This is a genomic window from Pseudomonas sp. PGPR N4 (genome assembly GCF_059693665.1).
In genome coordinates, this window is record NZ_JCAUKV010000002.1 from 229,665 (window position 1) to 286,358 (window position 56,694).

The 56,694-nt window shown below is 63.4% G+C and carries 52 protein-coding genes and 1 riboswitch (2 of these 53 running past the window's edge); of the genes, 25 read left to right on the forward strand and 27 right to left on the reverse strand.

Going from position 1 to position 56,694, the window contains the following annotated elements; genetic code table 11:
* A protein-coding gene (gene yccS / locus AC58X1_RS10675; protein ID WP_150571088.1) for a YccS family putative transporter crosses the window boundary here: on the forward strand, positions 1 to 1,967 show its 3' portion. It extends 217 nt beyond the left edge of the window; the window shows 1,967 of its 2,184 coding nt (coding positions 218-2,184); its start codon lies off the left edge, out of view; it ends in the stop codon at positions 1,965 to 1,967.
* 8 nt (positions 1,968 to 1,975) lie between these two features.
* Here the strand turns inward: yccS and AC58X1_RS10680 are convergent, their stop codons facing one another.
* The 13 genes from AC58X1_RS10680 to tkt form a co-directional block, all read right to left on the reverse strand.
* Entirely contained in the window at positions 1,976 to 2,713 is a 738-nt protein-coding gene (locus AC58X1_RS10680; protein WP_101315806.1) for a substrate-binding periplasmic protein, read from the reverse strand.
* 187 nt (positions 2,714 to 2,900) lie between these two features.
* On the reverse strand, positions 2,901 to 3,848 hold the full coding sequence (locus AC58X1_RS10685) for an ornithine cyclodeaminase family protein (RefSeq protein ID WP_497428829.1): 948 nt from the start codon (positions 3,846 to 3,848) through the stop codon (positions 2,901 to 2,903).
* Entirely contained in the window at positions 3,845 to 4,819 is a 975-nt protein-coding gene (locus AC58X1_RS10690) for a threonine/serine dehydratase (protein ID WP_497428830.1), read from the reverse strand. The genes AC58X1_RS10685 and AC58X1_RS10690 overlap by 4 nt, the downstream gene beginning before the upstream one ends.
* Positions 4,820 to 4,935: 116 nt before the next feature.
* Positions 4,936 to 5,571: a helix-turn-helix transcriptional regulator gene (locus AC58X1_RS10695; protein ID WP_103435802.1), complete on the reverse strand. Its 636-nt coding sequence runs from the start codon at positions 5,569 to 5,571 to the stop codon at positions 4,936 to 4,938.
* Positions 5,572 to 5,665: 94 nt separating this feature from the next.
* Entirely contained in the window at positions 5,666 to 5,962 is a 297-nt protein-coding gene (locus tag AC58X1_RS10700; RefSeq protein WP_101315797.1) for a winged helix-turn-helix domain-containing protein, read from the reverse strand.
* Between the two features lie 11 nt (positions 5,963 to 5,973).
* On the reverse strand, positions 5,974 to 6,474 hold the full coding sequence (locus AC58X1_RS10705; RefSeq protein WP_101315795.1) for a M48 metallopeptidase family protein: 501 nt from the start codon (positions 6,472 to 6,474) through the stop codon (positions 5,974 to 5,976).
* 39 nt (positions 6,475 to 6,513) lie between these two features.
* Positions 6,514 to 8,634: a putative bifunctional diguanylate cyclase/phosphodiesterase gene (locus tag AC58X1_RS10710; RefSeq protein WP_150571083.1), complete on the reverse strand. Its 2,121-nt coding sequence runs from the start codon at positions 8,632 to 8,634 to the stop codon at positions 6,514 to 6,516.
* 177 nt (positions 8,635 to 8,811) lie between these two features.
* Positions 8,812 to 9,876: a class II fructose-bisphosphate aldolase gene (gene fba / locus AC58X1_RS10715; protein WP_101315791.1), complete on the reverse strand. Its 1,065-nt coding sequence runs from the start codon at positions 9,874 to 9,876 to the stop codon at positions 8,812 to 8,814.
* Positions 9,877 to 9,973: 97 nt separating this feature from the next.
* Complete coding sequence (locus AC58X1_RS10720; RefSeq protein WP_101315788.1) at positions 9,974 to 10,303, reverse strand: MliC family protein; 330 nt, start codon at positions 10,301 to 10,303, stop codon at positions 9,974 to 9,976.
* A gap of 158 nt (positions 10,304 to 10,461) precedes the next feature.
* The gene (locus AC58X1_RS10725) at positions 10,462 to 10,680 is read right to left on the reverse strand and encodes a hypothetical protein (protein ID WP_101315786.1); all 219 of its coding nucleotides are present in this window, start codon (positions 10,678 to 10,680) and stop codon (positions 10,462 to 10,464) included.
* A 32-nt stretch (positions 10,681 to 10,712) separates the two neighbouring features.
* Positions 10,713 to 11,876, reverse strand: coding sequence for a phosphoglycerate kinase (locus AC58X1_RS10730; RefSeq protein WP_150571185.1), 1,164 nt, complete (start codon positions 11,874 to 11,876; stop codon positions 10,713 to 10,715).
* A 12-nt stretch (positions 11,877 to 11,888) separates the two neighbouring features.
* Positions 11,889 to 12,950 (reverse strand): erythrose-4-phosphate dehydrogenase, encoded by a 1,062-nt coding sequence (epd, locus tag AC58X1_RS10735; RefSeq protein WP_101315782.1) that lies wholly within the window; start codon positions 12,948 to 12,950, stop codon positions 11,889 to 11,891.
* A 140-nt stretch (positions 12,951 to 13,090) separates the two neighbouring features.
* Positions 13,091 to 15,088: a transketolase gene (gene tkt, locus AC58X1_RS10740; protein ID WP_150573376.1), complete on the reverse strand. Its 1,998-nt coding sequence runs from the start codon at positions 15,086 to 15,088 to the stop codon at positions 13,091 to 13,093.
* Between the two features lie 239 nt (positions 15,089 to 15,327).
* Here tkt and AC58X1_RS10745 point away from each other — a divergent pair, with 239 nt between their 5' ends.
* From AC58X1_RS10745 to AC58X1_RS10760, 4 genes are all read left to right on the forward strand, one after another.
* The gene (locus AC58X1_RS10745; protein WP_181089555.1) at positions 15,328 to 16,329 is read left to right on the forward strand and encodes an ArsR/SmtB family transcription factor; all 1,002 of its coding nucleotides are present in this window, start codon (positions 15,328 to 15,330) and stop codon (positions 16,327 to 16,329) included.
* Positions 16,330 to 16,341: 12 nt separating this feature from the next.
* Positions 16,342 to 17,532, forward strand: coding sequence for a methionine adenosyltransferase (metK, locus tag AC58X1_RS10750; RefSeq protein WP_103435795.1), 1,191 nt, complete (start codon positions 16,342 to 16,344; stop codon positions 17,530 to 17,532).
* Positions 17,533 to 17,677: 145 nt separating this feature from the next.
* Complete coding sequence (gene ligB / locus AC58X1_RS10755) at positions 17,678 to 19,351, forward strand: NAD-dependent DNA ligase LigB (RefSeq protein WP_497428831.1); 1,674 nt, start codon at positions 17,678 to 17,680, stop codon at positions 19,349 to 19,351.
* Positions 19,352 to 19,411: 60 nt separating this feature from the next.
* Entirely contained in the window at positions 19,412 to 19,804 is a 393-nt protein-coding gene (locus AC58X1_RS10760; protein WP_101315772.1) for a DUF1090 domain-containing protein, read from the forward strand.
* A 51-nt stretch (positions 19,805 to 19,855) separates the two neighbouring features.
* Here the strand turns inward: AC58X1_RS10760 and AC58X1_RS10765 are convergent, their stop codons facing one another.
* Positions 19,856 to 20,302: a c-type cytochrome gene (locus AC58X1_RS10765; protein WP_259074483.1), complete on the reverse strand. Its 447-nt coding sequence runs from the start codon at positions 20,300 to 20,302 to the stop codon at positions 19,856 to 19,858.
* 115 nt (positions 20,303 to 20,417) lie between these two features.
* Here AC58X1_RS10765 and mltA point away from each other — a divergent pair, with 115 nt between their 5' ends.
* The gene (mltA, locus tag AC58X1_RS10770) at positions 20,418 to 21,569 is read left to right on the forward strand and encodes a murein transglycosylase A (RefSeq protein WP_101315768.1); all 1,152 of its coding nucleotides are present in this window, start codon (positions 20,418 to 20,420) and stop codon (positions 21,567 to 21,569) included.
* 154 nt (positions 21,570 to 21,723) lie between these two features.
* Here the strand turns inward: mltA and AC58X1_RS10775 are convergent, their stop codons facing one another.
* Complete coding sequence (locus AC58X1_RS10775) at positions 21,724 to 22,110, reverse strand: MAPEG family protein (protein WP_101315766.1); 387 nt, start codon at positions 22,108 to 22,110, stop codon at positions 21,724 to 21,726.
* Positions 22,111 to 22,141: 31 nt separating this feature from the next.
* Positions 22,142 to 22,975 (reverse strand): EamA family transporter, encoded by an 834-nt coding sequence (locus AC58X1_RS10780; protein WP_101315764.1) that lies wholly within the window; start codon positions 22,973 to 22,975, stop codon positions 22,142 to 22,144.
* Positions 22,976 to 23,183: 208 nt separating this feature from the next.
* Between AC58X1_RS10780 and AC58X1_RS10785 the strand changes: the two genes are divergently transcribed.
* Positions 23,184 to 24,419 carry a cation:proton antiporter gene (locus AC58X1_RS10785; RefSeq protein ID WP_101315762.1) on the forward strand — a complete coding sequence of 412 codons (1,236 nt, stop codon included), beginning with the start codon at positions 23,184 to 23,186 and terminating at the stop codon, positions 24,417 to 24,419.
* 32 nt (positions 24,420 to 24,451) lie between these two features.
* Here AC58X1_RS10785 and AC58X1_RS10790 read toward each other — a convergent pair whose 3' ends face one another.
* Positions 24,452 to 24,853 carry an acyl-CoA thioesterase gene (locus AC58X1_RS10790; protein WP_016489524.1) on the reverse strand — a complete coding sequence of 134 codons (402 nt, stop codon included), beginning with the start codon at positions 24,851 to 24,853 and terminating at the stop codon, positions 24,452 to 24,454.
* Positions 24,854 to 25,032: 179 nt separating this feature from the next.
* Positions 25,033 to 25,129, forward strand: a riboswitch (S-adenosyl-L-homocysteine riboswitch).
* A gap of 21 nt (positions 25,130 to 25,150) precedes the next feature.
* Here AC58X1_RS10790 and ahcY point away from each other — a divergent pair.
* The 4 genes from ahcY to rhlE2 all read left to right on the forward strand — a co-directional run bounded on the left by ahcY (position 25,151) and on the right by rhlE2 (position 30,717).
* Positions 25,151 to 26,560, forward strand: coding sequence for an adenosylhomocysteinase (gene ahcY, locus AC58X1_RS10795; RefSeq protein ID WP_101315760.1), 1,410 nt, complete (start codon positions 25,151 to 25,153; stop codon positions 26,558 to 26,560).
* 147 nt (positions 26,561 to 26,707) lie between these two features.
* Positions 26,708 to 27,553 carry a methylenetetrahydrofolate reductase [NAD(P)H] gene (gene metF, locus AC58X1_RS10800; protein WP_101315758.1) on the forward strand — a complete coding sequence of 282 codons (846 nt, stop codon included), beginning with the start codon at positions 26,708 to 26,710 and terminating at the stop codon, positions 27,551 to 27,553.
* Positions 27,554 to 27,794: 241 nt separating this feature from the next.
* Positions 27,795 to 28,580, forward strand: coding sequence for a substrate-binding periplasmic protein (locus AC58X1_RS10805; RefSeq protein ID WP_101315756.1), 786 nt, complete (start codon positions 27,795 to 27,797; stop codon positions 28,578 to 28,580).
* 220 nt (positions 28,581 to 28,800) lie between these two features.
* The gene (rhlE2, locus tag AC58X1_RS10810) at positions 28,801 to 30,717 is read left to right on the forward strand and encodes an RNA helicase RhlE2 (protein WP_101315754.1); all 1,917 of its coding nucleotides are present in this window, start codon (positions 28,801 to 28,803) and stop codon (positions 30,715 to 30,717) included.
* Positions 30,718 to 30,777: 60 nt separating this feature from the next.
* On the opposite strand, the gene AC58X1_RS10815 is transcribed toward rhlE2, so the two are convergent.
* From AC58X1_RS10815 to AC58X1_RS10825, 3 genes are all read right to left on the reverse strand, one after another.
* The gene (locus AC58X1_RS10815) at positions 30,778 to 31,356 is read right to left on the reverse strand and encodes a YceI family protein (protein WP_101315752.1); all 579 of its coding nucleotides are present in this window, start codon (positions 31,354 to 31,356) and stop codon (positions 30,778 to 30,780) included.
* A 31-nt stretch (positions 31,357 to 31,387) separates the two neighbouring features.
* Entirely contained in the window at positions 31,388 to 31,939 is a 552-nt protein-coding gene (locus AC58X1_RS10820) for a cytochrome b (protein ID WP_101315750.1), read from the reverse strand.
* A gap of 203 nt (positions 31,940 to 32,142) precedes the next feature.
* Entirely contained in the window at positions 32,143 to 34,017 is a 1,875-nt protein-coding gene (locus AC58X1_RS10825) for a flavin monoamine oxidase family protein (protein WP_447736160.1), read from the reverse strand.
* A gap of 132 nt (positions 34,018 to 34,149) precedes the next feature.
* Between AC58X1_RS10825 and AC58X1_RS10830 the strand changes: the two genes are divergently transcribed.
* The 3 genes from AC58X1_RS10830 to AC58X1_RS10840 all read left to right on the forward strand — a co-directional run bounded on the left by AC58X1_RS10830 (position 34,150) and on the right by AC58X1_RS10840 (position 36,700).
* Complete coding sequence (locus AC58X1_RS10830) at positions 34,150 to 34,410, forward strand: hypothetical protein (RefSeq protein WP_497428832.1); 261 nt, start codon at positions 34,150 to 34,152, stop codon at positions 34,408 to 34,410.
* 81 nt (positions 34,411 to 34,491) lie between these two features.
* Positions 34,492 to 35,898 (forward strand): adenosylmethionine--8-amino-7-oxononanoate transaminase, encoded by a 1,407-nt coding sequence (locus AC58X1_RS10835; protein WP_220632946.1) that lies wholly within the window; start codon positions 34,492 to 34,494, stop codon positions 35,896 to 35,898.
* A gap of 82 nt (positions 35,899 to 35,980) precedes the next feature.
* Complete coding sequence (locus tag AC58X1_RS10840) at positions 35,981 to 36,700, forward strand: 16S rRNA (uracil(1498)-N(3))-methyltransferase (RefSeq protein WP_497428833.1); 720 nt, start codon at positions 35,981 to 35,983, stop codon at positions 36,698 to 36,700.
* A gap of 7 nt (positions 36,701 to 36,707) precedes the next feature.
* On the opposite strand, the gene trhA is transcribed toward AC58X1_RS10840, so the two are convergent.
* Genes trhA through AC58X1_RS10875 form a run of 7 tightly spaced genes read right to left on the reverse strand, consistent with a single transcriptional unit; the run spans position 36,708 to position 46,212 of the window.
* The gene (gene trhA, locus AC58X1_RS10845; RefSeq protein WP_101315740.1) at positions 36,708 to 37,325 is read right to left on the reverse strand and encodes a PAQR family membrane homeostasis protein TrhA; all 618 of its coding nucleotides are present in this window, start codon (positions 37,323 to 37,325) and stop codon (positions 36,708 to 36,710) included.
* 32 nt (positions 37,326 to 37,357) lie between these two features.
* The gene (locus tag AC58X1_RS10850) at positions 37,358 to 37,819 is read right to left on the reverse strand and encodes a chemotaxis protein CheW (protein WP_103435779.1); all 462 of its coding nucleotides are present in this window, start codon (positions 37,817 to 37,819) and stop codon (positions 37,358 to 37,360) included.
* The gene (locus AC58X1_RS10855; protein WP_497428834.1) at positions 37,812 to 42,773 is read right to left on the reverse strand and encodes an Hpt domain-containing protein; all 4,962 of its coding nucleotides are present in this window, start codon (positions 42,771 to 42,773) and stop codon (positions 37,812 to 37,814) included. The genes AC58X1_RS10850 and AC58X1_RS10855 overlap by 8 nt, the downstream gene beginning before the upstream one ends.
* Positions 42,774 to 42,783: 10 nt before the next feature.
* Entirely contained in the window at positions 42,784 to 44,844 is a 2,061-nt protein-coding gene (locus AC58X1_RS10860; RefSeq protein ID WP_101315734.1) for a methyl-accepting chemotaxis protein, read from the reverse strand.
* A 10-nt stretch (positions 44,845 to 44,854) separates the two neighbouring features.
* Positions 44,855 to 45,403 (reverse strand): chemotaxis protein CheW, encoded by a 549-nt coding sequence (locus tag AC58X1_RS10865; protein ID WP_101315732.1) that lies wholly within the window; start codon positions 45,401 to 45,403, stop codon positions 44,855 to 44,857.
* Positions 45,400 to 45,765, reverse strand: a complete 366-nt coding sequence (gene pilH / locus AC58X1_RS10870; RefSeq protein ID WP_101322927.1) for a twitching motility response regulator PilH — start codon at positions 45,763 to 45,765, stop codon at positions 45,400 to 45,402. Before pilH ends, AC58X1_RS10865 begins: the two co-directional genes overlap by 4 nt.
* A 45-nt stretch (positions 45,766 to 45,810) precedes the next feature.
* Entirely contained in the window at positions 45,811 to 46,212 is a 402-nt protein-coding gene (locus AC58X1_RS10875; protein WP_101315730.1) for a response regulator, read from the reverse strand.
* A gap of 236 nt (positions 46,213 to 46,448) precedes the next feature.
* On the opposite strand from AC58X1_RS10875, the gene gshB reads away from it, so the two are divergent.
* The 11 genes from gshB to phaC all read left to right on the forward strand — a co-directional run.
* Positions 46,449 to 47,402: a glutathione synthase gene (gene gshB, locus AC58X1_RS10880; protein WP_101315728.1), complete on the forward strand. Its 954-nt coding sequence runs from the start codon at positions 46,449 to 46,451 to the stop codon at positions 47,400 to 47,402.
* 85 nt (positions 47,403 to 47,487) lie between these two features.
* Positions 47,488 to 48,387 (forward strand): energy transducer TonB, encoded by a 900-nt coding sequence (locus AC58X1_RS10885; RefSeq protein ID WP_220632943.1) that lies wholly within the window; start codon positions 47,488 to 47,490, stop codon positions 48,385 to 48,387.
* Positions 48,388 to 48,456: 69 nt separating this feature from the next.
* Complete coding sequence (locus AC58X1_RS10890; protein WP_101315724.1) at positions 48,457 to 49,026, forward strand: YqgE/AlgH family protein; 570 nt, start codon at positions 48,457 to 48,459, stop codon at positions 49,024 to 49,026.
* Positions 49,026 to 49,457: a Holliday junction resolvase RuvX gene (gene ruvX, locus AC58X1_RS10895; RefSeq protein WP_101315722.1), complete on the forward strand. Its 432-nt coding sequence runs from the start codon at positions 49,026 to 49,028 to the stop codon at positions 49,455 to 49,457. Before AC58X1_RS10890 ends, ruvX begins: the two co-directional genes overlap by 1 nt.
* A gap of 51 nt (positions 49,458 to 49,508) precedes the next feature.
* Positions 49,509 to 50,027, forward strand: a complete 519-nt coding sequence (pyrR, locus tag AC58X1_RS10900; protein WP_103435772.1) for a bifunctional pyr operon transcriptional regulator/uracil phosphoribosyltransferase PyrR — start codon at positions 49,509 to 49,511, stop codon at positions 50,025 to 50,027.
* Between the two features lie 12 nt (positions 50,028 to 50,039).
* Positions 50,040 to 51,044 carry an aspartate carbamoyltransferase catalytic subunit gene (locus AC58X1_RS10905; RefSeq protein ID WP_101315718.1) on the forward strand — a complete coding sequence of 335 codons (1,005 nt, stop codon included), beginning with the start codon at positions 50,040 to 50,042 and terminating at the stop codon, positions 51,042 to 51,044.
* Positions 51,041 to 52,312, forward strand: a complete 1,272-nt coding sequence (locus AC58X1_RS10910; RefSeq protein ID WP_101315716.1) for a dihydroorotase — start codon at positions 51,041 to 51,043, stop codon at positions 52,310 to 52,312. The genes AC58X1_RS10905 and AC58X1_RS10910 overlap by 4 nt, the downstream gene beginning before the upstream one ends.
* Before the next feature lie 294 nt (positions 52,313 to 52,606).
* Entirely contained in the window at positions 52,607 to 53,137 is a 531-nt protein-coding gene (hslV, locus tag AC58X1_RS10915; protein WP_188035187.1) for an ATP-dependent protease subunit HslV, read from the forward strand.
* A 73-nt stretch (positions 53,138 to 53,210) separates the two neighbouring features.
* Positions 53,211 to 54,557 carry an ATP-dependent protease ATPase subunit HslU gene (gene hslU, locus AC58X1_RS10920; protein WP_259074516.1) on the forward strand — a complete coding sequence of 449 codons (1,347 nt, stop codon included), beginning with the start codon at positions 53,211 to 53,213 and terminating at the stop codon, positions 54,555 to 54,557.
* A gap of 144 nt (positions 54,558 to 54,701) precedes the next feature.
* Positions 54,702 to 55,079 carry a gamma-butyrobetaine hydroxylase family protein gene (locus AC58X1_RS10925; protein WP_101315708.1) on the forward strand — a complete coding sequence of 126 codons (378 nt, stop codon included), beginning with the start codon at positions 54,702 to 54,704 and terminating at the stop codon, positions 55,077 to 55,079.
* A 352-nt stretch (positions 55,080 to 55,431) separates the two neighbouring features.
* Positions 55,432 to 56,694, forward strand: the 5' portion of a protein-coding gene (gene phaC / locus AC58X1_RS10930; protein WP_150573447.1) for a class II poly(R)-hydroxyalkanoic acid synthase. The gene runs 417 nt beyond the window's last position; 1,263 of the gene's 1,680 nt are visible here — the first part of the coding sequence; its start codon is at positions 55,432 to 55,434; its stop codon lies beyond the right edge, outside the window.

The window sequence follows — 56,694 nt, forward strand, 5'->3', positions numbered from 1 at the left end:
TGACCCTGGCCTGTTTTGCCATCGCCGCGCTGTCGGTCGAGCTGCTGTTCCCCTACCCCTGGATCTTTGCCTTCGCCCTGGCCCTGGCGGCGTTCTGCCTGACCATGCTCGGCGCCTTGGGCGAGCGCTATGGCGCGATTGCCTCGGCGACCTTGATCCTCTCGGTGTACACCATGATCGGCGTCGACCAGCGCGGCGGTGAGGTCACCGACTTCTGGCACGAGCCGTTGCTGCTGGTGGCAGGCGCTGCCTGGTATGGGCTGCTGTCGGTGCTGTGGCAGGCGCTGTTCTCCAATCAGCCGGTGCAGCAGAGTCTGGCCAAGCTGTTCTACGAGCTGGGCCGCTACCTCAAGCTCAAGGCCAACCTGTTCGAGCCAATTCGCAACCTTGAAGTGGAATCGCGGCGGCTGGAGCTGGCCCAGCAGAATGGCAAGGTGGTCGCAGCCCTCAACGCCGCCAAAGAGATCATCCTGCACCGGGTCGGCAACAGCCAACCCAACTCCAAGGTCAGCCGCTACCTCAAGCTGTATTTCCTGGCCCAGGACATTCACGAGCGCGTGAGTGCCTCGCACTATCCGTACAACGCCCTGGCCGAGGCGTTTTTCCACAGCGACGTGATGTTCCGCTGCCAGCGCCTGCTGCGCCAGCAAGGCTCGGCCTGCCAGCAGCTGTCGGAATCGATCCGCATGCGCCAGCCGTTCGTCTACGGCAGCGGTTTCGCCGAAGCGCTGGAAGACCTGCACGCCTCCCTGGAACACCTGCGCATCCAGAGCAACCCAGCCTGGCGCGGCCTGCTGCGCTCGCTGCGGGCGCTGGCCGGCAACCTCGCCACGCTGGACCGCCTGCTCGCCGACGCCAGCAACCCGGACGGCCTTGCCGATGCCAGTGACAGCAGCCTGCTGGACCGCTCGCCGCGCAACTTCAAGGACGTCTGGAGCCGCCTGCGCACGCAGCTGACGCCGACTTCGCTGCTGTTCCGCCACGCCCTGCGCCTGCCGCTGGCGCTATCAATCGGCTATGGCATGGTGCATCTGATTCACCCGACCCAGGGTTACTGGATCATCCTCACCACGCTGTTCGTCTGCCAGCCCAACTATGGCGCGACGCGGCGCAAGCTGGTGCAGCGGATTTTCGGCACGGCGATCGGCCTGACGGTCGGCTGGGCGTTGTTCGATCTGTTCCCTAACCCAGTGGTGCAGTCGTTGTTCGCGGTGGTTGCCGGGGTGGTGTTCTTCGTCAACCGCACCACCCGCTATACCCTGGCCACGGCGGCAATCACGCTGATGGTGCTGTTCTGCTTCAACCAGATCGGCGACGGTTACGGCCTGTTCCTGCCGCGCCTGTTCGATACCCTGGTCGGCAGCCTGATCGCCATTCTGGCGGTGTTCCTGTTCCTGCCCGACTGGCAGGGGCGGCGGCTGAACAAGGTGCTGGCCAATACTTTGACCTGCGCCAGCGAGTACCTGCGCCAGATCATGCAGCAGTATGCGTACGGCAAACGCGACGACCTCGCCTATCGCCTGGCCCGGCGCAATGCGCACAACGCTGACGCAGCGCTGTCGACCACTCTGGCCAACATGCTGATGGAGCCTGGCCACTTCCGTAAGGAAGCCGATGTCGGTTTCCGCTTCCTGGTGCTCTCGCACACCTTGCTCAGCTACCTGTCAGGACTAGGTGCGCACCGCGATACGGCGCTGCCGCCAGAGGTCCACGAGCAACTGATCGACGGTGCCGGGGTGAGCCTGGCCAACAGCCTCGACCAGATCGCCAACGGCCTGGCCGCGCGCCTACCGGTGGCGATTCACAGTGATGAAGAAGAAGCCTTGGCCAATGCCCTCGAGCAGATGCCGGAAGAGCTGGATGAGCATCAGCGTCTGGTGCAGACGCAGCTGGCCTTGATCTGCCGCCAGCTCGGCCCGCTGCGGACCATGGCCGCGCACCTGATCAAGGAAGGTGCGCCGAGCTGAGCCTGGGCTCAAAAGCCATGCTGGCGCAGCAGGCGCTGATAACTGCCATCGGCTTTCATGGCCGCGATGGCGCGCTCGAAGCGCTGCACGATCTGCCGATGTTGCGGGTGCTGCAAGCTGACCAGAATGTGCAGGCTGTTCTCACCCAGCGGCGGATCGACAAAACTGACCGAGTCACGCACCTGCTGCGGCTCGCGCTGCAGGTTGTAACGTGCGACGTACTCGTCTTCCACTGCCAGCTTGACCCGCCCGGCCGCCAGCATGCGCACAGCTGAGGAGAAATTGCGCACCTGTACCTTGCTCAGGCGGCTGTCATCGTCGAAGCTCGGCGAATAGGCATAACCGCGCACCACGGCGATGCTGTAGGGGTACAGGTCAGCCTGGCGCTGATAAGTGAAGGCCTCACCCTGACGCTTGAGCAGGCGAATGCGGTTACTCAGAAAGGCACTGGAAAACTGCCCGATCTGGGTGCGCGACTCGTTGTACCAGGCGTTGACCAGCACGTCGTAACGTCCTTCGCCCAGCCCTTTCAACGCACGCGCCCAGGGCACTTCTTCGTATTCACTGGCAAAGCCTGCGCGCGTCAGCGCCGTGGTCACCAGGCTGGTCGCTAGGCCACCGCCGGGCAGGCTGGCGTCGGTGAACGGCGGCCAGCTGTCGGCAACCAGACGCAGTTTTTGCTCTGCAGCTGCAGGCGAGGCCAGCAACGCCAGCAGCAGCCCGGCAAGGCACAGCAGTGGCCGCATGCACGAATCCTTTTGGCAATGGGGGGCTCCCGCGGATGACGGTAACATGTGCTCCATCATACCGAGCAGAATACAGATCCGCGGGACTGCCGACAGCGGACAATGATGTCAAATGGCCTCTATTTTGGCCAAGCCGGCAGATTACTTGCCAAAGCAATAATCAGGCCTCGTTGCGAGGCCCAATTGGTCAGCGTTGCAGCACCTCCAGCACGCAGCGGGCAATCTGCGCATCCTGCACCGCAACGCCGGTCAGATCGGCGAGGGTCAGTTGCCCGTCGTGTTCGCGCCCGGTCGCGTGCCCTGCCAGCACCTCGCCGAGTTCGCTCAGCTGGCTTGGGGCTATCAAACCGGCCATGAGCGCATGAGACACCTCGCCGTACTGGCTACTTTGGCGGCACGAATCGACAATGATCCGCTGAGCACTGGCGACCAGCTCCACCGCCAGTTCCTGCTTGCCTGGTGCATCGGCACCGACCGCGGTGATATGGCTGCCGGGCAGCAGCCATTCACGTTGCAGCAGCGGCTCGCGGGAAGGCGTGGCGCAGACCAGCAGGTTGGCCGCCTCGGCCACTAGCCGCGGTTGCTCGACACAGCGCACCGTGCAGCCCAGCGCCTCGGCAAACGCCCTGTAGTCGCGCCGCGCGGCGTCACTACGACCCCACACCAGCACCTCGCGGCAGGCGGTGACTGCCAGTAACTGCTCCAGCTGCAAGCGCGCCTGCATGCCGGTGCCGAGGATGCCGATCGCTTCGACCCGGTTCGGCGCCAGCAACCGTGCCGCGATGCGCCCAGCCAGGGCGGTGCGCATGCAGGTTAACCAACCCAGATCCGCCAGCAGCGCCAACGGCTGGCCGGTGCTGGCACTGAGCACCAGCATCAGCCCGTCGTTGCTCGGCAAGCCCTGCTGCGGGTTGCTGTAGAAACCAGTGGAAACCTTGACCGTGAAGGTCTCACTGCCCTCGACATAGGCCGATTTGATACAGCAGTCGCCATTTGCCTGAGGGAAGCCGAATGCCTGCACCGGTGGCACCTGCACCCGGCCTGCGGAATAAGCGACAAAGCCCAGTTCGATGGCGCACATGGCCTGATGGGCATCCAGCGCGGCCATGATCGCCGGCAGCTCGTAGACCTTCATGCGATAGCCTCGAGATATTTCTCCAGCACGATATTGCGGCCGCACAGCACGACTGCGACTTTCTTGCCGCGATACTCCTCGGCCAGCGCCAGCATGCCGGCCATCGCCACGCCTGCGGCGCCCTCGATGATCCAGCGCTCGCTGGCGGCGACCTCACGCATGGCAGCCTTGATCTGCGCCTCACTGACCAACACGCGCTGACTCAACAGCCGTTGGCACAGGCCGAGGGTAACGCTGTCGGGTTCGACGCCGCCGGCGGTGCCATCCGAGATAGTCTCCTCCTCGTCGACCTCGATGATCCGCCCGGCTGCGAGTGAGGCATGCAGGGCCGGTGAGTTGGCTGGCCAGCAACCAACGATGCGGGTTTTCGCCGACAGGCCATGCAGGGCCGCTGCAATGCCGCTAATCAGACCACCACCGCCCACAGCCACGAACACCGCATCCAGCTCCGGCTGCTGCTCGAACAGTTCCATTCCGACCGTGCCCTGACCGGCGATGATCTGGTAGTCGTTGTACGGCGACACGTACGGTTTGCCTTGCAACTGCGCCTGGCGCCCGGCTTCCAGTTCGGCGCCGAGCGGATCGAGATCAAGGCTGATGACCTCGGCGCCCAGTGCGCGCATTGCTTCCAGCTTATAGCTGGAGGCCTGCGTGGTGGTGTAGACGCTGACCGGCACGCCCAGTGCCTGGCCGGCCAAGGCAAGGCCCTGGCCGTGGTTGCCAGAGGACGCGGTGATGACGCCACGCTGGCGCTGGGCCGGGTCAAGCAGGCGCAGCTTGTTGCTGGCACCGCGGTATTTGAACGAGCCGGTGTGCTGCAGGTGCTCGCACTTGAGGTAAACCTCACAGCCGCTCAAAGCACTCAGGCGGCTGCTCAAGGTCAACGGCGTGACCGCGACCTGCGGGCGCAGCGCGGTGTGTGCTTCAGTGATGGCCTGCTGCAGGGAGCCCAGTGCTTGGTAGTCGGTCATCAGTAATGCTCTCGGTGACAGAGCGCCACCCAGGCAGCGCACTTATATGGAAATTAAATCTACGATAGATTTTATTTCCACGTCGCGCAAGCACCAGCGAGCAGGTCGACAGGTGATCAGCTTTCGCGAGCGAGCTTCACGTATTTGTAGACGGTCGCCCGGCCCATGTTCAGCACGTTGGCCACATAGTCATATGCGCTCTTGCCGCGGAATGCCCCTTCGCCATGCAGAGCCTCGATCAGCTCGCGCTTGTGCTCGCGCTCCAGCGTGTTGAGGCTCTGGCTACGTTCGGCCAGCCAGCTGTGCATGAAGGTGTTGATGCGCTCCTGCCAGTCATCACGAAACAGCACTTCAGGTTGCGGCAGCAGGCGGCTGGCCTGAAAGAACACATCCAGCGCCTGCCTGGCCTGCTCCAGCAGCGATACGTTGAAGTTGATGCACAGCAGCGCTTCGGGCTGGCCGTTATCATCGAGCATCACACTGCTGATCGAGCGAATTTTCTGGCCGTCCCAGTTGAGCTTTTCGTACGGACCCAGGCGAGTGGCGCCATTGAGATCGGCGGGCAAGTCGTGCAGCGCCGAGTCGTCGCCCAACTGGCGCTTGGAGATATTGTTGGCGATGTGCACGATGGTCTGGCTGCGCAGGTCATGCACCACCACTTCAGCATGCGGAAACAGCAGCGTGGCGACGCCATCGGCCATGGCGGCGTAGTTGCTGAAGCGGGGGCTGAGCGCCGGCCGGGGTGCAGACATCGCAAGCATTCCTGAGGGTAAAGCGCGCCATGCTAAGCCAGGCGCGACAGGCAGGGAAAGTGCAGCGGCCGCGAGCGACCCGCTGCAGATTGATTCAGGGGTAGCCCAGCACCTTACGGATGTGCGCCAGATGCGCGCCGATCCACTGCTTGTCGATCGCACCCCAGTCGCGGATGCGGTACTGCCCGGCATGGTTGCGGGCGCCGCTCTCCTGCTCGAATTCGCAGATGATGTCGAGGTCGGCCAGCGCAGCGATGGTGTCCTGAGCGGTACGCCGGGGCATGCCGGTGGCTTCGGTCAAGGCCGGTACGCTGGCGGCGGTCTGGCTGTCGATCAGCCAGGCGACGTACAGGCGGCGGTAGAAGCTGCTCTTGGTCTTGCTCACTTCCATGCTCGGGGTCCTTAGGATTGATTGGGCAGTTCCTGGTAGGTCAGGTAAACGCGCAGGTCGAATTCCAGTTGATGGTAATCCGGCTCCATGTGCTGGCAGAGCTGGTAGAACGCCTTGCTGTGGTCGCGCTCACGCAGGTGCGCCAGCTCATGCACGACGATCATGCGCAGAAACTCGGGCGCGGCGTCCTTGAACAAGGCTGCGATACGGATTTCTTTCTTGGCCTTGAGCTTGCCGCCCTGCACCCGCGACACAGCCGTATTCAGACCCAGGGCGCGATGGGTCAGGTCGAGGCGGTTGTCGAACAGCACCTTGTCCAGGTTCGGCGCACTGCGCAGGTAGCTCTGCTTCAGTTCCTGAGCGTAGGCGTACAACGCCTTGTCATTCTGCACCTGGTGACGGGCGGGATAGCGCTGGCGCAGGTACTCGCCCAGGCGGTCGCTGGCGATCATCTGCCGCACCTGCTCTTGCAGGTGCGGTGGGTAGGCTTGCAGGTAACGTAGGTCGGTCATGGCACGGCGGTCGATAAAAGCACACGCGATTCTAGCCAATCATTGCCCGGGCCAGTGGAAAAACAATGGAAAGCCGCTCGCATCGGCAGCGGTCATCGGCCGTGCCACCAAAAAGCCCTGCACATAACAGCAGCCGTGCGCCTTCAGCCAGGCCGCCTGGGCTTCGGTTTCCACGCCTTCGGCAATGACCGTGATCGCGTAGTCGGCGCACAGGCCAATGACGCTGCGCACCAACGCCGCATCGCTGGCCGAGTCGGGCAGGCGCGCGACCAGATGGCGGTCAAGCTTGAGCGTGTCGATGGGCAGATCGCGGATCATCCGCAGCGAACAGCCGCCGGCGCCGAAGTCGTCCAGCGCTACTCGCACGCCAAGCTCACGCAGGCGGTTGAGCTGCTTCACGGCGGCGTCGACGTTGTACATCAGCGAGGTTTCCGCCACCTCGACCTCAAGCTGCGCCGGGCGCAAGCCGTGCGCCTGGATCACCGCCTGCAGTTCATCGACCAGATTGGGCATGGCGAACTGGACCCGGCTCAGACTGATCCCCAGTACCAGGTCATCGGCAAAGCCCGCGCGCCAAGCCTTGCGCTGGGCAGCACCCTGATCGTAGATCCAGCTGGCCAGGCGGCTGATCAGCCGGGTCTCTTCCAGCAACGGGATGAACAAGCCCGGCGGTACATCACCGACGCTGGGGTGCTGCCAGCGCAGCAGCGCCTCGAAGCCACGCAGCTGGCCATCGGCAAACGCCACCTGCGGCTGGAACACCAGGCTGAAGTCCTTTTGCTCGATGGCGCTGCGCACGCCGTCTTCGAGCATCAGCCGCGACCGCGCACGGCCGTTCAGTTCCTGGTCGTAAAACCGGTATTGCTGACGGCCAGCATGCTTGGCGGCGTACATCGCCGTGTCCGCCGCGCGCAACAGGCCCTCGAAAGTGCCGCCGCAGTCGGGATAGGTGGCGATACCAATGCTGACGCCCAGGGATACATCCACCCCGTCTACCTGGTGGGTGATCGACAGGCGTTCGAGCACCCGCTCAGCGAAGCGTCCGGCCAGCTCAGGATACGGCAGGCCGTCGAACAAAGCCGTGAATTCGTCACCGCCCATCCGTGCCAGCAGCGCCTCGCTGCCCAGGCAATCCTTCAGTTGAGACGCGACCCAGTGCAGGATCTCGTCGCCTGCCTCGTGCCCGAGCGAATCATTGATCCGCTTGAAGCCATCGAGGTCCATGTACATCAGTGCCTGGACCTTTTCCGAGTGCTCGTTGCGCAGCAGCGCAGCTTCGGCAGCCTGGTAGAAGCCGCGCCGATTGAGCAGGCCGGTGAGCGGGTCGGTGACCGCCTGCTGTTCCAGCTGCTGGTGCAGGCTGCGCACCACTGACATGTCCAGCAGGGTAATTACCATGGCGTGCTGCTCGCTCGGCAGCGGCGCGCAGGACAACGCCACCGGCACCAGTTGCCCGTCGGCGGTGCGCAACTGCGCATCGTGCACGCGGAAGATCTGCCGTTGCTGGTACGCCTTGAAGAAGTCCGACTCGCGCCACAGGCTCGGTGTCGCCAGTTGCAGCAGGTCAAGCACGTGGGCGCCCTGGAGCACCTGCACCGGGGTATCCAGCAGGCTTGAAATCGCCGGATTGGCAAAACTGATGGTGCCGCTCTCATCCACCACCAGGATGCCTTCGGCGGCGTTTTCCAGGATCGAGGCATTGAAGGCCCGCGCCGCTTCAAGCTCGCGGGTCAGGCGCTGCAGCATGCGTCGGTTGCGCTGCTGCTCGAGCAGGGCCTGCACCTTGGGCTTGAGGATCTGCGGGTCGAATGGCTTGAACAGATAATCCACGGCGCCGGCGGCGTAGCCCTTGAGTACGGCATCCTGCGACTGCTCGTTGGCAGTCAGGAAAATGATTGGAGTGAGTCGAGTGCGCTGGCTGCCGCGCATCAAGCGGGCGACTTCAAAGCCGTCCATCTCGGGCATCTGCACGTCGAGCAAAACCAGGTCGACTTCATGGCGGAGCAGCGCGCCGAGCGCCTCGGTGCCCGAACAGGCAGTCAATACCTGCCAATCCTGACGGGCCAGCAGGGCGCGCATGCTGATCAGGTTCTCTGGGTAATCGTCGACAACCAGCAAGACGGACTTGCCGTCCGTTGCAGTGGGTTGAGCTTCATCCATGCTGCTTCTCTTGTAAGAGCGACTGCTTCCTACCCGTCTACTCTAGACCGCAGTTGGCGGGGTGCAATGGAATCAGAACGCTATCACCGAATTTAGTTTCCCATGCCGACTAACGGTCATCTTGCAGACATAAAAAAACCCGCATCGCTGCGGGTTTTTTCAAGCATCCAGCCCTGATCAGTTGACCTTGGCAGCCAGCTCACCTTTCAGGTAACGCTGGTACATGCCTTCGAGGGAGATCGGTTTGATCTTCGAGGCATTGCCGGCGGTGCCGAAGGCTTCGTAACGGGCGATGCACACGTCACGCATGGCCTTGACGGTTTCGCCGAAGAACTTGCGTGGGTCGAACTCGCTCGGGTTGGTCGCCATCAGACGACGCATGGCACCGGTCGAGGCCAGGCGCAGGTCGGTGTCGATGTTGACCTTGCGCACGCCGTACTTGATGCCTTCGACGATTTCTTCAACCGGTACGCCGTAGGTCTCTTTGATGTCGCCGCCGTACTGGTTGATGATCGCCAGCCACTCTTGCGGTACCGAGGAAGAACCGTGCATCACCAGGTGGGTATTGGGGATGCGCTTGTGGATTTCCTTGATGCGGTCGATTGCCAGCACGTCGCCGGTAGGCGGCTTGGTGAATTTGTAGGCGCCGTGGCTGGTGCCGATGGCGATGGCCAAGGCGTCGACCTGAGTCTTCTTGACGAAGTCGGCGGCTTCTTCCGGATCGGTCAGCATCTGGCTGTGATCGAGCACGCCTTCGGCACCGATACCGTCTTCTTCACCGGCCATGCCGGTTTCCAGCGAACCCAGGCAGCCCAGCTCGCCTTCTACCGAAACACCGCAGGCGTGGGCCATGGCGACGGTCTGCTGGGTGACGCGGACGTTGTAGTCGTAGTCGGTTGGGGTCTTGCCGTCTTCGCCCAGCGAGCCGTCCATCATCACCGAGCTGAAGCCCAGCTGGATCGAGCGCTGGCAAACGTCAGGGCTGGTACCGTGGTCCTGGTGCATGCACACCGGGATGTGTGGGAACTCTTCGATTGCCGCCAGGATCAGGTGGCGCAGGAAGGGTGCACCGGCGTATTTGCGAGCACCGGCCGAGGCCTGCACGATGACCGGAGAGTCGGTCTTGTCGGCGGCTTCCATGATGGCGCGCATCTGCTCGAGGTTGTTTACGTTGAAAGCTGGAACGCCGTAACCGAACTCGGCGGCGTGGTCCAGCATCTGGCGCATGCTAATGAGTGCCATTGTGTATCTCTCTCCCGACAAGCGTCGTTGTTTCGTGCAAACCTGCCATAGGGCGGTTGCTGTTCATGTTATGTGGGCCGCCGAAGCGACCCGGCCATCACGGTGCCTTGCAGCCCCGCCCTATCAGATCGTTGGTTGCTACCCAGTACACCAGGCCTTCTTCGCCGCGCAGATGCAGGGCCAGAACGCCATCGCTGTACAGCGCGCCAGAGGCGCCCGGCTCGGACTTGAGCCGGTAGACCTGGTCATTACCGCCAAGGCGGACATCGACCGAGTCCTGGCTGGCATCGGCGAAACGCCAGGATACTTCGGTCTGTGTATCACAGACCCAGCGCGTCCAGGTGTCTGTCGGCGCAGCCGGTGCCGGCTGCAGCAGTGAGCAGCCTGCCAGTGTCGCCAGGGCCATCAGGGCCAATAGCGCTTTCATCCGAAACCCTCGTTATGGGTCCGCTATGCGGCCCTTCGCGGGTAAACCCGCTCCCACAGGTTCGGTGCACGTCTGTGGGAGCGGGTTTACCCGCGAAGGCCGTGAAGCGGCCCCTAATCCAAGACCACAAAACCCAGTTTAGGTTGCCCGCCAACCCATCACGGGCAACCTGGCGCCTTGCGTTGGTGCTCGTCGTCGTACTTTTCCAGCCCGTCCGGACCCAGCCGCTTGTTGATCACCGGCACCGTCTCGGCCTGCCACTGCGACTGGTAACAGCCGCCCGGCACCGCCTGCGACGGCTCGTCATCGGCAGCCGGCCCGCTGGAGCAGGCGCCCAACAGACAGGCCACGATCATCACCGGCAATTGCTTGAGCATCCGCTCGCTCCCTGCGCCAGGCGCCTTCATGCTCAGGCCTTGGCTCGTTGTTCCAGGATTTCCACAGCAGGCAGAACCTTGCCCTCGACGAACTCGAGGAACGCGCCGCCACCGGTAGAAATGTAGGAGATATCGCTGCCAACGCCATATTTATCGATGGCCGCCAGGGTGTCACCACCGCCCGCGATGGAAAACGCGTCGCTGCTGGCAATGGCCTGGGCCAGTACTTTGGTGCCGTTACCGAACTGATCGAACTCGAACACGCCGACCGGGCCGTTCCACAGCACGGTCTTCGACGACTTCAGCAACTCGGCGAACTGCTCGGCAGTTTGCGGGCCGATGTCGAGGATCATGTCGTCGTCGGCAACCTCGCTGATCAGCTTGACGGTAGCCACGGCGCTCTCGGCGAACTCCTTGGCCACTACCACGTCGACCGGCAGCGGCACATTGACCTTGGCGGCGATGGCCTTGGCGGTGTCGACCAGGTCTGGCTCGTACAGCGACTTGCCGACTTTGTGGCCAGCGGCGGCGAGGAAGGTGTTGGCAATGCCGCCACCGACGATCAGCAGGTCGCAGACGCTGCTGAGGCTGTTCAGTACATCGAGCTTGGTCGACACCTTGGAGCCGGCAACGATGGCAGCCATTGGCTTGGCAGGCGCTTTCAGGGCCTTGCCCAATGCGTCCAGCTCAGCAGCCAGCAGCGGGCCGGCAGCGGCAACCTTGGCGAACTTGGCCACGCCGTGGGTCGAGCCTTCGGCGCGGTGGGCGGTGCCGAACGCATCCATCACGAATACGTCGCACAGGGCAGCGTACTGCTGCGCCAGCTCGTCGGCGTTTTTCTTCTCGCCCTTGTTGAAGCGCACGTTCTCGAACAGCACCAGCTCACCGGCGGCAACTTCAACGCCGTCGAGATAATCGGCCACCAGCGGTACTTCACGGCCGAGTGCCTTGCTCAGGTAGTCAGCCACCGGCTTGAGGCTGTTTTCGGCAGAAAACTCGCCTTCGGTTGGCCGACCGAGGTGCGAGCAGACCATTACCGCGGCGCCTTTTTCCAGGGCCAGCTTGATGGTCGGCAGCGCCGCCAGGATACGCGCATCGCTGGCAACCGCACCGTCTTTGACAGGCACGTTGAGGTCTTCGCGAATCAGTACGCGCTTACCTTGCAGGTCGAGGTCAGTCATCTTCAACACGGTCATGAATGCAGTCCTTCAGGGCTGTTTGCTGCGGGTTTGGTGGACGACGTGCAGGAAATGATCAGCAACGTCGAGCATACGGTTGGCAAACCCCCATTCGTTGTCGAACCAGGCCAGCAGGTTCACCAGGCGGGGGCCGGAAACGCGGGTCTGGCTGGCATCGACGATGGCCGAATGCGGGTCATGGTTGAAATCACAGCTGGCGTGCGGCAGCTCGGTGTAGGCCAGCAGCCCTCGCAGCGGGCCGCTCAGGGCTGCATCACGCAGCACCTGGTTGACCTCGGCAGCGGTGGTGTCACGGGCGGTCTGCAGGGTGATGTCCAGGCACGACACGTTGACAGTGGGCACACGCACCGCTTTGGCCTGAATTCGCCCGGCAAGTTCCGGCAGCAGCCGTTCGATGCCACGCGCCAGACCAGTGGACACCGGGATCACCGACTGAAACGCCGAGCGGGTGCGGCGCAGGTCTTCATGGTGATAGGCGTCGATCACCGGCTGGTCGTTCATCGCCGAGTGAATGGTGGTGATCTGCACGTACTCGATGCCGAACGCCTGATCCAGCACGCGCAGCAGCGGCACGCCGCAGTTGGTGGTGCAGGAGGCATTCGACACCAACTGCTCGGCACCGCTCAGGCAAGCCTGGTTGATGCCATAGACGATGGTGGCGTCGACGTCGGCCTCGCTGGCCATCGGCTGCGAGAACAGTACCCGTGGCGCGCCGGCGTCGAGAAAGCGCTGGCCATCGGCGCGGGTGTTGTAGGCACCGGTGCATTCGAGCACCAGGTCAACCTCCAGCGCGGCCCAGTCGATGCCTTCCGGGGTGGCACTGCGCAACACCTGCACGCAGTCGCCGTTGATATGCAGACAATCGCCATCGACCTTGACCTCGCCGGGGAAGCGGCCATGGGTGGAGTCGAAGCGTGTCAGGTATTCCAGGCTGGCCTGATCGGCCAGGTCATTCAAGGCAACGATCTCGAAGCTCGCAGCAGCCCCCCGCTCAACCAGCGCGCGCAGGACACAGCGGCCAATGCGGCCGTAACCGTTGAGTGCAACTTTGTAAGGGCGACCTTGAGACATGCAGGACTCGCTAACACAGGATGATCATTGACCGTCGCGGCACAAGGCCGCGCCTACAAGATACTGCACAGGCAATAACTTGTAGGCGCGGCCTTGAGTCGCGAAAACGAGGGCAACGCCCTCGCCTCGCTCAGGATGAATCAGTCTTCCAGCAGCTCTTCAGCGGTACCGAGGATGTTCTCCAGGGTAAAGCCGAATTCCTCGAACAGCGCCGAGGCCGGAGCCGATTCGCCGTAAGTGGTCATGCCGATGACGCGACCTTCAAGGCCAACGTACTTGTACCAGAAGTCGGCATGGGCAGCCTCGATGGCGATCCGTGCACCGACTTCAAGCGGCAGCACAGCCTGCTTGTAGCTGGCGTCCTGGGCATCGAACACGCTGGTGCACGGCATCGAGACGACGCGGACCTTGCGGCCTTGCTCGCTCAGTTGGTCGAACGCCTGCACGGCCAGACCGACTTCGGAACCGGTAGCGATGAGGATCAGCTCAGGCTCGCCAGCGCAGTCCTTGAGCACATAACCGCCGCGCTCGATGTCGGCGATCTGCTGCGCATCGCGCTGCTGATGCTGCAGGTTCTGACGCGAGAAGATCAGCGCCGACGGGCCGTCCTTGCGCTGCAGTGCCTGCTTCCAGGAAACCGCCGACTCGACCGCATCGGCCGGGCGCCAGGTGTCCAGGTTCGGCGTGCTGCGCAGGCTGGTCAGCTGCTCGATTGGCTGGTGAGTCGGGCCGTCTTCGCCCAGGCCGATCGAGTCGTGGGTGTAGACGTGGATGACGCGCTGCTTCATCAGAGCCGACATGCGCACGGCGTTGCGGGCGTATTCCATGAACATCAGGAAGGTCGCGCCGTAAGGCACCAGGCCGCCGTGCAGGGCAACGCCGTTCATGATCGCGGTCATGCCGAATTCGCGCACGCCGTAGAACACGTAGTTGCCGCTGGCATCAACGGCGTCGACGCCTTTGCAGCCTTTCCACAAGGTCAGGTTGGAGCCGGCCAGGTCAGCCGAACCGCCGAGGAACTCGGGCAGCAGCGGGCCGAAGGCGTTCAGGGCGTTCTGGCTGGCCTTGCGGCTGGCGATGGTTTCACCCTTGGCAGCAACTTCGTTGACGTAGGCCTGAGCCTTGGCCGAGAAGTCGGCAGGCAAGTCACCGGCCATCCGACGCTTGAACTCGGCAGCCAGCTCTGGGTGAGCAGCGGCGTAAGCTTCAAAGCGCTGGTTCCACTCGGCTTCGGCCTTGGCACCGGCGGCCTTGGCGTCCCACTCGGCATAGATGTCGGCCGGGATTTCGAACGGGCCGTAGTTCCAGTTCAGCTCTTTGCGGGCCAGGGCGATTTCGTCATTGCCCAGCGGTGCGCCGTGGCAGTCTTCCTTGCCCTGCTTGTTCGGCGAACCGAAACCGATGATGGTCTTGCAGCAGATCAGGGTCGGACGATCGCTCTTGCGCGCCGTCTCGATGGCCATCTTGATTTCTTCGGCATCGTGGCCGTCGACGTTGCGGATCACCTGCCAGTTGTAGGCTTCGAAGCGTGCCGGGGTGTTATCGGTGAACCAGCCGTGGACTTCGCCATCGATGGAGATGCCGTTGTCGTCGTAGAACGCGACCAGCTTGTTCAGGCCCAGAGTGCCGGCCAGCGAGGCGACTTCATGGGAGATGCCTTCCATCAGGCAGCCATCGCCGAGGAACACGTAGGTGTTGTGGTCGACGATGTTGTGGCTGTCACGGTTGAACTGCGCCGCCATGACTTTTTCGGCGAGGGCGAAGCCGACCGCGTTGGCCAGGCCCTGGCCGAGTGGGCCGGTGGTGGTTTCGACGCCTGGGGTGTAGCCGAACTCCGGGTGGCCCGGGGTGCGGCTGTGCAGCTGACGGAAACCTTTGAGGTCTTCGATCGACAGGTCGTAGCCGGTCAGGTGCAGCAGCGAATAGATCAGCATCGAGCCGTGGCCGTTGGACAGCACGAAGCGGTCACGGTCGGCGAAGCTCGGGTTGCTCGGGTTGTGCTTCAGGTAGTCGCGCCAAAGCACTTCGGCGATATCCGCCATGCCCATTGGGGCACCGGGATGGCCGCTGTTGGCCTTTTGCACGGCATCCATGCTGAGGGCACGAATGGCGTTGGCACGATCACGACGGCTGGGCATCGCTAAGTCTCCTGGGGGCTTGAATAAGTAATGAAGCGCAAAAAAGACGACCATTTTCCCCCACAGTCGGCTCCGGGGCAATGACGGATGGTCGCAGTTGGGTGTTTTTCCTGTGATTGATGAGCGATTCGCGAGAATAGACGGTGGTTCGGACTGACTCGGGCCATCCATCGTCCAATATCAAAACTTTTTGATATTGCCCTTGCGAGGGCAACCTTGCCTGTCTAGACTGCCGCGCTATGAATCTTCCCGCGCAACCATTGGCCCTGCAACGCAGCGACGACCTGGCAGCTTTATGCAAAGCCAGCGGCGACGAGCTGCGCCTGCATGTATTGCGCGCGCTGGCCAGTGACTCGTTCGGCGTGCTCGAGCTGGCGCAGATCTTCGACGTCGGCCAGTCCGGCATGAGTCATCACCTCAAGGTGCTGGCCCAGGCCGAACTGGTGGCCACACGCCGCGAAGGCAACGCCATCTTCTACCGGCGCGCCCTGCCCGACAGCCTGCGCCCCGGTGGCCGGCTGCATACGGCACTGCTTGAAGAGGTCGACGACCTCGCGTTGCCGGCCGCAGTGCAGGCGCGCATTGCCCAGGTGCAACAGCGCCGGGCCGCTACCAGCCAGGACTTCTTCCTGCGTGTGGAAGAAAAGTTTCGTGCCCAGCAGGACTTGATCGCCGGCTTGCCGCAGTACCGCGAGAGCCTGCTGGCACTGCTCGACAAACTCAGCTTCGGCGCTGACGCCAGTGCCCTTGAAGTCGGCCCGGGTGACGGTGGTTTTCTGCCCGACCTGGCGCGGCGCTTTGCCAGCGTCACGGCGATGGACAACAGCCCGACCATGCTCGAGCTGGCGCGCCAGGTCTGTGAACGAGAAAGCTTGAGTAATGTAAACCTGCAGTTGGCCGATGCATTGGGTGCAACGGATGTGACAGCCGACTGCGTAGTGCTGAACATGGTCTTGCACCATTTCAGTGATCCGGCCCAGGCCCTGCGCCTGCTGGCCAAACGGGTAAAGGCAGGCGGCAGCCTGCTGGTCACCGAACTGTGCAGCCATGATCAGCATTGGGCCCGCGAGGCCTGCGGCGATCTCTGGCTGGGCTTTGAGCAGGATGACCTGGCCCGTTGGGCCCGGGCAGCAGGGCTGGCTCTCGGAGACAGCCTGTATGTGGGCTTGCGTAACGGTTTCCAGATCCAGGTCCGCCATTTTCAGCGGACGGCTGGCGACATCACCATCGGTAAATTTTAGGAACCCGTCGAGATGAGCGAATATTCCCTTTTCACCTCCGAGTCCGTGTCTGAAGGACATCCGGACAAGATCGCCGACCAGATTTCGGACGCGGTCCTGGACGCCATCATCACCCAGGACAAGTTTGCCCGTGTGGCCTGCGAAACCTTGGTCAAGACCGGTGTTGCCATTATTGCCGGCGAAGTCACCACCTCGGCCTGGGTCGACCTCGAGCAGATCGTGCGCGACGTCATCGTCGACATCGGCTACAACAGCTCCGACGTCGGCTTCGATGGCGCGACCTGCGCGGTGATGAACATCATCGGCAAGCAGTCGGTCGATATCGCCCAGGGCGTTGACCGCTCCAAGCCTGAAGATCAAGGCGCCGGCGACCAGGGCCTGATGTTCGGCTACGCCAGCAACGAAACCGACGTGCTGATGCCAGCACCGATCTGCTTCTCGCACCGTCTGGTCGAGCGCCAGGCCGAAGCGCGCAAGTCCGGCCTGCTGCCGTGGCTGCGTCCGGATGCCAAGTCGCAGGTCACCTGCCGTTACGAAGGCGGCAAGGTTGTTGGTATCGACGCCGTGGTGCTGTCGACCCAGCACAACCCTGAAGTCTCGCAAAAAGACCTCAAAGAAGCCGTCATGGAGCTGATCGTCAAGCACACCCTGCCTGCCGAACTGCTGCACAAGGACACCCAGTTCCACATCAACCCGACTGGCCAGTTCATCATTGGCGGCCCAGTGGGCGACTGCGGCCTGACCGGGCGCAAGATCATCGTCGACTCCTACGGCGGCATGGCCCGTCACGGCGGCGGCGCATTCTCCGGCAAGGATCCATCCAAGGTTGATCGTTCGGCGGCCTACGCCGGTCGTTACGTCGCCAAGAACATCGTGGCTGCCGGCCTCGCCGAGCGTTGCGAGATTCAGGTGTCCTACGCCATCGGTGTCGCTCAGCCGACCTCGATCTCGCTGAATACCTTTGGTACCGGCAAGATTTCCGATGCCAAGATCGTCCAGCTGGTGCGTGAGTGCTTCGACCTGCGTCCTTACGCAATCACCACCATGCTCGACCTGCTGCACCCGATGTATCAGGAAACTGCGGCCTACGGTCACTTCGGCCGTACCCCTGAGCAGAAAACCGTGGGTGACGACACCTTCACCACCTTCACCTGGGAACGCACCGACCGCGCCCAGTCGCTGAAGGACGCTGCTGGCCTGTAAGCTTTCTTACAGCCACAGACGAAAGCCCCTGCCGAGTAATCGACAGGGGCTTTTTTGTGACATATCGCCTGACAAACTGGCCCAGCGTTGATCCGCTTGCGCGCTTAGGCTGAGGGTTCCGAATCGCCTGGCAAGGATGCTGGCCATGATGCTTAAACTGCTGCTGTGTTTGCTGCCGCTGTTGTACCTCTCGGGTGCTCAGGCCGCCGCTTGCCCCGCCTGGCCTGGCGAGCGGGCGCAACAAGAGGTCGAACAGTTGCGCCAGTCACTGGCAACGTGGGATGACCACTACCATCGCCAAGGTATCGCGCTGGTCGATGATGAACTCTACGACCAAAGCCGGCAGCGCCTGCTGGACCTGCAACAGTGCTTTGCCATCAATGCCAGTGACGACCCGCTGGCCAGCGCGCGCGGCCCGCTGGCGCACCCGACTGTTCATACCGGCGTCGCCAAGCTGCGTGATGAGCAGGCCGCCGCACAATGGCTGCGCGGTAAACAGGCCGTGTGGATTCAGCCCAAGGTCGATGGTGTGGCGGTCTCGCTGGTTTACCGACAAGGTCGGTTGCTGCAGTTGCTGAGCCGCGGTGACGGCGTCCATGGGCATGACTGGAGCCGGCACCTGCCGTACCTTTCGGGCATCCAGCGCGAACTGCCACGCGCCCTTGATCTGGCGCTGCAGGGCGAGCTGTACCTGCGCCTGGACAACCACGTGCAGGCAGCCGCCGGTGGGCGCGGCGCCCGCGGGAGTGTCGCCGGCCTGATGGCGCGCAAGCAGCTCAGCGCGCAATTGGGCGCGGATATCGGCCTGTTCGTCTGGGATTGGCCCGAGGGCCCAGCCACACAGGCAGAACGGCTCAGTGCACTGACTGCACTAGGCTTCAGCGACAGCCAGCAGTACAGCGTCGCCATCGATACCTTCGAGCAGGCCGCTCACTGGCGCCAGCACTGGTATCGATCAGCCCTGCCGTTCGCTACTGACGGAGTGATCCTGCGCCAGGATCAGCGCCCCGCCGCAGAGCGTTGGCAGGCCAATGCGCCGTACTGGATTGCAGCCTGGAAGTATCCGCTGCGCCAGGCACTGGCCGAAGTGCGCGAGGTGCAGTTCAAGGTTGGCCGCACCGGGCGCATCACGCCTCTGTTACAGCTGAAACCGCTGCAGCTGGATGATCGCCAGGTCAGTCAGGTCAGCCTCGGGTCGCTGGCACGCTGGCAAGCGCTGGACATCCGTGCAGGCGATCAGGTGGCAATAAGCCTGGCCGGCTTGACCATTCCGCGGTTTGAGTCCGTGGTGCAGCGCAGCAGCCAGCGTGCGCCGGTACAGGTCCCGGAACCGGGCCGCTACCATTCGCTCAGCTGCTGGCAGGACAGCCCCGCCTGTCGCCAGCAGTTTGTCGCCCGCCTGCACTGGCTGGGCGGCAAGCAAGGCCTGAACATGCCAGGGATGGGCTCGGCAACCTGGACTCAGTTGGTCGACAGCGGCTTGGTCAGTACGCTGGACGATTGGCTGAACCTGGACCGGGAGCAGTTGCTGGGTGTTGCGGGCATCGCTGAAACGCGCGCCGAACAGCTGCTCGAGGTGTTCACCCAAGCGCGCCAGCAACCCTTCCAGCGCTGGCTACACGGCCTGGGTATGCCTGCGCCGCGCCGCCTTGAGCCAGGCCCTGACTGGCAGACCATGGCGCGCAGAACCGCACGAGAATGGCTGCAGGAACCCGGCATCGGCAACGGCCGTGCCGAGCAGTTGCAGGCATTTTTCAATGACGACGCAGTGCAATTACTGGCCGGGCAGTTACGCCATCACACAATCAAGGGTTTCTAATTTTGCCGGATCAGGGCAGCATTTCCCTTTTCGCTGCCCTGCACCCGAATGGAGCCCCCGATGAAACTGTTCTCTACCCTCGCCCTGTCCGCCTTGCTTGGCCTCACTGCCCACGGCGCGCTGGCTGCCGAGCAGACCGAGCTCAAAGGTTGCGCCGCCAAGAAGCAAGCGATAAGCGAACAGATCGAGCAGGCACGTGCCCACGGCAACAGCAACCAGCAGGCTGGTCTGGAAAAAGCCCTGAGCGAAGTGACTGCCAACTGCACCGACAGCAGCCTGCGCAAAGAGCGCGAGCAGAAGGTGCTGGATGCGCGTCACGAGGTGAACAAGCGCACCAAGGATCTGGACAAGGCCATGAAGCGCGGCGACTCCGAGAAGATCAACAAGCGTAAAGACAAGCTTGCCGAATCGAAAAAGGAGCTGCAGGAGGCGCTCGACGATCTGGAAAAGTAACCACTCCGACGCCACGCTGAACCGTGAGCGCGCTGCCGGCGTCAGCGCGGCCTAGTGGTTACGAAATTCGGTGTGGCAGGCCTTGCAGGCCGCTTCGACCTTGTCCGTAGGCGCTTGCAACTGCGCTGCGTGCAGCGGTTTGTTGCTGCTCGCGGCAACCAGTTCACCGGTCACGCCTTCCAGTTGCCGGGCCAGCTCCTCGAAGCGCGCCTGGCGCTGCCAGACCTCGGCCCGCGCACTGCTGTCGCCGCCATCCTGAGCCTGCGGAAAATGCTTCCAAGGGGCATGCGCCAGACCATCGAGCTTGATGGCGCCGGCAGCGAACTTGTCGCCATCGAACGGCAAGCGTCCGCGCAGCATGCCGCCAAGGTCTTCGCTGGTGTTGAGCATCTGCTTGAAGATCGCCTTGCGCTGCCCGAGCGGTGAGTTAGGATCGACACGGTCGCAGCCCAGCAGGGCCAGGCTAGCTACCAGCAGCACGGTGAAACATTTGAACATCACGGTCACATTGGCATCGGAAGAGGGCCGACAGTATCCTCGCCTGCTCGACAAAGACCAATACCCTTACAGAAAACAGGGGCAGCCACGCCGCTACCCGCTCAAGGATTCAACCATGAAATCTGCTCTGCGCCAGCTCGCCTGGGCGCTGCCAGCCCTGGCCCTGCTGGCCGGCTGCAACGGCGGTGACAGCACCAAGCCTGAACCGCACGCCATTGCCACCTATGCTCCCGCCACCTGGAAAGATCTGCCCAGCGTCAGTGATGCTGATCTGTTGGCGGGCTTTCAGGCGTGGCGGGTCGGCTGCGAGAAGCTCAAGCGCGATGCGGTCTGGGCAGCGACCTGCGAGGCGGCGCTGCGCATTCCTGACGATGCCGCCCAGGCCCGCGCGTTTCTCCAGCAGAACCTGCAGGTGTACGGCCTGCGCTCGGCCGAGAACAACGCCACCGGGCTGATCACCGGTTATTACGAGCCGGTCTACCCTGGCAGCCTGACCCGCACTGCAGCGGCCCAGGTGCCGGTGTACGGCGTGCCGCAGGACATGATCGTGGTCGATCTGGCGAGTATTTACCCTGAGCTCAAGGGCAAGCGCCTGCGCGGGCGCCTGGAAGGCCGCGTGCTCAAGCCCTATGACACCTCGGAAACCATCTACCGTGATGGCGTCAACGCACCTGTGCAGGCCTGGCTGACGGACCCGATGGACCTGCAATTCCTGCAGATTCAGGGCTCTGGCAGGGTTCAGTTGGAAGACGGGCGCCAGTTACGCCTGGGTTATGCCGACCAGAACGGCCACCCGTATCGGCCGATCGGCCGCTGGCTGATCGAACAAGGCCAGTTGAAGAAAGAAGATGTCAGCATGGGCGCGATTCACGCCTGGGCCCAGGCCAACCCGCAGCGGGTACCGGAGTTGCTGGCGAGCAACCCCAGTTACGTGTTCTTCAGCACCCGGCCGGACAGCAACGAAGGCCCGCGCGGTTCGTTGAACGTGCCGCTGACCGCAGGGTACAGCGTCGCCATCGACCGCAAGGTGATCCCGCTGGGCAGCCTGCTGTGGCTGTCGACCACCCGCCCGGATGGTTCACCCGTGGTGCGCCCGGTCGGCGCGCAGGATACCGGCGGGGCGATCACCGGCGAAGTACGTGCTGACCTGTTCTGGGGTACCGGGCCGCAAGCCGGTGAGTTGGCCGGCAACATGAAGCAGCAAGGGCAGATCTGGATGCTCTGGCCCAAAGGCCAGCCATTGCCTGAGCTACCCAAAGTCCCCTGACACCATCGCCTCCCCCTGTAGGAGCGGCCTTGTGTCGCGAAAGGCCAGCAGAGCTGGCCCGGCGATAAACGCGGCGAAGCATAAATCGTGGGGCCGCTGCGCAGCCCTTTCGCGACACAAGGCCGCTCCTACACGGTCGGCGTAAGTCGCTCGGTCAAACCGAGACTACAAAAAACGCCACGATCAATGCCAAACCGGCAAACCACACTATCGAGCGCAAGATCGCCCAATCGGCCAGGTAGCAGATGATGAACAGCAACCGGCTGGTGATGTACATCACCCCCAACACATCCTGGGTCACTTGTTCGGCGTTGCCGACGATATCCGCCACCAGCACCGCCGCCGCAAAGGCCGGGAAGGCTTCATAGCTGTTCTGCTGGGCAGCATGGGCGCGGCGTGGCAGGCCTGACAGCGTGTCCAGAAACGCCCGCGGGTCATGGTTGTGTTGCATGCCGAAACGGCCGCTGCTGAGTTTGGCGATCAGCGCACACAGCGGCGGCAGGATCATGGCGATCAAAATGCACCACAGGGCAACGGTCATGGACAGAATTCCTTGTTCAAAAGAGTTGGATTCAGAGCTTCATCACCAGCATGCCTGCCAGCACCAGCCCGCAAGCTAAGAGCCTCGGCCCGCCGAAAGGTTCTTTGAGGTAGCGCATGCCCAGCAGCACCACCAGAATCACGCTGATCTCGCGCAACGCCGCCGCCTCGGCCACCGACCCCAGGTGCATCGCCCACAGCACCAGAGCGTAGCTGGCCAGCACGCAAACACCGACCGCCAGGCCCAGCCGCCATTGATTACGCCAGAACTGCACGAACGGTGCACGCCGGGCCACGCCGGCCAGCAGCGGAAACGGCCAGGTACTGAGCAAGGTCAGCCACACCAGATAATCCCAGGGCTTGCCCCACGCACGCACGCCCTGGCCGTCGAACCAGGTGTAGCAGCCGATACACATCCCGATCAGCCCCACTACCGGCAACATCGACCATGGCAAACGCGCACCGCCACCGCCCTGCCAGAGCAGGCAGGCCATGCCACAGGGGATCAGCAAGATGCCGATGATCTGCTGGCCGCTGAGGGTCTCGCCGGCAAACGCCAGAGTAAGACCCAGCACCACCAGCGGTGACAAACCGCGCATCAGTGGGTAAACCAGACCAAGGTCGCCGACCCGATAGGCCTTGATCAGCAAGACCCGGTAGATCTGCTGGGCCAGCGCCGAAACCAGCAGCCAGGGCCAGATTTCGCCAGGCGGGAAATCGACGAACCACACAGCCACCACAGCGAACAGCAACGCTACCGAGTCCATGCTGGCAATCACCAGCAGCCGCTCGCCACTGAACTTGACCAGGGTGTTCCAGATGGCATGCAACAGGGCTGCGACAAGAACAAGAACGGTTGCCAGCACGCGAGGTTTCCTTGGAGGGCTCAGACTCAGAGGTCGGCACAATATAGCGGGTTACGCAGCGGACAGGGCCAGGGCGCCCTTGTACATATTTTGAACGATTCGGACATTTCTGGTCATAGAGTGTGTCCCACACCCCCTGCTGGACCATCAAACCCGTGACCCGAGCGATTCGGGTCCGACTTGGAAGCCACTTTTTACAGGATTCGGGATGCTTGAACTTGTTGCCGCTTTTATCTGCCTGACCACCCTCCTCACCTATGTCAACTATCGCTTCATCGGCCTGCCGCCGGCCATCGGTGTCATGGTCACGGCGCTGCTGTTCTCGTTGATTCTGCAGGGTCTGAGCCTGATCGGCTTTCCGGGCCTGGAAGAACGCGTCGAAGGTTTGATGAACCAGATCGACTTCAATGACCTGCTGATGCACTGGATGCTGGCATTCCTGCTGTTTGCCGGCGCCCTGCACGTCAACCTCAGCGATCTGCGCAGCTACCGTTGGCCGATCGGCCTGCTGGCGACCATCGGCGTGCTTATCGCCACCGTGGTCATCGGTTTTCTCGCGCACTGGGTGTTCGCCATGTTCGGCTGGCACGTCAGCCTGATCTACTGCCTGCTGTTCGGCGCATTGATCTCGCCGACGGACCCGATTGCCGTGCTCGGCGCGCTGCGTACGGCCAACGCCTCCAAGCCGCTGAAGACCACCATCGTTGGCGAGTCGCTGTTCAACGACGGCACGGCGGTGGTGGTGTTCACGGTACTGCTCGGCATCGTCCAGCTGGGCGAAACGCCAAGTATCTCCGAGACCGCCCTGCTGTTCGCCCGCGAAGCCATCGGCGGGATCGCCTTCGGCGGCCTGATCGGCTATGCGACCTATCGCATGATCAAGAGCATCGACCAATACCAGGTCCAGGTCATGCTGACCCTGGCGCTGGTCATCGGCGGCTCGGCAATGTGCTACGAGCTGCATGTCTCGGCACCGATCGCGATGGTGGTGGCCGGCCTGATCATCGGCAACATGGGCCGCAACCTGGCCATGAACGACATGACCCGGCGCTACATGGACGGTTTCTGGGAACTGATCGATGACATGCTCAATGCCTTGTTGTTTGCCCTGATCGGCCTGGAGCTGTTGCTGCTGCCGTTCAACTGGATGCACCTGGCCGCCGGTTCGGTGCTGGCCCTAGCCGTGCTGATGTCGCGCCTGCTCACGGTGGCGCCGGCAATTCTGCTGCTGCGGCGCTGGCGCAGCGTGCCGCAGGGCACCATTCGCGTGCTGACCTGGGGTGGTTTGCGTGGGGGCGTGTCGGTGGCGCTGGCGTTGTCGTTGCCGCTGGGTGAAGAGCGTGATTTGCTGCTGTCGATCACCTACATCGTGGTGCTGTCGTCGATCCTGATTCAGGGTCTGAGCATTGGTCGTGTGGTGAGCAAGGTTAGCGTTCAGCCTTGAGAATGTCGGGGCCGCTTTGCGGCCCCGAAAAATCACTCGACGGCAGAGTCGGGAAACTGATCCTGCACGTACTTGATCTCGGTGCGCCCATGCGCAGCCGGCAAGCCATCGTCACCCAGGTTGACGAAGACCATCTTGTCGACGGTGAGGATGCTCTTGCGGGTGATCTTGTTGCGCACTTCGCACTTGAGGGTGATCGAGGTGCGGCCAAACTCGGTGGCAGTAATGCCCAGCTCGATGATGTCGCCCTGGCGCGAGGCGCTGACGAAGTTGATCTCCGAGATGTACTTGGTCACCACTCGCTGATTACCCAGCTGGACGATGGCGTAGATCGCCGCTTCCTCGTCGATCCAGCGCAGCAGGCTGCCGCCGAACAGAGTGCCATTGGGGTTGAGGTCTTCGGGTTTTACCCATTTGCGGGTGTGGAAGTTCATCATTGCTCCTACCAGCTTTGGCTAACGTGCAGTCATGATGGCAGAGCCTGCCGCAGGGCTCCATTGGTCATCGACTATCGTCGCGATTAATCGACAGAAAACCTTGGGCCTGATCGCCCTGCCCGGCTATAATCAGCGCCGTTTAACATGGCCACCCGCCGCGGTGCCATGCCCGCCACCTGTCCGAGGGGCGCTGCAGCAGGTTCGACCTGTCAGGCTCGGATGGGGCGTTGTCCGCTCAAGTGGACGCTCAACGCACAACGGCGCCCATTCGCACACTACGAATGGAGGCTCTTCATGAGCGCTGTAAACACGCCTGCTGGTTTTACCGATTTCAAGGTCGCTGACATCTCCCTGGCCGCCTGGGGCCGTCGCGAAACCATCATCGCCGAATCGGAAATGCCGGCACTGATGGGCCTGCGCCGCAAGTACCTCGAAGAGCAACCGCTCAAGGGTGCGAAAATCCTCGGCTGCATCCACATGACCATTCAGACTGCCGTGCTGATCGAAACCCTGGTTGCCCTGGGTGCCGAAGTGCGCTGGTCGTCCTGCAACATCTTCTCCACGCAAGACCAGGCCGCTGCGTCCATCGCCGCTGCCGGTATCCCGGTATTCGCCTGGAAAGGCGAGACCGAGCAAGAGTACGAGTGGTGCCTGGAGCAGACCATCCTCAAGGATGGCCAGCCATGGGATGCCAACATGATCCTCGACGACGGCGGCGACCTGACCCAACTGCTGCACGACAAGTACCCACAGGTTCTGGATCGCGTCCACGGCGTTACCGAAGAGACCACCACCGGTGTTCACCGTCTGCTCGACATGCTGGCCAAGGGCGAGCTGAAAGTCCCGGCGATCAACGTCAACGACTCGGTCACCAAGAGCAAGAACGACAACAAGTACGGCTGCCGTCACAGCCTCAACGACGCTATCAAGCGCGGCACCGACCACCTGCTGTCGGGCAAGCAGGCGCTGGTCATCGGCTACGGTGACGTCGGCAAGGGCTCGGCCCAGTCGCTGCGTCAGGAAGGCATGATCGTCAAGGTTTCCGAAGTTGACCCGATCTGCGCCATGCAAGCCTGCATGGACGGCTTCGAGCTGGTTTCGCCGTTCATCGACGGCCTCAACACCGGCAGCGAAGCCTGCATCGACAAGGCTCTGCTGGGCAAGATCGACCTGATCGTGACCACCACCGGTAACGTCAACGTCTGCGATGCGAACATGCTCAAGGCGCTGAAAAAGCGCGCAGTAGTGTGCAACATCGGCCACTTCGACAACGAAATCGACACCGCTTTCATGCGCAAGAACTGGGCATGGGAAGAGGTCAAGCCGCAGGTGCACAAGATTCACCGCACCGGCGCTGGCGACTTCGATCCGCAGAACGACGACTACCTGATCCTGCTGGCCGAAGGCCGTCTGGTCAACCTGGGCAACGCCACTGGCCACCCAAGCCGGATCATGGACGGCTCTTTCGCCAACCAGGTGCTGGCACAGATCTTCCTGTTCGGGCAGAAGTTCGCTGACCTCTCGGCCGAGAAGAAAGCCGAGCGTCTGACCGTTGAAGTGCTGCCGAAGAAACTCGACGAAGAAGTCGCTCTGGAAATGGTCCGTGGCTTCGGCGGCGTGGTCACCCAGCTGACCTCGCAGCAGGCCGAATACATCGGCGTCACCGTCGAAGGCCCGTTCAAGCCGGACGCCTACCGCTACTAAGCGAGTGGCCCGCGGCAGACATGCTTGCCGCGGGCAGTCCATGCAATTGAATGACGCCAAGCCAGACCGGCCTTCACCGCTCTGGCTTTTACTTGCAGATTGCAGCTGAAGGCGCGCTACTGGCGTTGGCTGCATGAGGAACGAACGATGTCCGAAGAACGCCGTTACAGTTTCGAATTTTTCCCGACCAAGACCGAAGCCGGTCACGAAAAGCTGATGGCCGTTGCTCGCCAGCTGGCTGGCTACAATCCTGATTTTTTCTCCTGCACCTACGGCGCTGGCGGTTCGACCCGCGACCGCACGCTTAACACCGTGCTGCAGCTGGAACATGAAGTCAAAGTCGCCGCCGCACCGCACCTGTCCTGCGTCGGTGATTCCAAGGCCGATCTGCGCGGCTTGCTCAGCGAATACCAGGCTGCCGGCATCAAACGGATCGTCGCCCTGCGCGGTGATTTGCCGTCGGGCATGGGCATGGCTTCGGGCGAACTGCGCTACGCCAGTGACCTGGTCGAGTTCATCCGCCAGGAAAGCGGCGATCACTTCCACCTGGAAGTTGCCGCCTACCCCGAGATGCACCCACAGGCGCAGAACTTCGAAGCCGACCTGAGCAACTTCGTGCGCAAGGTCAAGGCCGGTGCCGACAGCGCCATTACCCAGTACTTCTTCAACGCCGACAGCTATTTCTACTTCGTCGAACGCGTGCAGAAAATGGGCGTGGATATCCCGGTAGTGCCCGGCATCATGCCGATCACCAACTACAGCAAGCTGGCGCGCTTCTCCGACGCCTGTGGTGCTGAACTGCCGCGCTGGATCCGCAAGCAACTGGAAGCCTATGGCGACGACAGCGCGAGCATCCAGGCCTTTGGCGAAGAAGTGATCAGCAACATGTGCGAGCAACTGCTGCAAGGCGGCGCACCTGGGTTGCACTTCTATACCCTGAACCAGGCCGAACCGAGCCTGGCGATCTGGAACAACCTCAAGCTGCCACGCTAACGCGATCTGCTTTGTGTAGGAGCGGCCTTGCCGGGGCGCCGGACCGGTCGGAAAGGCCAGCGTAGCTGGCCCGGCGATATTGGCGGCGAAGCTGAAAATCTGGGGCCGCTGCGCGACCCTTTCGCGACACAAGGCCGCTCCTACAGGCGTTTGTGACCGGCACCCAGGTGTTTACAACTATCAGCGTTTGTACAAGCGCCGTTCACTGTTCATCGCCCGATGGACGGCGTACTCTCACGCCATGTCGCTTCTGCCCCGCCTACTCTGCCTGTTGCTTGTCTGCCTGAGCTGTTCGGCTCAGGCCGAACGCCTGCGCGTGGTCAGCGATGACTGGGCGCCTTATGTCTACGAACACAACGGCCAGCCGCAGGGTATCGAGTACGAGGTTGCCAGCGAGGTGTTCAAGCGCCTCGGTGTGCAGGTCGACTGGGAGTTCATGCCGTGGAAGCGCTGCCTGGCGATGGTCGAGCAGGGCCAGGCCGATGGCGTGCTGGGGATTTTCCAGAACGATGCGCGCAAGGTGTTCATGGTGTTCCCGGACGAACCCCTGTCCGCGGTCGAGTTCGTTCTGCTCGGCAGACACGGCCAGCACCGCGCCGTCAAGCGACTGGAGGACCTCGCCGGACTGACCCTCGGCACCTCGCCGGGCTACGACTATGGCGCGGCATTCAATCAGTCGACATTGTTCAAACGTGAGCCGGCGCCCACTCACGAGGCCAATTTCGGCAAACTGATGCTCGGCCGCATCGATCTGCTGGTCACCGACAGTCGCGTCGGGCGCTATCTGCGCCGGCAGATGGGGCTGCAGCAGCAAATCGAACAATTGCCGCTGCTGATCGATCGGCAAAACCAGTATCTGGGTCTGGCGCGCAAGCCCGGGCGCGAACAACTGGCTCGCTCGTTTGCCGACGAACTGCGCCGTTTCAAGCAAGAACCCGCCTACGTGCAGATGATCGCTCGCTTCGAAGACGACCTTGGAGTGCTGCCTGGCGCCGTTGAGCAGCAGGAACGCAGCACACTTCGCTAGCTCTGTTATACTCGGGCCTTCCCGCCAGGCTCACGCCCGGACGCTCGGTCTTCATCCAGGCATCTCGATCATCGCCAACGCGCTCTACAGCGCAGGCCCGATGTTTCTCTGATGCGCAGTGGACACCAAGCTGGACCGGACGCGATCGCATCCCTCAGATGCCCGTCGCGCCAGGCAGATCACCCTATAGGGCCTAGCCCCCACCAGAACAGGATTGCCCATGTCCTTTGCTTCCCTCGGTCTCTCCGAGGCACTTGTCCGCGCTATCGAAGCAGCGGGCTACACCGAGCCTACCCCAGTGCAACAGCGGGCCATCCCCGCCGTGTTGCAAGGTCGCGACCTGATGGTCGCCGCACAGACAGGTACTGGCAAAACCGGCGGTTTCGCCCTGCCGATCCTAGAGCGTCTGTTCCCGGGCGGCCACCCAGACAAATCCCAGCGCCACGGCCCGCGTCAACCGCGGGTGCTGGTGCTGACCCCGACCCGCGAACTGGCGGCTCAGGTGCACGACAGCTTCAAAGTGTATGCACGCGACCTCAGCCTGGTGAGCACCTGCATCTTCGGCGGTGTCGGCATGAACCCACAGGTTCAGGCCATGGCCAAAGGCGTCGACGTACTGGTGGCCTGCCCTGGCCGCCTGCTCGACCTGGCCGGCCAAGGCAAGGTTGACCTGTCCCGCGTCGAAATCCTGGTCCTCGATGAAGCCGACCGCATGCTCGACATGGGCTTCATCCATGACGTCAAGAAGGTCCTCGCCCGTTTGCCGGCGAAGCGCCAGAACCTGCTGTTCTCGGCGACCTTCTCCAAAGACATCACCGACCTCGCCGACAAGCTCCTGCACAACCCCGAGCGCATCGAAGTCACGCCGCCGAACACCACGGTCGAGCGTATCGAACAGCGCGTCTACCGCCTGCCGGCGAGCCACAAGCGTGCCCTGCTGGCGCACTTGATCACCCTCGGTGCGTGGGAACAGGTGCTGGTCTTCACCCGCACCAAGCATGGCGCCAACCGCCTGGCCGAGTACCTTGAGAAGCACGGCCTGCCGGCTGCAGCGATCCACGGCAACAAGAGCCAGAACGCACGCACCAAGGCCCTGGCCGACTTCAAGGCCAACGAAGTGCGCATCCTCGTCGCAACCGACATTGCCGCGCGTGGCCTGGACATCGACCAGCTGCCGCACGTGGTCAACTTCGAGCTGCCGAATGTCGAGGAAGACTACGTGCACCGCATCGGCCGTACTGGCCGTGCCGGTCGCTCAGGTGAAGCCATCTCGCTGGTTGCCCCGGACGAAGAGAAACTGCTCAAGAGCATCGAGCGCGTCACTCGCCAGAAGATCCAGGACGGCGATCTGATGGGCTTTGACGCCAGCACCGTCGAAGTCGAGAAGCCTGAAGTCCGTGAGCGCCCGCAAGCCAACGGCCGCGGTGGTCGTAACCAGCCGCGCAGCGACGCCAGCAAAGACAGCAACGGCGGACGCAAGGACAAGGGCAAGGACAAAGGCCGCGCCAAGCAGAGCAGCGCCGCTGAAAAGCCGGCCGACAAGCCTGCAGGTGAGCGCCAGCAGCAGCCGCGCAAGCCACGTGAGAACAAGCCGCGCCAGCCACAGGGCGAGCGCCGCGAAGCATCGGCGCCAGCCAACGGTAATGGCAACGGCAACCGTGACCCGGAAGCGTTCCTCGACGACGACGTGGATAACTTCGGTAACAAGGCCGACTACGTCAGCCCTTACCAGAATGGCAAGAACCAAGGCCGCAACCGTCGCCCAGGCGCTGCAGCTGGTGCCGGCCAAACCCAAGGCAGCGGCACTCGCGGTGCCGGTGCGCCAGCAAAAGGCCGCAGCAACAACGGCGGCAGCGGCCAGCCCCGTCAGGGTGCTGGCGACAAGCGCCCACGCAGCAACAACGGCAGCAACGCTGGTGGTGGCCGTCGCGACGGCAACCCGGGCCGTAACCGCCCAGCCCGTGACGACAGCGCTCGTCAAGAGCCAGCAGTACGCAACCCGCGTGAATCGCAAAGCCAGCCAGTGATCATCCGCAAGGAATCCAAGCTCGAGCGTTACCCAACGCCTGAGCAGCTGGAAGACTTGCCGAGCCGCCCGCGTGGCGAGCGCCCGGCCCTGCTGACCCGTAATCGCTGATTACGGTTTTGCAGACATGAAAAAGCCGCCCTGATGGGCGGCTTTTTCGTTTGCGGCTGATTACTTCTGCTTCACGCCTTCAACACTGATATCCAGATCCAGTGTCTGCGAGGTTGGGCCTGGGCCCTTGATGCCGAAGTCGTTCAGGTTCAGGGTAGTGGTGGCGTTGAAGCCAGCGCGCTCGCCGCCCCATGGATCCTTGCCTTCACCGTTGAAGGTAGCCTTGAAGGTTACCGGCTTGGTCACACCGTGCAGGGTCAGGTCGCCGGTCACATCAGCGGTCTTGTCACCGGTCGATTTGACTGCGGTGGAGACGAACTTGGCCTCTGGATACTTGCTGACGTCCAGGAAGTCCTTGCTCGCGATGTGCTTGTCACGTTCGGCATGGTTCGACCACAGGCTGGCGGTCTTCAGGTCGACGTTGATCTTGCTGGCTTCAGGCTTGGCCGAATCCCAGGTAAAGCTACCGTCGAAGTCTTTGAAAGTACCGTGGATGAAGCTGTAGCCCAAATGGCTGATCTTCCAGTCAACGAACGCGTGCTGGCCTTCCTTGTCGATCTTGTAGTCAGCAGCCATGGCCTGACCAGCGGCGAACAGAGCGGTACCGAGCGCCAGAGCGGCAAAAGTCTTTTTCAACATCCTTTCGATTCCTTGCAATTGAGGTTGAGGGTCAAGCTTTGCGGCCCAGCATACGAGTCAGGGTCGCGTCACGGTCGATAAAGTGGTGTTTCAGTGCTGCCAGGCCATGCAGGACGGCGAAAATCACCAGCCCCCAGGCCAGGTAAAAATGGATCACGCCAGCGGTGTCAGCCTGGTCGGGCAGGTTGCTGAGCAATGCCGGCACATCGAACAGGCCAAACACCGAGATCCCCGCGCCATCGGCGGTAGAGATCAGGTACCCGGCGATCATTACCGCAAACAGCCCTGCATATAAAGCCAGGTGGCCCAGTTTGGCTGCAACCCGGGTGAAGCGGTCATGGCTGGCCAGCACTGCCGGCGGCGGACTGATGAAACGCCACAGCACCCGCAGCAGCATTACCGCCAGCAACACCAGGCCAATACTTTTATGCAGATCCGGGCCGGCCTTGCGCCACGGGTCGTAGTAGTCAAGATCGACCATCCACAGGCCCAGGGCAAACAGCCCGAAGACTGCCAGCGCTACACCCCAGTGCATGACCATGCTGACCAGGCCGTAGCGAGTTGATGAATTGCGTACTTGCATGTTGGCGGCGCTCTCCCTTGAAGCTGCGTACAGACTAGCGCGAAACGTATCGAATAAAAGCGAAAAAAACTGCTCTGGTAGATCGAATTAATCGATGCTTATTCTCTCGACCGGTTATTAAGGAAACATTAACCCTAGACCAGTCCGGTACGCTCGCAGAATAAGAAAGGGCCGCGATGCGGCCCTTGGGGGTGTTGGATCAATCAGCCTTGGCTGCTGGTCGCCGGTTTCTTCACCGGCTCGGCCTTGGCGGGAGCCTTTTTCGCTTGCGCAGGCTTGGTTGCGGCCTTCTTCGCGGCATCCGATTTGGCAGCTGGCTTATGCGCAGGCGCATGCTTGGCTGGTGCGGCCTTGCTTGCCGCAGGCTTGACCGGTGCAGGCTTGGCCGCAGGCTCCGGTACCGGCGCAACCACTGGCGCTGGTTCAGGCGCCGGTGCTACTGGTGCAACTTCCGCAGCCTTGGCCACAGGTGCCGGCTTGGCTGCAGGCTCTTCTGCGCCACCAAACAGGCGCGAGAAGAAGCCAGGCTTGGCTGGCTCGGCGTCCTTGGCCTTGGCCGGCTCGTCCTTGGCTGGCGCGTTGTCCGCCTTGGCCGCCTTGTCGCCGCCGCCAAACAGATTGGAGAAGAAGCCGCCCTTGGCCACTGCGGCGCCGGTGGCGGCAGCTGCCGCCACAGGCACGGCCTTGACCGGGTCAAACGACTTGCCTGCCAGCAGGTCCTGCACCTGGCCGGCAGCACGCTGGCCGCTGCGCAGGGCGCCTTCGAGCGTGCCTGGGTAGAGCGCGTCGGTATGCTCACCAGCAAAGCTGATGCGCTGCAAAGGGCGCTCCCACAGGCGCCAGTATTTGCTGATCTGGCCAGGGCCATATGCCAGATAGGCACCACCAGTACCGGGATCGGCGCTGTAGCGCTTCACTTCATAGCCAGTGAATGCGCCGCGCGCCTTCGGGTAGAACGCATGCAGGCGAATCAGCACCTGGTCGGCCATCTGCTTGTCGCCAAAGGCCTGCAACAGACGGGCGTTGTCGCCCGAGAGGTTGATCACCACGTTGGCACCACCTTTCAGCGCCGGCTCGATCCAGAGCATACCCAGGCCGGTGTTGCTGAAGATCTCACCCGACATCCGCGCCCGGCTTTCCCACACAGGCTGCTTGAACTTGAGCAGTATCTGGTCACGCCAGCCATAGTTGGTGCCTTTGATCGCAGCCATATGCTGGTTGTCCAGGCCTGGGGTCATCTGGATCTTGGCCAGTGCCCGCAGCGGCACCGCCATCACCAGGTAGTCGGCGCGATAGCCGACAGCGCCGACCTTGACGGTAACGCCGTCCTTGTCCTGGACGATCGCGGTAACCGGTGCGTTGGTCTTGATGGTTTTCAGCTGTTTGACGAAGGCCTGAGCCAGCACCGGGCTACCGCCAGGCAGGCGCGCAGCACGCAGGTCACGGTCGCTGACGCCACGATAGACGCGGGTCTGCTGGGCGAAATAGAGCAGCGACAGGCGCGAAGGCTCGTCATAACGGCTGCGAATCTGCTGGTTGATCAATTGCCGCGCAGTGGCGGGCAGTTGCAAACGGTCGAGCCAGTTGGCGACGTTGATCTGGTCGAGGGCGAATAGCGTGCTGTTGGCCTGCGGGTTGAGTGGGTCGTCGATTGAGCGGGCCAGATCGTCGAGGGTTTTCTCGTAGCGCTTGAGCGCTTCGGCAGTTGCCGGCTGCTTGACGGCCAGGTCAGCTGCGCTGAAGTATTCGCCATCGATCAGGTAGCCCGGCGTGCGCACGAACTCAGGGGCCGGCAAGGTATCGAGCTTGAAGCGATCCAGGTACTGGTTGAGTACCGGCTGGGCTTTGCCGTTGCCGATCCATTCGCTGGTGGCCAGGCCAGAGCGCCCGCCCATGCCCGCCTTGGCTTCCAGCAGCGTGACCTGCCAGCCTTTGTTCTGCAGCTCGTAGGCAGCCGTCAAGCCGGCCAGGCCGCCACCGACGACGATTGCCGTGGGTGTCTTGTCCTGCGCCAGCGCCGAGGTGCTGGAAAATCCGATCAATACCAACGCGCACAGGCGCACCCAAGCAGCAGCCATGTCGGCAAACTCCGGTTGAAAACAGGTCGATGAAAACGGGAAAGAAGCCCCGAGAAAATTGCGCTAAGAATACGTCACCCGTGGGCACCCTGCCAGCAGGGCGATGCCAAGCCGCTTACGCAACTGGCATTTTTGTCAGTAGCCAGCAGCGCCGCTTTCGTCGGACAGTGGCGTCGACGACCGCAGCGGGACTTTCAGCCATGCAACAGCACCAATACTTTCTGGCTGACCTTGTCAGGCCTGGCCGGCACCGAAAGCGTGCTTGGTCACTACGCCAGTTCGCCCACCCGCCAGTTGCTGCTGGGGCCATTTCGCACCCTGACCATCTCCACCACCCACGCCGGCACCGTGCACATCCCGGCCCTGAGCTGGCAGCCCGTTGTGCGCCATTGAGCCTGATCACGGTTGTGGTGGCCGGCACCTTTGCTTAGGCTTGTGCGGTCAAACCAAGCCGTGCCGCCAGGAGAAGTGCCGATGGGCCTCAATGATCAGTGGATGCAACGTGACCTCAAGGTCCTGTGGCACCCCTGCACCCAGATGAAAGACCACGAAAAGCTGCCGCTGATCCCGATCAAGCGCGGCGACGGCGTGTGGCTCGAGGACTTCGAAGGCAAGCGCTACCTGGACGCCGTCAGTTCGTGGTGGGTCAACGTGTTCGGCCATGCCAATCCGCGCATCAACCAGCGCATCAAGGACCAGGTCGACCAGCTCGAACACGTGATCCTGGCTGGCTTCAGCCATCAGCCGGTGATCGAGCTGTCCGAGCGCCTGGTAGCCATGACTCCAGCCGGGCTGGACCGAGTGTTCTACGCCGACAACGGCTCGTCGTGCATCGAAGTCGCGCTGAAGATGAGCTTCCATTACTGGCTGAACAAGGGCCAGAGCAGCAAGAAGCGCTTCGTTACACTGACCAACAGCTACCACGGTGAAACCATCGCAGCGATGTCGGTGGGCGATGTACCGCTGTTCACCGAGACCTACAAGACGCTGTTGCTCGACACCATCAAGGTGCCCAGCCCGGACTGCTACCTGCGCCCTGAAGGGGTCAGCTGGGAGGAGCACTCGCGGACGATGTTCCTGGCCATGGAGCAGACCCTCGCCGAGCATCACGCCACTGTCGCGGCAGTCATCGTCGAGCCGCTGATCCAGGGCGCCGGCGGCATGCGCATGTACCACCCGGTTTACCTCAAGCTGCTGCGCGAAGCCTGCGACCGTTATGGCGTGCACCTGATCCACGACGAGATTGCCGTGGGCTTTGGCCGCACCGGGACGATGTTCGCCTGCGAGCAGGCCGGCATCCGCCCGGACTTCCTCTGCCTGTCCAAGGCCCTCACCGGCGGTTACCTGCCGCTGGCGGCCTGCCTGACCACCGATGATGTCTATCAGGCTTTCTACGACGACTATCCGACCCTGCGCGCATTCCTCCACTCGCACAGCTACACCGGCAACCCGCTGGCCTGCGCTGCCGCGTTGGCAACCCTGGATATCTTCGAGCAGGACAACGTCATCGAGGCCAACAAGGCCCTGTCAGCGCGGATGGCCAGCGCCACTGCGCACCTGGTCGATCACCCGCATGTGGCCGAAGTGCGCCAGACCGGCATGGCCCTGGCCATCGAAATGGTCGAGGACAAAGCCAGCAAAACCGCTTATCCATGGCAGCAACGGCGCGGCCTCAAGGTATTCGAACATGCCCTGACCCGCGGCGCCCTGCTGCGCCCGCTGGGCAGCGTGGTGTACTTCCTGCCGCCGTATGTGATCACCCCCGAGCAGATCGACTTCCTTGCCGAGGTGGCCACCGAGGGTATCGATATCGCCACCCGCGACAGCATCAGCGTGGCCGTGCCGCAGAATTTCCATCCCGACTTTCGCGATCCGGGCTGAGCACAGCCCGTGCAGCAGGCCTCGGCGGCGGGCTCTCCCGCCGCCGAGGTGTATGTGTCTTCCCTAATTCCAGAGCAGAACCATGAGACTGTCCCGCTTCTTTATCGACGCCCCGCTGTCCATCGGCGAACACGACCTCCCCGAAGCCCAGGCCCATTACATCGGCCGCGTGCTGCGCATGGCCGCCGGCGATGCCGTGCAGCTGTTCGATGGCAGCGGCCAGGAGTACCTCGGCCAACTGCTTGAAGTGGGCAAGAAGAGCGTGCGCGTCAGCCTCGACCAGGCTCTGCCCGGCCAGGCCGACTCAAGCCTGCACGTGCACCTCGGCCAAGGCCTGTCGCGCGGCGAGCGGATGGACTGGGCCATCCAGAAAGCCACCGAACTGGGCGTCAACCAGATTACCCCGATCGTCAGCGAACGTTGCGAAGTGCGGCTCAAAGACGAACGCGCCGACAAGCGTCTGGCGCACTGGCGCCAGGTGGCGGTCAGCGCCTGCGAACAATGCGGCCGCTCGACCCTGCCGCTGATCAATCCGCCATTGACCCTGGCCGAGTGGCTGAAGGCAACCGAGGCTGACCTGAAGCTGGTGCTGCACCCGGTCGCCGAGCCGCTGACCAGTCACCAGCGGCCTGAGCGGCTGGCGTTTCTAATCGGCCCTGAAGGCGGTTTGACCGACGCCGAGGTCGAGCAGGCCAAGGCCGCCAGCTACCATGCCGCGCGCCTCGGCCCACGCGTGCTGCGTACCGAAACCGCGCCGGTAGTGGCGCTCGCAGTAGCGCAGCAGCTGTGGGGCGATTTTTAACTGCTGCTCAGCGCACGTAGAAGCTGATGGCGATGAAGTGCAGCAGGCTGCCGGCAATCACGAACAGGTGCCAGATGCCGTGCCAGTGGCGAAAGCGGCTGTCATAGGCGAAGAAGATGATGCCGATGGTGTAGCACGCACCACCGGCCGCCAGCCAGGCAAAACCGGCAGTGCCCAAAGTCTGCAGCAGCGGCTTGACCGCTACCAGCACGATCCAGCCCATCAGCGCGTAGATGATGATCGACAGAATCCGCGCTTCCGAGCGCGGCTTGATCTCTTGCAGCATGCCGATCACCGCCAACCCCCAGACCACCCCGAACAGGCTCCAGCCCCACGGGCCGCGCAGGCTGATCAGGCAGAACGGGGTGTAGCTGCCGGCAATCAGCAGGTAGATCGACAGGTGATCGAGCTTGCGCATGATCACTTTGGCCTGGCCGCGGGTGCTGTGGTACAGGGTCGAGGTGCTGTATAGCAGCACCAGGGTACCGCCGTAGATCGAGAAGCTGATGATCTTCCATGGGTCGCCTTGCAGGCCGGCGGTGATGATCAGCCAGCTGGCACCGATGAAAGCCAAGATGGCACCGACCAGGTGCGTCCAGGCATTGAAGCGTTCACCGTAATACATGCAGTCAAAGACCTCCTCGCTAGTTCCGGGTTTCAGCGCAGCGCCGCCTCGCGCACCATCCGCTCCAGCGCGACCAGGTCCGGCACCCGCGCTACTTGCTCGCCTACCTGGACCGCCGCCAGCTCCAGCGCGTTCAACGGCACATCGACATAATTGAGCTGGCTGTCCAGCTTGCACGCCCGCGGGATGCCCTGCAGCAGCAACGCCAGGTAGCGCAGGCCGGTATCACCCAACGCATTGAGCACGACAATCCGCGCGCGCTCGCCGCACACCGTCTGGCCGCCACAGGCCGCCTCGAAACCAATCAGCGGCAAGCGTTGCTGGCGCCAGTCGAGCCAGCCCAGGTGCCAGTTTGGCTCACCGATCTGACAAGACAACGCACGCTGGCCGATCAACTCTGCCACAGCCACATTCGGCAGAACCAGGGTCCGATCACCTAGGGGCAGCAGCAGGCCGGTCAGGCTGCTGCGTTGGCCGGCGATATGTTCAAGCATGGGTTTGGCTCCAGTGGGCAATGCTTTGCAGCAGCAGCGACTCCTGATACGGCTTGCCCAGGTATTCGTTGACGCCGATGGCCATGGCTCGGTCGCGGTGCTTATGGCCGCTGCGCGAGGTAATCATGATGATCGGCAGGTCCTTCAGGCGCTGGTCCTGACGGATCCGCGTGGCCACTTCAAAGCCATCCATACGGGGCATTTCGATGTCCAGCAGCAGTACGTCAGGCCGATGCTCTGCCAGCAGGGCCATGGCATCAACGCCGTCCTTCGCGGTCAGCACGCTCATGCCGTGGCGCTCGAGCAAGCGGCTGGTGACCTTGCGCACCGTTACCGAATCGTCGACCACCATCACCAACCGTTGCCGAGGCGCGGCCTCGAACTGCCGCTGTTGATGTACATCGCCACTGGGCAGCCGGGCCAGACGCCGTTGCTGGCCGCGGAGCTGGCCGAGCAGATCGAGAATCAGCACCACCCGACCGTCACCGAGCAAGGTTGCCCCGGACAGCCCCGGCACTGCAGCAAACTGCGGGCCGAGGCTCTTGACCACGATCTCGCGGCTGGGTGACAGGCTGTCGACCTGGATCGCGAACGACGCTTCCTGCGAATGCACCAGGATCACCGGCAGCGGCACGCTCTGGCCAAGCAGGCCAGGCCGGGCAACACCGCTTTGCAGCAACTCGCCCAGGTAGCGCAGCTGGTAGGCGTGGCCGCCATACACGTAGCTCGGCGTATCCAGCTGGTAGCAGGCAGCCAGTTCGCTGGGCGGCACGCGGACGATGCCTTCGATGGTGTTGAGCGGAATGGCGTATTGCTCATCACCCAGGTGGACCATCAAGGCGCGGTTGATCGACACCGTGAATGGCAGGCGGATCTGGAAGCGCGCGCCCTTGCCGGGGCTGGAAGCGATGCTCATGGCGCCGCCGAGCTGCTTGACCTCTTCATGAACAACATCCATGCCCAGCCCGCGGCCGGAAATCTGAGTGATCTTTTCTGCCGTCGAGAAACCGGGGCGGAGGATGAACTGGAGGATTTCGTGGTCGCTCAGGCGCGCGCGCGGATCGAGCAGGCCGCGCTTGATGGCTTTGTCGCGCACCGCCGCGAGCGGCACCCCGGCACCGTCGTCACTCATCTCGATAACGATGTCGGCGCCTTCGTGGAGCAGATTCAGATGGATCGTACCTTGCTCAGGTTTACCGGCAGCCAGGCGCGCCTCGCGCGACTCCAGGCCATGGTCGACGGCGTTGCGCAGCATGTGTTCAAGCGGCGCCACCATGCGCTCCAGCACGCTGCGGTCAAGCTCGCTCTCGGCATTGCCGACCACCAACTCGACCTGCTTGCCGAGTTCGCTGGAGACCTGCCGCACGACACGTTGCAAACGCGGCACCAGGCGCTCGAACGGCACCATCAGGGTAGCGGTAAGGCCCTCCTGCAACTGGCTGTTGACCCGCGCCTGCTGCTGCAGCAGGCCGTGGGCTTCCTGCGCCCCCTGAGCCAGGGTTTCCTTCAGGTCGAGCAGGTCCGAGGCGGATTCGAACAGCGCCCGCGACAGTTGCTGCAACTGTGAATGGCGGTCCATTTCCAGCGGATCGAAATCGTCATAGCTGTCGCTTTCAGCCTGATAACGGCTGGCGCTGCTGGCCTGAGTTTCTATCTCCAGGCGCAGCAACTGATCACGCATGCGCTCAAGGGTGGTTTCCATCTCGCTGAGGGCGAACTGGGCGTCGCTGACCTGCTGCTCGATACGGCCGCGGATCAGCGCGTGCTCGCCGGCCAGGTTGCCAAGATCATCGAGCAGCTCGGCATCGACCTTGACCATATCGCCCGGCGCCCGCTCCGGGGCAACCGCTGCCGGTTCAGCGGGCACTGCCGCTTCGCTGGCGATGGCCGGCGCGGCGGCGCTGTCGGTCAACGCCGCGCTGCTGAAGTTGCGGATGTAGTCGATCAGCGCCGTGGCCGCATGCAGCGGCTCGCCCAGGCGCACCGCATCGAGCATGTGCGCCAGGCGGTCGTGGCAGTTCTGCAGCAGGGCAAACAGCGCTGCGGTCGGCGGCAGGCGGCCAGCGGCAAGCAGCTCGTAGAGAAATTCCAGCTCATGGGCGAGGTCGCCGATCGCGGCGATTTCGACCATGCGCGCGCCGCCCTTGAGCGTATGCAGGTCGCGCAGCAGGGTCTCGACCTCGACACTGCTGCGCGGGTCGGCCTGCCAGCGGGCCAGCGCTGCCGCAGAGCTTTCGACGATGTCCGAGCTTTCTTCGAGGAACACCTCGAGTAGCTCCTGATCACCTGGGCTGTCCGCCGCTTCGGCGGGTTCAACAGGCTCTACAGTAGCCGGAGCCTGACTTGGCTCGGGTGGTGCTTCGAGCAGCGCTGGCTGCACTACTTGCGCATATTCGAGGGGCGGCAGCGGCGTGACCCCATCACGGCCGATCAGGCCGGTGCCATCGGGCGCCAGCGCTTGATCGAGCAGTGCGCGCAAACCGTCGACGCACTCGCTGCGCGAGCTGACTTCCTGCCCGGCGGCAATCTCGTCGAGCATGTCGATCAGCACGTCGTGGGCCTGACGGGCCTGGTTGAAAAAGCGCGTGTCGGCGACCAGGCTGCCCTCTTCCACCGCACCGTACAGATCGAGCAGCGCCTCGCAGACCTCGTCCACTTGCCAGAGGTCGGCCAGGTTCGCGCCGTGGCTGAGATTGGTCAGTTCGTCGAGCAGGGTTTCCAGCTCCTGACGCTGCTGCGGTTGCTGCTGCCAGCGCGCCAGCAGCGACTCGGCATCGAGCAGAATGTCCATGCTCTCGGCCAGAAAGCTGGCGATCAGCTGCGGGTCACGCCGACTACGGCGATTGGCCGAGGATTCGTCGTGCAATGCCGCTAACTGAGCATCGACGCCCTGACCAACCTGTTCGATCAACTCGGCGGCGCCGGCGATGGGCGCCAGCGGTGTGCTGTGCAGCTGCGCCAGGCCCAGATGGAACAGCGCGTGGGCGGCTTCCAGCCACTCGAGTTCGGTCTGTTGCAGGCGCAACTCATGGCTGCGGTATTCCCGCGCGAGCCGATCGAAGGCCGTGGCCAGCTCGGCGATCGGCATCACCCCGGCCATGGCGGCGCTGCCCTTGAGCGTGTGCAGCGCGCGCTGCAAGCTGTCGCTGACCGGCGTGCCATGGCTGTCGGCAGCTAGCAGAAACGCCTCGAGGCTGGCCAGATGGCCTTGCGCCTCGTTACGGAAGATCTCCAGCAACTGCGGATCAAGCCCATCCAGCCCCGCCGCGACAGGGGCTTCGTTGACGGCCAGCGCGTGCAACTGGCTGACCAGATGCTCGACCTCGGCCAGCGGCGGCAAATGGCCCACGGCGAAGTCGGCGAGCAGGTCCGGCAGTCGCACGAAAGCCTGCTGCAAGGCGACCAGGCCTTGCCCGGCCAGGCCGACCCGGCCTTCGAGCACCCGGTTGATCAGCCGCTCGGCGCCCCAGGCCAGCTCCGCCAGAGCTTCGGCGCGGACCATGCGGCCGCTGCCCTTGAGCGTGTGCAAAGCCCGGCGCACTTCGATCAGCGCCTCACGCAGGCTGTTGTCGGCACGCCAGCGCAGCCAGTGGCGTTCGATCTCGGGCGGCAGCTCGTTGGCTTCTTCAAGGAATACCTCGCGCAACTCGGCGTCGATTTCCTCGCCTTCATCAGCTAGTGCGCCATGCTCACAGTTCACGCCAAGCGCCGCCAGGCTGGACCGGGCCATGTCGATGAACGGCTGGGCGTCGGCCAGCGGATCAGCCACGCGCCACTGCAAATAGCATTCGCCGGCACACAACGCATCGGCCAGGTGGGTCAGTTCATCCAGCTGTGGCTCTTCCTCCAGATGCGCCAGCCAGCCCTGCACATAGCCTGCGGCACCGGCAAACAGCTCGGCGGCAGCAGGCAGCATGAGCATCGCCAATGCACCGCGCACTTGCTGCAACAACCCCGGCAAGGCTTGCAAGCGCTGACGTGGCCAGCCCGATTCGAGGCAGTCGCCAATCAGGTCCTTGGCCTGTTGCAGCACCGACACCGCTTCGCTGAGGACCACGTGGCGGATGTGCGCCATGTCCGAGCCGGGCATGCTGCCCTGGCCGCTTTCTTCCAGCGGGCCGACCATACCATTGAGGGTTGCCTCGACGTACAGCAGGGCCCCGGCAACGTCCATCAACAGCGCATCGTCGACGCTCTGCTGATCCTGTGCCAGAGCCTGCAACGCCAGCACCTGATCGATGATGACCCGCCGCGGTTGCTGGAAATTCAACACTGCCAGGGTGTCTGCGACCTGACGCAAGGGCGCGACCAAGGCGTCCAGTTGCTCGCGCGATTGCTCGCCTCGGACAAACTGATCGAGGCAGTCCTTGATCCGCATCAGGTCATCGCACAGCGCCGCCACCACCGAACGCAGGGCGTCGCGGCCCTGGCCAGCCTGTAGTTGCTCGCGCCAGTTGCCCAGCGACAGGTCCAGGTCAGCCAAGTCGGCAGCACCGGCCAGGCGCTGCGCCGCTTCACCCATCAGGCTGCCCTGGGCCAATGGCTCGACACCACGGCACTCACGCAGGCGATTGAGCAACGGCAGCATCACCAGCGGCAAGTCGTGGCGGGCGCCGCGCAGGCGCTCAAGGTAAGGTGGTAGCTGTTCAAGGCCACGGAACATCGCGCCCAGGCAGTCGCCGCGCGGGCTGATCTGGCCGTCGGCCATGGCCCGCCCGAGCAGCTCGAGTTCTTCGGCCAGGCGCGTCGCCCCGCGCAGTTCAAGCATGCGCAGGCAACCGTGGACCAGGTGCAGGTTATCCACATACAGCGCCAGCGTGGCCAGCTCCGTCGGGTCGCCGGCAAACCGCTCAAGCGCCTGCCGGGCCTGGGCCAGGCAATCGAGAATGGGCGCCTTGGTCCAGGCCAGGGCGACCGTGTCGTGACGTTCGGGGCTTACTGCTGCCGAGGCCATGGGTTACTCCTCAGCGGGGTTCGGCCGGGGCCGGCAAGGTAAAACCGGAGACCGAGCGGCGCATCTCGCTGGCCATCCGCGCCAGGTGGCGAATGCTGTCGGCGGTGGCGCCGGAGCCGCTCGAGGTCTGCGCGGTAATCTGCTGGATCACAGCCATGGTGTGGGAAATCTGCCCGGCTGAAGAGGTCTGCAGTTGGGCGGCATCGGAAATACTGTGGATCAGCTCGGCGAGGGTCTGCGAGACGCCTTCGATCTCCGCCAGAGCCACCCCGGCATCCTGCGCCAGACGCGCTCCGCGGACTACTTCGGCGGTGGTCTGCTCCATGGAGATGACCGCCTCGTTGGTGTCGGTCTGGATGGTCCGCACCAACGCCTCGATCTGCCGGGTGGCCGACGACGAGCGTTCGGCCAGACGCTGGACTTCGTCGGCAACCACGGCAAAACCGCGGCCGGCTTCACCGGCCAGCGAGGCCTGAATCGCTGCGTTGAGGGCGAGAATGTTGGTCTGTTCGGCAATGTCGTCGATCAGGCTGACGATGTCGCCGATCTCCTGAGACGACTCACCCAGGCGCTTGATCCGTTTGGCGGTGTCCTGGATCTGCTCGCGAATGTTGTCCATGCCGTGGATGGTGTTGTGCACCACCTCGTTGCCTTTGTTGGCGATGGCCACCGAACGCTCGGCGACCTTGGCCGACTCGTAGGCGTGGGCCGACACCCGGTCGATCGACTCGACCATGTCGCCCACCGCCACCGAGGCTTCGCTGATCTGCTCGGCCTGCTGCTCAGAGGCCTTGGCCAGCTGGCGTGCTGTGTTCTGCGTGTCCTGCACGGCGGCGGCAACCTGCAGGGCGCTGTGGTTGATGGTGGTGACCAGGTCACGCAGCTGGTCCACCGAGTAGTTGATCGAGTCGGCGATGGCCCCGGTGAAGTCTTCGGTGACCGACACCGTCACTGTCAGGTCGCCGTCGGCCAACTCCTCGATTTCGTCGAGCAGGCGCATGATTGCCTGCTGGTTGCGCTCGTTCTTTTCCGCGGTTTCGCGCAGCTGGCGATTGGTCGCGCGGACCATCACCGAGCCGATGAGGATGATCGAGGCCAGCGCCAGCAAGCCGAGCACGTAGCCGCCAACGGTATCAAGGGTGCGCCCGTTGGCCAGGTTCTCGAAGCTGTTGGCCAGGTGCGAGGCTTCATCGAGCAGGGTTTGCGACAGGCTGAAAATATTGCTCGCCGCTTCGCGCACGCGGAACAGTTCGGGGGAGGTTTCGAGGATTTCATCGACACTGCCGGAGACAAACTGGAACAGCTCGGCAATCTCCGCCAGCCGCGCGCGGGCATCGGCGTCCTCGACCCGAGTGACCTGGATCGCCGGGTTGCCGCCGAGCATGCCTTCAAGCACCTGACCAAAGCGGCTGGCATCGCGGCCAAAGGCATCGGCCGCCTGCGCTGCCGAGTCATCGCCGGCCAGCACGGTGTTGACCGAACCCAGAATCCGCTCAGCCAGCAACAACTGGCGCTGGGCTACCGCCACTTGCGCGGCGGGGGCACCGCTTTGCAGGAGGATCTCGACCACCTTCTCGTATTCGACCTGCAACTGCGGCACGGTCTCGGCCAGGGTGGCCGCGACCTGGTGCAGCGACAACACGGTCTGTTCGCTGGCGAGGATCACGTCGGTGTTCTTGCGCAGCGTCTCCCAGTCCTGGCGCACCGCTTCCATTTCATCGCGGACCTTGGCTGGCGCTGCCGGCAGCGCGGTGGCCTTGTCACCTTCACGCAGGTAGCCCCAGCGCCGCTCGAAGTCGTTGCGCGCATCCGACAGCAGGCGAAACGCCAGGGCCTTGCCGGCAGCGGCCTCGGTAGCGTTCTTGGCGATACGTTGGGACAGCACGCGCAGCTCACCGGCGTGGCCGATGTACTGCTTGTCGTAATTGGACTGGGTATTGAGGTAGGCGAAGTTGGCGAACAGCAGGATGATCGACAGGATCAGCACCACGAACAGCACGGTGATCTGCGCACTGCTGCGCACGCGCGGGGTCACGGCCGGTGGAGTGACGGGGCTGACAGGCTTGTTCACGATCGATCCTCTACAACGCTACATCAAGAAAACCCGGCGCCTGGGCCAGGGCCAGCGGGCTGAAGATGGCCCAGTTGTGCTCGCGGGCAAAATGGCCCTGCACAAACGGCGTCGCCGCCGCCAGCAACGGCTGCGGTGGCGACAGCTCAAGGCTGCTCAGGCTGAAGTGCTGCAACCCCAGCACCTCATCGACCAGCAAGCCGGCAAACAGTGCCTCGTGATCCAGCACCAGCACCCGCCGTTGCTTGCCTGGCGGCAGTGGCCCAAGGCCAAAAAAACTGCTCAGGTCCATCACCGGCAACAGCCGCCCACGCAGGTTGGCCACCCCGCAGACCCACGGCTGCACGCCGGGGACGCGGCTGCTGCGCGGCTCGCGCAAGACTTCGGCGACTTCGACCATGGGCGCCACGAACCACTGTTCGGCAACGCGAAAGCCAATCCCGCTCCACTGTTGCAGCCGGCTGTCCTGCGACGGCTGATCGGCCTCCAGCAGACGGCAGCGGCGATCGATGTCGAGCAGCAGCTCGAACGCAGTCAGCGAGGCGCGGCGGGTGGTCAAATGTCGAGCACCGCTTTCAGCTTGGCCAGCAGCGAGTCTTCATCGACCGGCTTGATGAGAAAATCACGCGCGCCCTGGCGCGCCGCCCAGACCCGATCGGTTTCCTGGTCCTTGGCGGTGATGACGATTACCGGGATGCCGCTGGTAGCGGCGTCCTTGCTCAGCTGGCGAGTTGCCTGAAAGCCGTTGAGGATGGGCATGACGATGTCCATCAGGACCACATCGGGCTTTTCCTGGCGGGCCAGCGCCACGCCGTTGGCGCCGTTGTCGGCCTTGAGCACCTCATGGCCATGCTTTTCCAGGATCGCGGTGAGTTTGTGCAACTCTGTCGGCGAATCATCGACAATCAGAACTCGGGCCATGCTGTTCCCCATTGAAGGAAAGTGCCGCCGCCATGCCAGGCGCGGTCAGGATGCAGGTTGCGCCTGAGCGGCAAATTCCGGCACATGGGCCCGGATCGCCTCAAGCAATTCTTCTTTGCTGAATGGTTTGGTCAAAAATTGATCAGAGCCAACGACGCGGCCGCGGGCTTTGTCGAACAGGCCATCACGCGACGACAGCAGGATCACCGGGGTGTCCTTGAAGGCGCTGTTGTGCTTGATCACGGCGCAGGTCTGGTAACCGTCCAGACGCGGCATCAGCACGTCGACGAAGATGATCCGCGGCCTATGGTCGACAATCTTGGCCAGCGCGTCAAAGCCGTCGCTGGCGGTGATCACTTCACAGCCGACCTCACCCAGCAGCAGCTGCGCAGTGCGGCGGATCGTGCGTGAATCGTCGATCACCATCACCTTCAGGGGTTGTTCCATAATCGCCTACCGACAATGACGTTGCGCCGCACAGTACAAGGTTCACGCGCCCGGAAAAAGCGCTGCGCCAGCGACTGTGCGCATTTACCAGCAGCTTATAGCGTGCAGCTTGAAGCTGCACGCATCCTGACAGCCTTTGCCATCGCCGCCCCCTTGACCGACGGCGCGCGCGGCGCCACCCTGAGCCACTTTATCTATTGCCATCGCGGCCAATTGCCGCCAAGAGGAATTCCCCCATGAGCGTTCGCCTCGGGATTGTCATGGACCCTATCGCGTCCATCTCCTACAAAAAGGACAGTTCGCTGGCCATGCTGCTGGCAGCCCAGGCCCGCGGCTGGACGCTGTTCTACATGGAGCAGCAGGACCTGTACCAGAGCGCAGGCGTGGCGCGGGCGAAGATGCGCCCGCTGCAGGTATTCGCCAATCCCGAGAAGTGGTTCGAGCTGGAGGCTGAAATCGACGCACCGCTGAGCGACCTCAACGTGATCCTGATGCGCAAGGATCCGCCGTTCGACATGGAGTTCGTCTACAGCACCTACCTGCTGGAGCAGGCCGAAGCTGCCGGGGTACTGGTGGTCAATCGCCCGCAGAGCCTGCGCGACTGCAACGAAAAGCTGTTCGCCACGCTGTTCCCGCAGTGCACCCCGCCGACCCTGGTCAGCCGCCGCCCGGACATCATCCGTGCGTTTGCCGCCGAGCATGGCGATGTGATCCTCAAGCCGCTGGACGGCATGGGCGGCACCTCGATCTTCCGCCACCGGGTCGGTGACCCGAACCTGTCGGTGATCCTCGAAACCCTGACCGCGCTTGGCTCCCAGCAGATCATGGCGCAGGCCTACCTGCCGGCAATCAAGGACGGCGACAAGCGTATCCTGATGATCGACGGCGAGCCGGTGCCGTACTGCCTGGCGCGCATCCCGGCCAGCGGCGAAACCCGTGGCAACCTGGCTGCTGGCGGCCGTGGTGAAGCGCGCGAACTGAGCGAGCGCGACCGCTGGATCGCCGCCCAGGTCGGGCCAACCCTGCGCGAAAAGGGCCTGCTGTTCGTCGGCCTGGACGTGATCGGCGAGCATCTGACCGAAATCAACGTGACCAGCCCGACCTGCATCCGCGAAATCGACAACGCCTACGGCACCCAGATCGGCGTGCAGTTGATGGACGCCATTGATCGCAAGCTGAAGGCGCGCTGACCACCGACGCGAAGCGCAATCGCTCAGTGCGGTATGATGCCGGTCCTTTGACCTGCTGCCCCGCCTGGCGATTGCTGGATACCCGATGACGCTGCCCGCTGACATCCCTGCCGACCTGCTGCCACCCCGCGTTCGCCCGGTGGACCGGCTTGGCTTTACCTTGTTTCTGGCTGCCCTGGTGCACCTGGCGCTGATCCTCGGGGTCGGCTTCACGGTGGTCAAGCCGAGTGAAATCCGCCACACCATGGATATCACCCTGGCAACCTTCAAGAGCGAGAAAGCGCCTGAGAAGGCCGACTTCCAGGCCCAGGACAACCAGCAAGGCAGCGGTACCCTGGACAAGAAAGCGGTGCCCAAGACCACTGAACTGGCGCCGTTTCAGGACAGCAAGATCAACAAGGTCACGCCTCCGCCGGCCGCCAAGCGCGAAACGCCACCTGCTCCGCAGAAGGCAGCGGTCGCCACCACGGCAGCCAAGGTGCAGAAGGTCGAACCCAAGCCGAAGGAAACCAAGGCCCAGCCCAAGCCTCCTGCGGCGACCCCGGAATTTGACAGCTCGCAGCTGTCGAGCCAGATCGCCAGCCTTGAAGCCGAGCTGTCCAACGAGCAGCAGCTGTATGCCAAGCGGCCCAAGATCCATCGCTTGAACGCGGCTTCGACCATGCGCGACAAAGGCGCCTGGTACAAAGAGGAGTGGCGCAAGAAGGTCGAGCGGGTCGGCAACCTCAACTACCCCGACGAGGCGCGCCGCCAGCAGATCTACGGCAACCTGCGCATGATGGTTTCGATCAACCGCGATGGCTCGTTGTTCGAGGTGCTGGTGCTGGAGTCGTCCGGCCAACCGCTGCTGGATCAGGCCGCGCAGCGCATCGTTCGCCTTGCCGCGCCGTTCGCGCCGTTTACCGGTGATCTGGCCGAATTCGACCGTTTGGAGATCATTCGTACCTGGCGCTTTGCCCGCGGCGACCGGCTGTCGAGCAACTAAACCGCGTCAGTGGTTTTTTCTCACAGCTTGCAGCTTGAAGCTGGCGTCGCCTGGCGCCACACTACCCCCATGAAAAACCTCACTCCGAGTTACCTCAAGCATCAGTTCCTGATCGCCATGCCGCACATGGCCGATCCGAACTTTGCCCAGACCCTGACCTATATCGTTGAGCACAACGCCAATGGCGCCATGGGCCTGGTGGTCAACCGGCCGCAGGAGCTCAACCTGGCAGACATCCTCGAGCAGTTGCGCCCGGACGAAGAACCGCCGTTGAGTACCCTGCAAGTACCGATCTACATCGGCGGGCCGGTACAGACCGACCGCGGCTTTGTTCTGCACAGCAGCGAGCGCAGCTATGAGGCCACCATCGAGCTCGAAGGCCTGTCGCTGTCGACCTCGCAGGATGTGCTGTTTGCCCTGGCCAACGGCGAAGGCCCGGCGCAGAGCCTGATCACCCTCGGTTACGCGGGTTGGGAAGCCGGCCAGCTGGAGGCCGAACTTGCCGACAACGCCTGGCTCAACTGCCCATTCGACCCTGAAATCATCTTCAGCCTGGCCAGCGACCAGCGCCTGAGTGCGGCAGCAGCGTCGCTGGGCATCAATCTCAGCCTGCTGACCAGCCAGGCAGGTCACGCCTGATGGCCGAGGTGCGCCTGCTGCTGGGCTTTGACTACGGCACCAAACAGATCGGCGTGGCGGTTGGCCAGGTCATCACCGGCCAGGCCCGCGAGCTGTGCACCCTGCGTGCCCAGGACGGTATTCCGGATTGGGCCCAGGTGGAAAAACTGATCAAGGAATGGAAACCCGACGCCATCGTCGTTGGCCTGCCGCTGAACATGGACGGCACCCCCAGCGAGATGAGCGCCCGCGCGCAGAAGTTCGCCAACCGCCTGCACGGCCGCTATAACCTGCCGGTGCACACCCACGACGAGCGCCTGACCACCTTCGAAGCCAAGGGCGAGCGCATGGCCCGTGGCGGTCAGCGCGGCACCTATCGCGACAACCCGGTCGACGCCATCGCCGCCGCGCTGCTCCTGCAGGGCTGGCTGGAGGCCAATACCGGTCACTGATTCCACCTTTCGCTTTGCCGCCGGGTCTGCCGGCGCCCCGAGGAGCACGCAATGAGCCTACCCAACCCCGCCGAGTTGATCCGGCAGATGGCCGTCGACCTTCGCGCCCACCTGGCCCGCCGCAACATTGCCGAGCCGCGCTTCATCGGCATCCGCACCGGTGGTGTGTGGGTCGCTCAGGCGCTGCAGCAGGAGCTTGCCGACAGCAGCCCGCTGGGCACCCTGGATGTGTCGTTCTATCGCGACGACTTCAGCCAGAACGGCCTGCACCCGCAAGTGCGCCCCTCCGAGCTGCCGTTCGAGGTCGAAGGTCAGCACCTGGTGCTGGTCGATGACGTGCTGATGAGCGGGCGCACAATTCGCGCTGCCCTCAACGAACTGTTCGATTATGGCCGCCCGGCCAGCGTCACCCTGGTGTGCCTGCTTGACCTGGATGCCGGCGAACTGCCGATCCGGCCCAACGTGCTCGGCGCCACGCTGTCACTGGCAGCCCATGAGCGGGTAAAATTGACCGGCCCGGCCCCGCTCGCCCTCGAGCGCCAGGACCTTGCTACCGCTTCCGCCCTTTAAGAGTCCCCCGCGATGACGCCACTCGACGCCAAGCGCCCGCTGCAGCTCAATGATCAGGGCCAGCTGCGCCACTTCCTCTCGCTTGATGGTTTGCCCCGCGAACTGCTCACCGAGATTCTCGACACTGCCGACTCGTTTCTTGAAGTCGGCGACCGGGCAGTGAAGAAAGTCCCGTTGCTGCGCGGCAAGACCGTGTGCAACGTGTTCTTCGAAAACTCCACCCGCACCCGCACCACCTTCGAGCTGGCGGCCCAGCGGCTGTCGGCCGACGTCATCAGCCTGAACGTGTCGACCTCCTCGACCAGCAAGGGAGAGACCCTGTTCGACACCCTGCGCAACCTTGAGGCCATGGCCGCCGACATGTTCGTCGTGCGCCACTCCGACTCGGGCGCGGCGCACTTCATCGCCGAGCACGTGTGCCCGGACGTTGCCGTGATCAACGGTGGCGACGGCCGCCACGCGCACCCGACCCAGGGCATGCTCGACATGCTCGCCATTCGCCGCCACAAAGGCAGCTTCGAGAACCTCTCGGTAGCCATCGTCGGCGATATCCTGCACTCGCGGGTGGCCCGCTCCGACATGCTCGCGCTGAAGACCCTGGGCTGCCCGGACATCCGCGTGATCGGCCCGAAAACCCTGATCCCGGTGGGCATCGAGCAGTACGGCGTGAAGGTCTACACCGACCTCGCCGAAGGCCTCAAGGACGTCGACGTGGTGATCATGCTGCGCCTGCAGCGTGAGCGCATGGCCGGCGGCCTGCTGCCCAGCGAAGGCGAGTTCTACCGCCTGTTCGGCCTGACCACGGCGCGCCTGGCCGGGGCCAAACCGGATGCCATCGTCATGCATCCGGGGCCGATCAACCGCGGCGTCGAGATCGAATCGGCAGTCGCCGACGGCAAACATTCGGTGATCCTCAATCAGGTCACCTACGGCATCGCCGTGCGCATGGCGGTGCTGTCGATGGCCATGAGCGGGCAGAACACGCAACGACAACTGGACCAGGAGCACGCCCTGTGAGCATCAGTATTCTTGGCGCCCGGGTCATCGATCCGATTAGCGGCCTGGACAGCATCAGCGACCTGCACCTGGAAGCGGGCAAGATAGTCGCCATCGGCGCCGCCCCGGCCGGTTTCAGCGCCAGCCGCAGTATCGACGCCAACGGCCTGGTCGCCGCACCGGGCCTGGTCGACCTCGACGTCGCCCTGCGCGAGCCGGGCTACAGCCGCAAGGGCAACATCGCCAGCGAAACCCGCGCAGCCGTCGCCGGTGGCGTCACCAGCCTGTGCTGCCCACCGCAGACCAAGCCGGTGCTGGACACCTCGGCAGTGGCCGAGCTGGTGCTCGACCGTGCCCGTGAAGCCGGCAACAGCAAGGTCTACCCGATCGGCGCCCTGACCAAGGGCCTTGAAGGCGAGCAACTGGCCGAGCTGGTGGCCCTGCGTGATACCGGCTGCGTAGCATTTGGCAACGGTTTGAAGCAGATCCCCAACAACCGCACCCTGGCGCGCGCGCTGGAGTACGCCGCCACCTTCGACCTGACCGTGGTGTTTCACTCCCAGGACCATGACCTGGCCCTCGGCGGGCTGGCCCACGAAGGTGCGATGGCCAGCTTCCTCGGCTTGCCCGGCATCCCGGAAAGCGCCGAAACCGTCGCCCTGGCGCGCAACCTGCTGCTGGTCGAGCAAAGTGGCGTGCGTGCGCACTTCACCCAGATCACCAGCGCCCGCGGCGCCCGCCTGATTGCCCAGGCGCAGGCACTGGGCCTGCCGGTCACAGCCGACGTAGCGTTGTACCAGCTGATCCTCACCGACGAAGCGCTGCGCGACTTCTCCAGCCTGTACCACGTGCAGCCACCGCTGCGCACCGCGGCGGATCGCGATGGCCTGCGTGAAGCGGTCAAGTCGGGGGTGATCCAGGCGATTTCCAGCCATCACCAGCCGCACGAGCGCGATGCCAAGCTGGCGCCGTTTGGCGCTACCGAGCCTGGTATCAGCAGCGTCGAGCTGTTGCTGCCGTTGGCGATGACGCTGGTCGAGGATGGCCTGCTGGATCTGCCGACCTTGCTTGCGCGACTGACCAGCGGGCCTGCCCAGGCACTGCGCTTGCCGGCAGGTGAGCTGAAGGTTGGCGGTGCGGCGGATCTGGTGTTGTTTGATCCAAAGGCCTCGACCGTGGCGGGTGAGCATTGGCTGTCGCGCGGCGACAACTGCCCGTTCATCGGCCACTGCCTGCCGAGTGCGGTGCGTTATACGCTGGTGGACGGCCACATCTGCCACGAAGCCTGAGGCTTGGCGCGGCCGTTCCTGCACCGACCGCGAACACCGCGATCTGTAGGAGCGGCCTTGTGTCGCGAAAGGCCCGCACAGCGGGCCCGGCGATGTCGGCGGCGAAGCTGAAAATATGGGGCCGCTCCGCGACCCTTTCGCGACACAAGGCCGCTCCTACGCCGACCGCGTACCCCATCGGGCATCGCTTGGCCCTGAAGCCAACCATCCATCCGCCAAGGTTGAAATCTTTCCCCCCTCCCCCCATATGAGTCTGCATCAGGCATTTTCGCCCCGCTGCGTGGAGACTCTCCCTTGACTACCATCGTTTCAGTCCGCCGCCACGGCAAAGTCGTCATGGCGGGCGACGGCCAGGTATCCCTCGGCAACACCGTGATGAAAGGCAACGCGAAAAAAGTCCGCCGCCTGTACCACGGTCAGGTCATTGCAGGCTTCGCCGGGGCCACTGCCGATGCCTTCACCCTGTTCGAGCGCTTCGAAGGCCAGCTGGAAAAACACCAGGGTCACCTGGTTCGCGCCGCCGTCGAACTGGCCAAGGAATGGCGCACCGACCGTTCCCTGAGCCGCCTCGAAGCCATGCTCGCCGTGGCCAACAAAGACGCCTCGCTGATCATCACCGGCAACGGTGACGTGGTCGAGCCAGAAGACGGCCTGATCGCCATGGGTTCCGGCGGCGCCTTCGCCCAGGCCGCTGCCCGCGCACTACTGGACAAGACTGAGCTGTCGGCTCGCGAAATCGCCGAAACCGCGCTGCACATCGCCGGTGACATCTGCGTGTTCACCAACCACAACCTGACCATCGAGGAGCAGGACCTGGCCGAGTGATCAGTTGTTCTGGCGTCCCGCTCAGCGCGGGACTTTTCCACACTGATTACTGTGCCCGAGGACCGAATAGATCATGTCCATGACCCCCCGCGAAATCGTCCACGAACTCAACCGCCATATCATCGGCCAGGACGACGCCAAACGCGCCGTCGCCATTGCCCTGCGCAACCGCTGGCGGCGCATGCAGCTGCCGGCTGAGCTGCGCGCTGAAGTCACCCCGAAAAACATCCTGATGATCGGTCCGACCGGCGTCGGCAAGACCGAGATCGCCCGTCGCCTGGCCAAGCTGGCCAACGCGCCGTTCATCAAGGTCGAAGCGACCAAGTTCACCGAAGTCGGCTACGTTGGCCGCGACGTCGAGTCGATCATTCGCGACCTCGCCGACGCTGCGTTGAAGCTGTTCCGTGAGCAGGAAATCATCCGTGTGCGCCACCGCGCCGAAGATGCCGCCGAAGACCGGATACTCGATGCACTGCTGCCACAGGCCCGCAGCGCCAGCAGCTTTGCCGAAGAAGCCGCGCCGTCGAGCAGCGATACCAACACCCGTCAGCTGTTCCGCAAGCGCCTGCGCGAAGGCCAGCTGGACGACAAGGAAATCGAGATCGAAGTAGCCGAGAGCATGGGCGTCGACATCGCCGCTCCGCCCGGCATGGAAGAGATGACCAACCAGCTGCAGAGCCTGTTCGCCAACATGGGCAAGGGCAAGCGCAAGTCGCGCAAACTCAAGGTCAAGGAAGCGCTGAAGATGGTCCGCGAAGAAGAAGCGGGCCGCCTGGTCAACGAAGAAGAGCTCAAGGCCAAGGCCCTCGAAGCGGTCGAGCAGCACGGCATCGTGTTCATCGACGAGATCGACAAGGTGGCCAAGCGCGGCAATGTCGGCGGGGCCGATGTCTCCCGTGAAGGCGTACAGCGCGACCTGCTGCCGCTGATCGAAGGCTGCACGGTCAACACCAAGCTGGGCATGGTCAAGACCGACCACATCCTGTTCATCGCCTCCGGTGCATTCCACCTGAGCAAGCCGAGCGACCTGGTACCCGAGCTGCAAGGCCGTCTGCCGATCCGCGTCGAACTCAAGGCGCTCACCCCGGAAGACTTCGAGCGCATCCTGCAGGAGCCGCACGCGTCGCTGACCGAACAGTACCGCGAGCTGCTCAAGACCGAAGGCCTCACCATCGAGTTCGCGGCCGACGGCATCAAGCGTCTGGCCGAGATTGCCTATCAGGTCAACGAGAAGACCGAAAATATCGGTGCGCGTCGTTTGCACACCCTGCTTGAACGTCTGCTCGAAGAGGTTTCGTTCAGTGCTGGCGACCTGGCCAGCGCGCATGACGACGCGCCGATCCGGATCGACGCCGAGTACGTCAACGGCCATCTGGGTGAGCTGGCGCAGAACGAAGATCTGTCTCGGTATATTCTGTAAGACTGCTGGGGGCTGCTCCGCAGCCCTTTCGCGACACAAGGACGCTCCTACAGACATCGCGGTCCCCTGTAGGAGCGGCCTTGTGTCGCGAAAGGGTCGCGGAGCGGCCCCCATGGCCCTCAGCTCCGAAAGAGATCCCGACCCATGCCCCGCCTCCCAACCGCGATCAACCTGCACAAAGCCTCGAAAACCCTCGCCCTGACCTACGCCCCCGGCGAGGTCTACCAGCTCCCCGCCGAATTCCTGCGGGTGCACTCGCCTTCCGCCGAGGTCCAGGGCCACGGCAAACCCATCCTGCAATTCGGCAAGATCAACGTCGGCCTCATCGGCGTGGAACCGGCCGGCCAATATGCACTGAAATTGATCTTCGACGACGGCCATGACAGCGGATTGTTCACCTGGGAATACCTCGAACAACTCAGCCTGCGTCAGGCCGAGCTGTGGGCCGACTATCTCGACGAGCTGCGCAAGGCCGGCAAATCCCGCGATCCTGCCGAATCTGTGGTCAAGCTGATGCTCTAGCGCAAGGATTGTCATGTTTAGAGCGCATTTTCTAATTTGCTCTGCTTGAATGGCTTGATGCCAGTCAGGGTTTGGGCTGTCTTGCGCAATACATGAAAGTCGGGTAACCAATGGAGCTGGCAAGCTCCCTGCATTGCATTCAGCCAAGCAGGGCCGAGCCGGTTGTTGTAGAGGTCGCGAGCGAAAGCAGGCTGTCTTCACACGCAGAATCCCCCGCAGCTCATCACCACTACGCATCTGCTCGCCGCAGCGCTGTTCCTTATCACTGGTCACCCGAGCGATCTGTACCGGCATGTGCTGTGTATCTGCCTCAGCCAGCCGGTACTCGTCTCAGGACAACGGAGCGTCGTAGATGAGTAACAAGAACAACGATGACTTGCAGCGCCAGGCCTCGGAAAACACCCTGGGCCTGAACCCGATCATCGGCATTCGCCGCAAGGATCTGCTCAGCACGGCGCGTACGGTGTTGCGCCAGGCCATTCGCCAGCCGCTGCACAGCGCCAAGCACGTCGCCCACTTTGGCCTGGAACTGAAAAACGTGCTGCTGGGCAAGTCCACCCTGCAACCGGCCGGCGACGACCGCCGCTTCAATGATCCAGCCTGGCAACAAAACCCGCTGTACCGACGCTACCTGCAGACCTACCTGGCCTGGCGCCAGGAGCTCAACGACTGGATCAGCACCAGCGACCTGTCGCCACAGGACATCAGCCGCGGCCAGTTCGTCATCGGCCTGATGACCGAGGCCATGTCGCCGACCAATACCCTGTCCAACCCGCAAGCGGTCAAACGCTTCTTCGAAACCGGCGGCAAGAGCCTGCTCGATGGCATGTCCAACCTGGCCAAGGACATGGTCAGCAATGGCGGCATGCCCAGCCAGGTCAACAAGGACGCGTTCGAAGTGGGCAAGAACCTCGGCACCAGCGAAGGCGCAGTGGTGTTTCGCAACGACGTGCTCGAGCTGATCCAGTACCGGCCGATCACCGAACAAGTGCACGCCCGGCCGTTGCTGGTGGTGCCGCCACAGATCAACAAGTTCTACGTCTTCGACCTGAGCCCGGACAAGAGCCTGGCGCGCTTTTGCCTGCGCTCGCACCAGCAGACCTTCATCATCAGCTGGCGCAACCCGACCAAGGCCCAGCGCGAATGGGGCCTGTCGACCTACATCGATGCGCTCAAGGAAGCGGTCGACGCGGTGCTGGCGATCACCGGCAGCAAGGACTTGAACATGCTTGGGGCCTGTTCCGGCGGCATCACCTGCACCGCGCTGGTCGGCCACTACGCCGCGCTCGGCGAGAACAAGGTCAACGCCCTGACCCTGCTGGTCAGCGTGCTCGACACCACCATGGACAACCAGGTCGCGCTGTTTGTCGACGAGCAGACCCTGGAGTCAGCCAAGCGCCACTCCTACCAGGCCGGCGTACTCGAAGGCAGCGACATGGCCAAGGTGTTTGCCTGGATGCGCCCCAATGACCTGATCTGGAACTACTGGGTCAACAACTACCTGCTTGGCAACGAGCCGCCGGTGTTCGACATTCTGTTCTGGAACAATGACACCACGCGCTTGCCGGCGGCCTTCCACGGCGACCTGATCGAGATGTTCAAGAACAACCCGCTG

Bases quoted from the DNA above. Each gene is read 5' to 3' on its own strand.
- AC58X1_RS10680 (WP_101315806.1), bottom strand. From the start codon at position 2,713: ATGCGGCCACTGCTGTGCCTTGCCGGGCTGCTGCTGGCGTTGCTGGCC.
- AC58X1_RS10685 (WP_497428829.1), bottom strand. From the start codon at position 3,848: ATGAAGGTCTACGAGCTGCCGGCGATCATGGCCGCGCTGGATGCCCAT.
- AC58X1_RS10690 (WP_497428830.1), bottom strand. From the start codon at position 4,819: ATGACCGACTACCAAGCACTGGGCTCCCTGCAGCAGGCCATCACTGAA.
- AC58X1_RS10695 (WP_103435802.1), bottom strand. From the start codon at position 5,571: ATGTCTGCACCCCGGCCGGCGCTCAGCCCCCGCTTCAGCAACTACGCC.
- AC58X1_RS10700 (WP_101315797.1), bottom strand. From the start codon at position 5,962: ATGGAAGTGAGCAAGACCAAGAGCAGCTTCTACCGCCGCCTGTACGTC.
- AC58X1_RS10705 (WP_101315795.1), bottom strand. From the start codon at position 6,474: ATGACCGACCTACGTTACCTGCAAGCCTACCCACCGCACCTGCAAGAG.
- AC58X1_RS10710 (WP_150571083.1), bottom strand. From the start codon at position 8,634: ATGGATGAAGCTCAACCCACTGCAACGGACGGCAAGTCCGTCTTGCTG.
- fba (WP_101315791.1), bottom strand. From the start codon at position 9,876: ATGGCACTCATTAGCATGCGCCAGATGCTGGACCACGCCGCCGAGTTC.
- AC58X1_RS10720 (WP_101315788.1), bottom strand. From the start codon at position 10,303: ATGAAAGCGCTATTGGCCCTGATGGCCCTGGCGACACTGGCAGGCTGC.
- AC58X1_RS10725 (WP_101315786.1), bottom strand. From the start codon at position 10,680: ATGCTCAAGCAATTGCCGGTGATGATCGTGGCCTGTCTGTTGGGCGCC.
- AC58X1_RS10730 (WP_150571185.1), bottom strand. From the start codon at position 11,876: ATGACCGTGTTGAAGATGACTGACCTCGACCTGCAAGGTAAGCGCGTA.
- epd (WP_101315782.1), bottom strand. From the start codon at position 12,950: ATGTCTCAAGGTCGCCCTTACAAAGTTGCACTCAACGGTTACGGCCGC.
- tkt (WP_150573376.1), bottom strand. From the start codon at position 15,088: ATGCCCAGCCGTCGTGATCGTGCCAACGCCATTCGTGCCCTCAGCATG.
- AC58X1_RS10745 (WP_181089555.1), top strand. From the start codon at position 15,328: ATGAATCTTCCCGCGCAACCATTGGCCCTGCAACGCAGCGACGACCTG.
- metK (WP_103435795.1), top strand. From the start codon at position 16,342: ATGAGCGAATATTCCCTTTTCACCTCCGAGTCCGTGTCTGAAGGACAT.
- ligB (WP_497428831.1), top strand. From the start codon at position 17,678: ATGATGCTTAAACTGCTGCTGTGTTTGCTGCCGCTGTTGTACCTCTCG.
- AC58X1_RS10760 (WP_101315772.1), top strand. From the start codon at position 19,412: ATGAAACTGTTCTCTACCCTCGCCCTGTCCGCCTTGCTTGGCCTCACT.
- AC58X1_RS10765 (WP_259074483.1), bottom strand. From the start codon at position 20,302: ATGTTCAAATGTTTCACCGTGCTGCTGGTAGCTAGCCTGGCCCTGCTG.
- mltA (WP_101315768.1), top strand. From the start codon at position 20,418: ATGAAATCTGCTCTGCGCCAGCTCGCCTGGGCGCTGCCAGCCCTGGCC.
- AC58X1_RS10775 (WP_101315766.1), bottom strand. From the start codon at position 22,110: ATGACCGTTGCCCTGTGGTGCATTTTGATCGCCATGATCCTGCCGCCG.
- AC58X1_RS10785 (WP_101315762.1), top strand. From the start codon at position 23,184: ATGCTTGAACTTGTTGCCGCTTTTATCTGCCTGACCACCCTCCTCACC.
- AC58X1_RS10790 (WP_016489524.1), bottom strand. From the start codon at position 24,853: ATGAACTTCCACACCCGCAAATGGGTAAAACCCGAAGACCTCAACCCC.
- ahcY (WP_101315760.1), top strand. From the start codon at position 25,151: ATGAGCGCTGTAAACACGCCTGCTGGTTTTACCGATTTCAAGGTCGCT.
- metF (WP_101315758.1), top strand. From the start codon at position 26,708: ATGTCCGAAGAACGCCGTTACAGTTTCGAATTTTTCCCGACCAAGACC.
- AC58X1_RS10805 (WP_101315756.1), top strand. From the start codon at position 27,795: ATGTCGCTTCTGCCCCGCCTACTCTGCCTGTTGCTTGTCTGCCTGAGC.
- rhlE2 (WP_101315754.1), top strand. From the start codon at position 28,801: ATGTCCTTTGCTTCCCTCGGTCTCTCCGAGGCACTTGTCCGCGCTATC.
- AC58X1_RS10815 (WP_101315752.1), bottom strand. From the start codon at position 31,356: ATGTTGAAAAAGACTTTTGCCGCTCTGGCGCTCGGTACCGCTCTGTTC.
- AC58X1_RS10820 (WP_101315750.1), bottom strand. From the start codon at position 31,939: ATGCAAGTACGCAATTCATCAACTCGCTACGGCCTGGTCAGCATGGTC.
- AC58X1_RS10825 (WP_447736160.1), bottom strand. From the start codon at position 34,017: ATGGCTGCTGCTTGGGTGCGCCTGTGCGCGTTGGTATTGATCGGATTT.
- AC58X1_RS10835 (WP_220632946.1), top strand. From the start codon at position 34,492: ATGGGCCTCAATGATCAGTGGATGCAACGTGACCTCAAGGTCCTGTGG.
- AC58X1_RS10840 (WP_497428833.1), top strand. From the start codon at position 35,981: ATGAGACTGTCCCGCTTCTTTATCGACGCCCCGCTGTCCATCGGCGAA.
- trhA (WP_101315740.1), bottom strand. From the start codon at position 37,325: ATGTATTACGGTGAACGCTTCAATGCCTGGACGCACCTGGTCGGTGCC.
- AC58X1_RS10850 (WP_103435779.1), bottom strand. From the start codon at position 37,819: ATGCTTGAACATATCGCCGGCCAACGCAGCAGCCTGACCGGCCTGCTG.
- AC58X1_RS10855 (WP_497428834.1), bottom strand. From the start codon at position 42,773: ATGGCCTCGGCAGCAGTAAGCCCCGAACGTCACGACACGGTCGCCCTG.
- pilH (WP_101322927.1), bottom strand. From the start codon at position 45,765: ATGGCCCGAGTTCTGATTGTCGATGATTCGCCGACAGAGTTGCACAAA.
- AC58X1_RS10875 (WP_101315730.1), bottom strand. From the start codon at position 46,212: ATGGAACAACCCCTGAAGGTGATGGTGATCGACGATTCACGCACGATC.
- gshB (WP_101315728.1), top strand. From the start codon at position 46,449: ATGAGCGTTCGCCTCGGGATTGTCATGGACCCTATCGCGTCCATCTCC.
- AC58X1_RS10885 (WP_220632943.1), top strand. From the start codon at position 47,488: ATGACGCTGCCCGCTGACATCCCTGCCGACCTGCTGCCACCCCGCGTT.
- AC58X1_RS10890 (WP_101315724.1), top strand. From the start codon at position 48,457: ATGAAAAACCTCACTCCGAGTTACCTCAAGCATCAGTTCCTGATCGCC.
- ruvX (WP_101315722.1), top strand. From the start codon at position 49,026: ATGGCCGAGGTGCGCCTGCTGCTGGGCTTTGACTACGGCACCAAACAG.
- pyrR (WP_103435772.1), top strand. From the start codon at position 49,509: ATGAGCCTACCCAACCCCGCCGAGTTGATCCGGCAGATGGCCGTCGAC.
- AC58X1_RS10905 (WP_101315718.1), top strand. From the start codon at position 50,040: ATGACGCCACTCGACGCCAAGCGCCCGCTGCAGCTCAATGATCAGGGC.
- hslU (WP_259074516.1), top strand. From the start codon at position 53,211: ATGTCCATGACCCCCCGCGAAATCGTCCACGAACTCAACCGCCATATC.
- AC58X1_RS10925 (WP_101315708.1), top strand. From the start codon at position 54,702: ATGCCCCGCCTCCCAACCGCGATCAACCTGCACAAAGCCTCGAAAACC.